We start from the raw sequence: 57671 nt of genomic DNA on the forward strand, positions 1-57671 counted from the left end.
GAATCCTTAGAGTGTCTGGATTTTATAAATGATCGGGAAAACCTCATATTTATGGGGGCTGTGGGGACTGGAAAATCCCATTTAGCATCAGCGCTGGCACTCAAGGCCTGTCAGAATGGCCATCAGGTCAGGTTCTATACCGCCGCACGCTTAGCAAATATTCTATATGAAAAGAACAAAAAAGGTCAGTTCGAATCATTCATTAAGTCACTGCAAAAGCTGGGACTTCTGGTCATTGACGAAATCGGTTTTGTGCCCCTGCATATGGAAGCAGCGGAATTATTATATCAGGTCATTGCCGATTGCTACGAGCGTCGAAGCGTCATTGTGACAACCAACCTGGAGTTTAGCCACTGGAATACCGTGTTTATTGGTAAGAAGGTCACCGCCGCAATTATTGACCGACTGGTCCATCATTCCCATATCCTGATTTTCAGCGGTGAAAGCTATCGTCTGGCACAATCCATGAAACGTGCCGGGAAAAAGGTGACCGAATGATCTTAACGAAGGCTTACCTGAAAGAACTGCAGCAACGTTATCAGTTTGAAATGGATGCGCTCCTGGCTAGGTATCTTTTGGCAGAATATGAGGTTGAGCCGTTTCCCCATGTATACTCAGAGCAGGACCTGTATGAGCAAATACGTAAGCTTGTCGATCAATACCAGCAAGGGTCACTGAATGTTCAACTAAAATCCCCCAAACAGCGACTCAAAGAAAGATACGAAACACTGCAAAAAATTCATCTGATTCTTTTGAGTGAAAATACCGCTCTTAATGAGGAAATAAGTCACCTCAAAAAAATATTATCGCAAAGCGGTTTGATGGAAGCGAACGAGCCCTTTTTATAGGTTTTATTCCCTTCGATTAAAAAAATAATGAAATGTTCCTGGCAAAAAGTATTCAAAAGTTGTGCAGGTGGTACTCTGATAAAAAAGAGATTGGACGACCATCTGCTAATGAATAAAATTGGGTTGACAAGTGCACAACTTTTCGAGACCAAACGCTAAACTTTTCAGTTGACAAACACACTAGTGTCAATCTGCAAAAAAATGCACCTACTTCTAGTCGATGTATTTGTAAAAATTTGCTTACATTAATATTGATTTATTCTTTAACTTAACAGGAAATTGCGAAAAAATAAAAAGTTCGCGATTTGCTCAATATGGGCCATTCTATCAACTGTGGTAAGCAAAACTTGACGATACTGTAGATCGTTTGAAAAAAATGACTTGGGAATCTAGTAGTGCGCAGAGCTATTACTATCGGAGATCAAATGAGTTGCCTAGATCCCGATAAAGGCCATATAATCAATCCAATCGGATATTTTTAATGGAAATAGAAAAGTAGGGTGATAATAACATTTGTATAAGTGATTACAAAATTTGATGTGGAGAGACGAATCACAACCCCGAAGATTTACCGAGGATGGTTATATTTTTATAACCATAGAATTATGGAAATGTGCACTGGTACTTCCTAATGTAAATCTTAAAAAGGGGACGCCGGAGTATGAATTGGTAAAAGGTGCATTGCTTTTGGTAGTTGCTTCAATTTTATTGGGAGTAATTGGATATAACTTTTGGTTTTGAGATTTATCAAATAAATTAACATTGATCAGCAGCAACTAAGTTGCTGCTGATCTTATTTTCATAAAGCGTTTTAATTTACAGAGTGATTCTGGTCAAATTATGGGTGGAGTATTATTAACAATTGCATCATATAAGGGGAACTGTACCGGAGCTGTTGAGAAGGCGAACGTTCGTGAGGGATGCAACCGACTTTTGCCCACATCAGAAATAAAATTTAGTTAATAAATGGTTGTCGAAATGGCTTAACAGTGAGATTGCAATGAGTAGAATTAAATAGAACACTGACAAGCATTTGAGAAAAGAGATGAAAAGTGTCTTAAAAATGTCGTATTCACCATAAAAATGGCTATAGTATGCCATTTACCTACTGTTTCGTAATCAGTAGGCCGGCGGTTCGATTCCGCCCGCTAGCTCCAGTAAAAAATAATATTTAGTTAAAAGAATGGCTTTAATTAGCGGTTCTTTTTTTTATTTTTTGATTTTAGTCTCCACCTAAAGTATGACCGACTGTGAAAAATCAAAAAACTCTGGCTATTTCTGGCTATTTTACCCCTATTTTCTGTCGTACTTGTATCCGACTTTTTGTCGTACTTTTTTTACGACAGTTAGGGTAACGAATAAATTTGCGAAGGACTGTCAGACAGTCGGCCATTCATCTTCGAAATAAAGAGCTACATAGCTTCACCAGAAGAAATGAAGCTCCACTCCAGATTGTAAATGATCAACAAACTCATCATCTAAAGGTAATTGTCGCATGGACGAAAATTTTTAGTCTTATCAATAATGTATTTTCCTTCACACTTAACCGCTGCATTCTTAACGGAAATGGTTTTCTTTTGAAAAGTCTAAAACAAAGCGATATTTTTCTTTAGTGTAGGTCCGCAATTCTTTTGGATTACTGACCTAGCCTTTCTTAATTTTTGGCATTGGGTTTTTATCGATCAGATCATTATCAAAAGCAGAGGAAAATATTGCATTGGCGATAAGATGGAGTTTATCCATTTTAGATTTACTAATTCCGGATTGGGAACTGAAAAAAATCTGGAGGGCTAACGGCGTGATCGATTCCAATATTTTTTTCCAAATGCTGCCTGTAAGACCTCTATGTTTGTTAAATAGGTTTGCTTACATGTATTGTCATTGATTTGTTCTTTTATTGTTTCCAGCCATATTTTTGAAAACACGGCGAATGTATAATGCAGAGTGTTCCTATTTTTTGACTCAGCATCTTTCATAAATTCAAGATATTTTTTTTCGGCCTCACGTTTGTTTTTGCCATAAAACGATTTTCTTATCGGCTTTCCTTCAATAAGTTTTGATGTCAAAATGCAAATTCCTTTCCCAAAAATAGCTTTATGCACTTAGTTTAGGATCATATTTTCTTTTGAATCAAGTTACCAGCAAGTTAGAAATAAACACTATGTAGTAGTCAAAATAAGAGAAGGGTGCTTATTTAGTGCTTCAAGATTTTTGCTTTTATAGATTTTATAGTAATGGTAAGTTACCAGCAAGTTAGATTACCCCTAAAGATGAATTTGGTAACCCCACGGAGTCGGTCATTTGAGCATATCAGCCAATTGGCTTCGCTTATTTTAGGAAAAACCTATTTTATCCGGCAGAAAACATCGGGCAAATACTTGGATGTTACCGGCGGGATTGATGCCAACGGCACCAATGTGTGTCAGTTTACATTTAATGGGTCAAATGGCCAAAAATGGAAAGTGCTTGATGGCAAGCAGGGTTATATTGTTTTACAGCCGGCATGCGCTCAAACCCGGGTGCTGGATATCTATGGCGGGGTTGACGCTGAAGGAGCCAATGCCGCCATTTATGAGAAAAACGGGTCCGAAGCACAGCGCTTCAAACTCAAAGTGCTCTCGGACGGAAGTTATCAAATCGCGGCCAAATGCGCCGGTGATAAAAAAGTCCTGACCAACTTTGGAAGTTATACCGCAGCGGGGACCAATATCGACATTCGCGGCATTGTCGGTGAGAACCTCAGTCAAAGCTGGTATTTTGAACCGGTTGAGACCGGCGTAGATGTGTCAGATCCGCCCACGAATGGGAACACCTATTTCATGCGTACCCGTCACAGCGGGCAGTACTGGGACGTATCCTATAAAGCGACCGCCAATGATTCACCGGTTGTACAGTATTATTTGAACCGGGGCGATAATCAGCGTTATCGGTTAGAATTACTGGAAGAATCGGAAGGAATAAAATATTTTTATATTCGTCCACTGCATGCCCTTAATAAAGTCTTAAAAATAAACAGCGCGAATCAACTCGTATTGTCCGATCCCGTGAACGATGATCGACAGAAGTTTGCATTTACACAAAATGCAACAAATAAAACTTACCGATTGACGATTAAAGCTCCGAACGGCGGATTCAACACCCTGGGTGTGGCCGCAGGATCCTACAGCGGTGGTGCCGCCCTGGATGTGTATACCGATCAGCAGGCCGAAACCCAGCAATTTATTCTGGAAGCAATTAGCGATACCATGGGCGCACAGCTGACCTATACCGATGACAAAAGCAGGGTCAAAACGCTGACCGATACCAATGGCAAGGTCAGCACCTTTAATTATGATGCCAATAACCAGCAGCTGTTGTCCATTGCCGAGCCCGGCAACCGGTTAACGCAGTATGCGTATGAGGCACAGACGCAGCATCTGTTAAGTGTTGGTACCAAAATGGAAGACAGCACCTTGGCGCAAGTCCAGTTTGGCTATGAGATGAATCGGATCGCTAAAATAACCCGCAATGGTTTTGACTATGATTTCGCGTATGACGCCTTTGGCAATGTCACCACCATTAAAGTGGGGGGGAGCACCTATTTAACCAATGACTATGAACCAAATAACGGCAATCTCAAAAAAACCACCTTTGCCAATGGCGCCGTGGTTGAAAACAGCCGGGATAAAATGGGGCGGCTGATCAGTCAGAATGCTACCCCGCCCGGCACCGGACGCTGCCAATTCCGAACCGTCTCTGATACCATGGGAAATGCCATCAGAGAAATCGATGCGACTACCGGGCGGCTCTTTGAGTACGAATACGATTTAATCGGCCGGCTCATCGGCATTGAACGCACCGGCAGTGAAGCTACGATCAAAAAACAGCAGCTGCGCCGGGCCTATGACACCAAAAACCGGGTGGACTACCTGACTGGCATCGTGGACGGGGTAGCGACTAAAACCCAATATGTCTATGGTGATGGCTTAAGCGCCGGATCCCTGTCGGAACTGATTTACCAGGTGATGGTCAATGACACCAAACGGGTAGAATGCAGCTATGACAATCTGGCAAGAGGCTATACCCGAAAGCTCAACACCGCGGTACCGTTTACGACCACCTACCAGATTAAAAAAGGAACCGCACCCGGAACCACAACCACTTTGGTTGAAAGCATCACCAACGGCGCCAGTACCCTGAGCTATACCTACGATGTTTTTGGCAATATTCTGACCGTAAAGGAGAATGGATCGTTAAAGATCACCTATGTCTATGACATGCGCAACCAGTTAGTTTCGGAAACAAATCAGTATTTGAGGAAAGAAATTTCATACACCTACGATACCGGCGGGAACTGCTTGACCAAAAAAGAAACCTTATTGGACAGTCCGTATACCGTAACGACCATCAGCTATGGTTATGACACGATCTGGAAAGACAAACTGACCAGCTATCTGGGACTACCTATCGTTAGTGATGCCAACGGCAATCCGACCAGCTATTATAACGGCCTGGCATTTAACTGGGAAAAAGCCCGGGAACTGGGATCCATCACAAAAGGCGGGGTGACAACAACGTATCAATACACTGCCAGCGGCATCCGTCTGGAAAAAGACACTGCCGGGGTCAAAACTCAGTTTTATTTGAACGGGTCACAGATTATGACCCAAATCTCCGGCATTGACCGTTTTGATTTTTATTATGACGAAGCCGGACTGCTATTTGGCTTTCGGTACAACGCAAATGATTATTACTACATCCGCAATATTCAAAATGACATCATCGGCATCGTTGACGCTGAAGGAAAAGTTGTGGTAAACTATTGCTATGATTCTTGGGGTAAACTCATCAGCATCACCGGGGACTACAAAGACACCGTTGGGTTAAAAAACTCATTCCGGTACCGAGGCTATTACTATGACAACGAATCCGGGTTCTACTACCTGAACAGCCGTTATTATGATCCGGAAACCGGACGCTTCATCAATCCGGATATCATTATGGGTGTGGGTGATAAGGATCCCATGGCTTATAACCTATTTGTCTACTGCAACAACAATCCGGTGAATCGCCAGGATCCCAGTGGGCGTTCATTGAGTGATCTTTGGAATTGGATTAAAAGTACGGTTAAAACAATTTTGAAGATGATTAATAATGTATTTGAACAACAACAAAAAAATGGTCAGGGACAAATACACAATCCATTTAACGGAGAAATTAGTGGAGGCGGTGGCGGCGGAAACTCCGGGAATGCCGCTGCTCGCTCAGCTGATATTGGACGAGATGTGTTTGAAGGAGGAACCTCAGAGAGTATAGATACTGCATTGGAGTTTGCCATAGCTCCGATTTCACCGCAAATTACAGTAAAAAGTTTTTCAAAGGGCTTAAAGGTTGGACCGATTGCAGCAATGTTTTATGCAAATGATATCCGATTAAACTATGAACAGTATGCGGGGAATAATGACAATATTGCAATAGCAAATTGGATTGATACTGCGGTTCTTGTTGCGGGAGTGGGCGTTGGTGCACTATTGGCGACATCGGCACTGCCTATCATCGCAGTTGTAACGAGTGCAGTTGTAATAGCGTTGTTATTGGATGGACTGCAGATCAGTTAGAAAACAGATTAATAGAATAAAAGGAGTAAAAATGGAAAGATCAGTGGTTATGGTTGGGGCATTAATGCTTGTTACGATATGGCTTGTTGTAGACTTGATAAAGAACAAGGGTAAGAGCATGACAAAAATTGTAACAAGAGCTACGATATTTTTTATAATAGGTGGCTGGTTGTTGTATTTAGTTTTGTATGGCAATTTACTAGCCAATGTCCCTAATAATGGAGTATATCAAATTTTTATCGCGGTAGCATTTCTTGTTATGGTAGGATTATTTGTAGCACCACATATAAATCTAAAAAAAGGGACACCGGAGTTTCAATTGATAATTGGATGTATCATTTTCTTATTAATTTCAGCTGTTGCTATTACCATATTAGCTTTAACGTAATCTTTAAAAAGATGAACACATATTTTCTGGCAAATTTGCTTTGAGGTTTACTAAATAAATGAATATTGATCTGCAGCAACCAAGTTGCTGCGGATCTTATTTTTATATAGACGTAAGCGAAATGAATCCCATGGCCCACAACTTATTTATCTACTGCAACAACAATCCGGTGAATAACCAGGATCCCAGCGGGCGTTCCTTTGAAGCTATCTTTAACCGGTTTAGAGAAAAATTAGTACGGTTGTAAATTGGGTTAAGAGTATTATCCAACCACAAAGCACTCCAAATGGTGCTGGTAGCGGTGGATGCGGAGGCGGAGGCTCCTGGGGAGACGACGATTATCCTAGCAGTGAAGGAATTAGCGGCGGCGGTGGCAGCGGCGGTGGCGGCGGTTCCTGGAATGGTCCTAGCAACTCGACTGATATTGGACAAGCTGTGTTTGAAGAAGGAACTTCATACTGCTTTGATGGAGCGTTGGATTTTGCGAAATCACCGATTACCATTCAAATTGCAGTAAAAAGTTTTTCAAAAGGTTTAAAGGTTGGACCGTTCGCAGCAATGTTTTATGCAAATGATATCCGATTGAACTATGAACAGTATGCGGGGAATAATGACAATATTGCAATTGCAAATGCAGTTGATACTTTTGTGCTTTTTGCAGGTGTAGCTGTAGGCGCAGTATTAGCAACATCGGCACTGCCTATTGTCGCAGTTGTAGCGAGTTCAATTGTAATAGGCGTTGCTATTGGATGGACTGCAGATCAAATAGAAAACCGATTAATAGAATAAAAGGAGTAAAAATGGAAAGATCAGTGGTTATGGTTGGGGCATTAATGCTTGTTACGATATGGCTTGTTGTAGACTTGATAAAGAACAAAGGTAAGAGCATGACTAAGATTGTAACAAGAGCTACGATATTTTTTATAATGGGTGGCTGGTTGTTGTATTTAGTTTTGTATGGCAATTTACTAGCCAATGTCCCTAATAATGGAGTATATCAAATTTTCATCGCGGTAGCATCTCTTGTTATGGTAGGATTATTTGTAGCACCACATGTAAAGGTTGAAAAAGGGACACCAACTTATGAATTGATAAAGGGAGCACTAATAATGGTTGTTATATGCATTATTGCGCTTATAATATTGGTAAGTTTGGGACCTGAATATATTAACTCGCTTTGAAATCTAATTATTCGTATTAATTAAAAAATAGTGAAAAGGACGCACCGAAAAACAATATTTTGATGGAAATCGATGCGTCTTTTAACGATATAACATTTTAGATAAAGGAGCATTGCTTTTGGTAGTTGCTACAATTTTAATAGGAGTAATTGGTTATAATTTTTGGTTTTGAGATTATCAAATAATGAATATTGATCAGCAGCAACCAAGTTGCTGCTGATCTTATTTTCATTAGGCGTTTTAATTTGCAGAGTGGTTCTGGTCGAATCGTAAGGAGTGGGTGTTAGTGCACTATTGGCAATGTCGGCACTGCCTATCGTTGCAGTTGGAGCGATGGCATTAGTTACAGGAGTAGCAATATCATTAGCTGCCGATGAAATAGAATGTACATTAATTGATTAAGGAGAGAACATGGAAAAATTAGTGTTTTTGGGCGGCTTATTAGCAATTTATGCTGTATGGCTTGTTATTGACTACATCAGAAACAAAGGAAAAAGCATGCCTAGGGTTATGCTACGGGCGATCATTCTTTTCTTCCTGATCGCAGGGTTTCTTATATTGGTAAAGGCTGACATTCCTATTTTGATCAATTTTGATAATAGTGCATTTATTATTATTACATGTGCAGTATTACTTGTTATGATAGGGTTGTTTGTTGCACCACATATAAATCTTAAAAAAGGGACGCCGGAGTTTCAATTGATAATAGGATGTATCATTTTCTTATTAATTTCAGCTGTAGCTATTACCATATTAGTTGTTACGAAACCTTGAAAAGATAGTCGTTGTATTTTCTCTCGAATTTGATATGATATTTATCAAATAAATGAATATTGATCTGCAGCAACCAAGTTGCTGCAGATCATATTTTTATAAGGCGTTTTAATTTACAGAGTGATTCAGGTCGAATTATTGGTGGAGTATTATCACCAAATGCATAATATAATCGGAACGACATCGGAGCTATTGATAAGACGAACGTTCGTGAAGGATGCAAGCGACTGTTGCACACACCAGAAATAAAATATAATTAATAAATGGTCGTCGAAATGGCTTAACTGTGGGATTACAATGAGTAGAATCAAATAGAATTTAGTAGAATACTGACAAACATTTGAGAAAAGAGATAAAATGTGTCTTAAAAATGTCGTAAACGGTCAAAAAATGGCTTTAATATGCCATTTACCTACTGTTTCGTAATCAGTAGGCCGGCGGTTCGATTCCGCCCGCTAGCTCCAGTAAGAATAGCATAAGAGAGCCGTTTGGTTCTCTTTTTTTATTGCATAGAATGTGAATAATTCTGAAAAACCCATGATCTGGGGATTATTTGGGGATTATTTACAAAGTAAAACAGCTCTATAACCGCAGTTGCAGAGCTTTATTAGTGTTCTTTATTAAAAAAAATTCCATGGCTGTGCTAGCGATTGCATCAGCAGAATTAATCGGACGGCTCATCGGAATTGAACGAACAGGCAGTGAAGCTACTATTAAAAAACAGCAGCTGCGCCTGACCTATGATGCCAAAAACCGGGTGGACTACCTGACCACTGACCAACATAGTGGTCAGGTAGCGACTAAAACCAGTATGTGTACGGCGATGGTTTAATCGCCGGATCCCTGTCGGAACTGATTTACCAGGTGAAGGTCAATGACACTAAACGGGTAGAATACACCTACGACAATCTGGCATGGGGCTATACCCGAAAGCTCAACACTGCGGTACCCTTTACGACCATCTACCAGATTAAAAAAAGGAATGGCATCAGGAACCACAACCGTACTGGTTGAAAGCATCACCAACGGAACTAGCACCCTGAGCTATACCTACGATATTTTTGGCAATATCCTGACAGTCAATGAACATTTATTAGAATAAATTGATATTTTGATGATATAACATTTTTAATAAATATCCAGTAAACTGATAAAAATTGGTATTCTGTCAAAAAATATCATGATGGCTTTATTGAAGAACATCATCCCGATATTCCGGCTACAACCTGATTAATGGCCTTCGAGGATGAGTATTTCGGGTGCGATTTACCAACCGAACCGGAATTTTGTGGTTCAAACGCAAATTTCCGTTTTTAGAACTTTTATTAAATTGAATCTCAGAAATAATGCGATCTTGCTGACATGGAGTTTGAAATAAACGTTAAAATGAGGAAAAACCTGAAATAGAGCCAGCTCATCCTTCTTAATGATAATATCCAGTTCGAAACATTAAAACTAAGGAAGAAATGATAAAAGAGATTCTTGAGTTAAATGTGGAAGGTAAAAATCTTACTGAAATTGCAGAAATCACAAAATTATCCAAGCAAAAGGTCAATTCGGTATTAAATGAATACGGCAAAAATGAGGAAAAGGGTGCTTAACAGTGAATAAATCAAATTTATTTTTTTCAATTACCGGTCAATACTCTGAAAATCCAGGATCATGCGCAATTGTAAATCACATTTGAGTGGGTGTGGGATGGTGGGCAAGATTCCCGAAAGTTTGCAAAGGCGCTTACGCGCATTTGTAAACTTTCAGATCTTGCTTTCCCTAGGCGGGAAAGTGAAGTATGGGGGACACCCCCAAACCCTCGTTGGTGACAAAAAACTTTTCCAGAAAACAGAGAAATTCTGTTCAATACATGTTGAAAAAATTTATATCTAAAAGATAATCCAAGTGATTGAAGAATAATGGAAAAATAACTTTTGTCTAGCAAGTCTGATTGATTCTAATTTTGATTAATGGTATTATGATATAGGAAAGGAGGATTCAAATGAATTATGACAATTATCCCATACTTTCTCGAGTCTTCACCAGATCAGTTCTGAAAAGTTTTACTACTGGTAGAGATTTTAATGATGTTTATAATCTTGCAGTGAAGTTGTTTATTTCTGAACCAAAAAAAAACACAAATAGAGATAATTTTGAATTATTGTATCGTATTCTAAAAAATGATTATCGTAATGAATATTATTATAAAAATACACTTCTAAATAAGTTGCTTCTTGGCGTCCATAGCATTAACACAACTACTGCATTAACAGAATTGCCAATTGCCGGATCAAAGGCGGACTTTATGTTGATCAATGGAAAAGCTGTTGTCTATGAAATAAAAACAGAGCTTGATAATCTCGCCAGACTTGATAGCCAAATCCAAAACTATTACAAAGCATTTAATCACGTTTGTGTTCTGACATTCGAAAGTAATGCAGATGCGCTATTTAAGAAATACAAAGATAATACTGTAGGCATTTATGTTATTACACCGAAAGAAACGATTCGTAGAATTAAAGAACCGCTTGAAAACAATGATGATCTATCCGTTGAATCAATGTTCTATATATTAAGAAAGTATGAATACGAGAATATTTTATTTAAGTATTTCGGTTATTTGCCAAAGACCTCTCAATTTAAATATTTTGAAGCATGCATGAATTTATTCCATGATATTGGTACGAAAAATCTGAATGAAATGATTCTTTGTGAGCTTAAGAATAGAAATCATGTCACAAGTGATAAGTTTAACAATATTCCAAAATCATTGAAAGCGCTAAGTTACTTTAGTGAATTGACCCCTGCTCAATATGATAGATTAGATTCAAATTTAAAACTATATTATTAGGAGGCCATCAAAATGTATTTTCCGTACTTACGTGGTAAACAAGAAGAATTGTTAGCATTACAGGGATTGCTTAAAAATAAACGTCTTTCAAAAAAAATTATACCAGTGATCGAACCTGTTAAATTGAGTTCGACTTTTATAAATACTCTACAGCTTTTTATTGAAAAAGAACAAAAAATATACATTGTTCAAAATTCTTCTGTTGGTAACTTTGATGATGATTTAAACACTAATATTATTGGCAATGAGGATGAAAAAGAGAAACGGAAAATTGAAATTCTCATCGAAAATAAAAATAAATATGGCCAGTATTTATCAAATAAAAATATAGGATTAGCCTATCTTTATTCAAATGATGATATTGATGTTATAAGGAAGACAAGCGAAAAAAACAAAATAGCGTTAATATTCATTGATGATGACCAAATTGAGGATTTTAAAAGTTTTGGTTTGAGTGACGTAAACATTGAAATGCTATTTGTACCGGAAGTTGGATACGAGGATGAATTGGACTCTTTATTAGTAATTTTCAGAGACAGATTTAAAAAGGCGCCCCGTAATTCAGACTATCAGGAAAACGATGATGAATTTTTTTCAAAGGATAATTTAATTTACTTAAGAAATGATTATTTGGGGTTTAGTGATTACAGCATCGTTGGAAAGGGGTATGATGAGTCAGGGTTTTCTCCATATGCGATTGCGATACATATTGTGTATTTGAATATCGATACATCTTCTTTTAGAATAAGACACTTTGTTTCGGATACTAATCATAATGTAAAAAACCCGGCATTGAAGTTTTCTGAAGCAATGGAAAAACTGTTGGATTGGTTAAAGGAACATTCGGACATTCAAACATTAGGATTAGATATGTTAATTTCGTACTTTGAGAACGAAAAATACCCCGGATTAGGTTCAGTTAAGCGGTATTCTATTATGCATCACTTGGAGATAGTGGGTAATCTACTGGATTCATAGTCAGTCAGTCAAAACTTAGGAGAATTTTTTTAAAGATAGTTCAGCGAGAGATTACTTGCTTGGAATATAGAAAATTAATTTCTCATACCTTAGTTCACGAAGTTGTAAGGAGATGTTTACGCGTCTCTTTTTTATTTTCAAAGAGGAATAAAAGAAATGAAAAAATCCTGTATTCCCGGATTTTGTAATAAGAACGCTTGCTATCCCCTTTAATATGAAATTCTTGTCACGTTGATACAATTTTAATATAATGTAGTGTAGTGTATCGATGCTAATTAGAACTATTATCATCTTATCATCGCTTGCGCACACTGATGATTTAGGCGTTCGCAGGTATAAGGATTAGGAATTATAAAAATTGTTTCGTTGCAACACCATATTTACAGAATAGATAGCTCAAAAAATTTGCTGCATGATCAAGACTGATTAACAATCTGTTGTTAATCAGTTGAATTACGTGATTAGGCGGAGACCGTTCTCACTGTGGGCACATCAGCAAAGCTTTCTTCTCTTCGTTTTTTTGTGGTATGTCATATTTGCTCAGAGTTATATTAGGGGAATATAGCAAACGAAACGTCCCCACGCCTTCTAAAGGGATGTGAAACGTTCCCTCGTCATAAAAATAGATATCAGAGGAAATTTGAATAATTTACAACTTCTTATACAAAATAGAATAGGAGGGAAATTACTATATGGAGTATGTCATTATAGGAATTCTTGTAGTTGTGTTATCTGTGGGCGCAGTTCTGTTCTGGAAAAGCAAAAATACTGAAGCAACATCAAATGATATTGTAATTATGAATTGGGACATCGGGTTAGATAATGTTGTTCCGACAGTAAGTGAAATGAATCAGCTTAAGATTCATTTGGAGCAATTACCTGCTGAAGCTATACCAGATGAAACAAAGCTAATGGAAATTACAGATAGCAAGGTTTTAGCACGTGTTAACAATCTGGTGCCAGAATTATTTAAGGCAGGTACGGCTGCTGGGAATGTAATTCAAGAAAGTGGACAGGTATTGTATCAGGCTATTATCCCGGTTGGCGCAAAACTTGCAAATTCAAAAGATATGGTTGGCGCTGCGCGTGGTATTTATCATGGCGCCGAGGGAGTCAAAGGCCATGCTAATCTTGTTGCAGTTAATAATAGTGTTAATGTTACAGCGAATGCGGCTGCATCTGCAATGGGTGTAGCCTCAATAGTAGTCGGACAGTATTACATGACACAAATCAACGCAGAGCTTGGTGAGATTAATGTCGGGATATCTCGGATTGTAGATTTTCAGGATAATGAATACAAAAGTAAAGTGTTTGCTTTGGTAGCGCAGATAAAGAAGGTAGCTATGTTCCAAGTTGATATTCTGGAAAACGATGAACTAAGACTGAGTGAAATATCTAATCTAAATAGTTGGGAACAAGAATGCATTCAGTTGCTAGGTCATGCCAATCTCACAATAGCAGGTTTCACAAAGAAGAATGAACTTAATTATGATGAGTATGAAAAAAAACTTGGTGAAGCTCAGAACTGGTATGTATATCAAAAAACATTAATGGAAATATTAGCTAAAATCGCAGAACTGAAACACACATTGCATCTTGGTGCAGTTTCAAGAGAACAGTGTAATGCATTACTTCCTACCTATTCAAAACAGGTGAAGGGTGCTTTGGCGCAGTTAAATGCATGGCATCAATCCCAGGTTGAGAAGTTGGGAATTAATGTTCATGCAAGCAACAGAAAACGAGGTGGCTTTGATGGATTTATACATATGATTCCGGGATGGATTGATGAAGAACATAACTTCCGTTCAATATCAGAAAAAACCGTGAATAAAATTATTACTCAAACCAAAGGATATGATATTCCTCGCAAAGCAGATAACGTAGATTTATTCCAAGAAGACGTTAGAATAATCGCTAAGGAAGGAAAGATATACTATTTACCACAAGAAAGTACAGAACGAGTAATAGCTCAATAAGAATTGATGTCAATGCTATTCTTTGTAATGGTATTATAAAGGGACGTTTCGACTATCATGTTATGAACAGCGAAAATCAGAATCGTGGGAACTGTTTGTTGAAAAAAACCATTTTAATTTGAGAATTTCACCATGAAAATGGTGGTAGTGTCCGTCAATTGAGCCGTGTGCTGAGTTTGGGCAAGATGATGGTGGAGTAGGCATTGAAGAGATAAGCATGACGCACGAAACATCCCCTCGTCATAATATTCAGTGATGGTGTTAGGCTGATCCTGCAGGAAAGAAATTTGGAGCAATTACTCAGTCACTCCTCATGGTGTGTATTGAATATCTCAATAATCAATGCTATGTAACCTTGTAGAATGGTTAAATTTGTAGGATAATGTGATTATAATCTTTTACGAGGGGGATAGACAATTGATAGAAAAGATAAAAATTGAGAATTTAAAATGTATACAGGGAAGTTTTGAGTTGGACTTGAAACAGGGAATAAATATTCTTGTTGGAAATAATGAAGCAGGAAAATCAACTATTTTAGAGGCCATTCATATGGCATTAAGTGGTATCTTTAGAGGAAGGACAGTAAAAGGAAATTTAACGCAATATCTATTTAATTATAACGTTGTTAATCAGTATTTAGACGACGTTAATAAAGGAAACGCACCAGAAGCACCTTATATTCTCATCGAACTATACATGAATGGCTCTTTTCCGATATTAGAGGGTGATAGATTCACTGATAAAAGCAGGTCGAGTAAAACAAGCGGTGTTGCTCTAAAAATCGCTTTAGACGAAAAATACAGTGAAGAATATGAGTCATTAATCAAGGCTGGTGAACTTGTAAGTTTACCGATAGAATACTATGATGTTGAATGGTATGCTTTTTCTCGGAAAGCTTTGACATCAAGAAGCATTCCGATCAAATCGTCATTTATTGATGTTGGCTTTAGTAAGTTTCAGAACGGTTCAGATATATACATCTCAAGAATCGTTCAAAACATACTAGAAACTGAAGAAAAAACGAAAGTTGCTCAAGCCTACCGAAAAGTAAAAGAAACTTTTTCTAAAGACCCTGCAATATCAAGTATTAACTCGAAAATAACTGGTATATCCAAGTTAAGTAGTAAGAAAATCGAATTAACGGTGGATTTAGGAGCACGTTCAACTTGGGATGGTAGTCTTATCACTCAACTTGACAATATCCCTTTTGATTTTATTGGAAAAGGCGAACAAGCCATAGTGAAAACCGATTTAGCTTTATCCAATAAAAAGGCTGAATCGTCTTCGGTTATCCTTATTGAAGAACCTGAATGCCATATAAGCCATGCTCGATTGAATCAGCTGTTAGAAAATATTAAGTCAAACTATGGTGGTAAACAGATAATAATATCTACACATAGTAGTTTTGTTTCTAATAAGTTGGGTCTGGACAACTTGATATTACTCAATCAACAAAAGACAGTTCGCTTCAATGACCTAGAATCAAAAGAGTTTTTTGAAAAAATAGCTGGATATGGCACCTTACGTCTGATACTCTGTGATAAAGCAATATTGGTTGAAGGAGACTCTGACGAACTGGTAATACAGAGAGCATATATGGATACACACGATGGAAAACTCCCTATCGAAGATAAGGTTGAGGTAATATCAGTAGGAACATCTTTCTTACGTTTCCTAGAAATTGCCAAGCATTTAAGTATCCCTGTGAAAGTTGTAACTGATAACGATGGTGATATTTCAGCGTTGGAAAAGAAATACGAGGATTATATCGGTACAAACAAAAAATCAAATATAGAAATTTGTTATGATAATGAAGAACATATAGGGACACTTATACTTGGAAAAGATAAAAAACCATTCAATTATAATACGTTAGAACCTCTATTACTAAATGAAAACAACTTAAAGATGTTTAACTCAATATTTAACACTAGCTATACTGTCGAAGATGACTTACATAAATATATGAAAAAACATAAAACAGAGTGCGCTTTGAAAATTTTCTCTGCGAAAAATAAAATTAAATACCCCGATTATATCAAGAGATCATTACTATGAAGAACGAATTATTAATTGCTTCTGCTGGTGCAGGAAAAACTACACTTTTTGTTAAAAAAGCTCTTGCCTGTTCGGATTCGGTTCTCATTACTACTTTTACAGAAGAGAATGAAAGAGAGATAAGAAAAAAATTTACGGAATTAAATAACGGTGTAATTCCACCGAATGTTACAATACAAACGTGGTTTTCCTTTTTGATTGAACATGGTGCTAAACCATATCAAGGAAAACTTACAAATAAGAGAATAAATGGTTTGTTTCTTGTGAATGAAAAATCGGGATTAAAATACAGGGGGAAATACCCAGTATATTTTTCAGAAGATGAAATCGATAACCATTATTTTACAAGTGATTACCAAATATACTCTGATAAACTCTCGAAATTTGCCGTTAAATGTAATGAGAAAAGTAATGGTTATGTAATTGTACGAATTTCAGCATTATTTCAAAATATTTTTATAGATGAAGTACAAGATATGGCTGGATATGATTTGGTATTTATAAAACTCCTATTAGAAACTGATTCTGTAATCAGAATGGCTGGTGACCCTAGACAAGTAACCTACCATACTCATTTCTCTAGTAAATACAAAAAATATTATGAGGGAAAAATACAAGAATTCGTATTAAATGAATGCAAACAATTAGAATGCCTTATTGATACAGATGCCCTTAAAGGTAGCTGGCGTAACAATCAAACTATTTGTGATTTTGCAAATAAATTATTTCCAGAACATCCACAATGTGAATCTCTACAAAAGAAAAAAACAGACCATGATGGAGTGTTTTTCGTAGCAGAAAAGGATACTGAAAAATACCTTGAAAAATATTTGCCAATGCAACTAAGATATGATAGGAGAACTAAAAAAATTAATCCTAAGTATGAGGTGAAAAATTTTGGTGAATCAAAAGGTGCAACATATGATAGGGTTTTAATCTACCCTACAAAAAAAATGTTGGACTGGGTACTAAAGAATGAAAAAATAGATAGTTTTGAAGTAAAATGTAAATTTTATGTGGCAGTTACAAGAGCGAAATTCAGTGTTGCTATAGTGTGTAAAAATAACGATAAATCAGATGTACTACCGATATATTAATGCTAAACCGATCGCCCAGGCTTAGGTGGGGGGGGGGCGGACGTTTTTTTGGACTTCAAACGGAATCCCGGGAATGTTTCAAGTTTTGTGTAAACTCTAAAAACTGATATAGCGGGAATTAATCTTAAGGGATAAATGGCGATAAACCGTCATCTGTCCCTTAATTGCATTATACATTGATTTTCCGGCAAGTCAATAAAAAGCACAAAATATAGGATTTTCTGCCTCAATTGGAAGCGGATAGAAACATCCTTCAGTCTAACCGGTCCGCAAAGTAAATCTCCAGCTGAGAGTGGATCTTTCCCCAGTCCCTACGGCTCTGGGTCCATTTTTTCGTCACTTCGATCATGGCCAGATACAGCATTTTCATCAGACTGTCATCGGTCGGGAAAACAACTTTGCTTTTGGTGACTTTTCGCATTTGACGGTTGAACCTTTCGATGAGATTGGTTGTGTAGATCAGCGTCCGAACCTCCTGTGGATATTTAAAATAGGTAGCCAAATGAGCCCAATTGTCTCGCCAGGATACGGCAATTTTGGGATATTTGGCATGCCATTTTTCTTCAAAGGCATCCAGTTCATACAGCGCTGTTTCCTCAGTGGAAGCGGTATAGACGCGTTTCAAATCGGCCATGAGAGGCCTAAGATCTTTGTACGAGACAAACCGGGTGGTATTTCTGATCTGATGAATGACACATTTCTGGAGCTCCGTTTTAGGATAAACAGCAGCGATGGCTTCCGGAAATCCGGTCAGCCCGTCAACGGATGCGATCAGAATATCCTCCACGCCCCGGTTTTTAATATCATTCATGACAGACAGCCAGAACTTGGCACTTTCGTTCTCGCCCACCCACATGCCGAGGACATCCCGGTAACCTTCCATGTTGATGCCGATGGCAATGTAAACCGCTTTTTTAATGATCCGTCCTTCGCTTCGCACGTGAAAATGGATCGCATCCAGAAAAACAACAGCATAGATCTCTTCCAGCGGGCGCGACTGCCATTCTTTGACCAGGGGCAGTACTTTGTCGGTAATCCGGCTGATCGTGGAGTCGGATATGTCCAGTCCATAAAGATCTTTGACATGGTCTTCAAAATCTCCGGTTGACATGCCTTTGGCATACATGGAGATGATTTTCGACTCAATATCCTGGGTTAATGTGTTCTGGTTCTTCTGGATCAACTGAGGCTCGAATTCGCCTTTTCGGTCTCTTGGCACGTCAATCGGCATATCACCAAAGCTCGAATGAACGGTTTTTTTGGAGTAGCCGTTGCGGCTGTTGTCGGTTTCCTTGTTTCGGTAATCATACTTCGTATAGCCCAGTTCATCATCCAATTCACCTTCCAGGCTGTTTTCAACAACCTGAGCAATCAATTCTTTGACGAGATCATTAATGTCACTGCCATCTTTGATCGGGTTTTCTTTTAAGAATTCTCCAATCAAAACCCTTCGTCGTTTTTTCTCAGGACTTTCATCTCTTCTTCCCATAAAAATACCTCCAAACTGATTTTATTCTACATCAGTTTGGAGGTTTACACAAATTTTGAAACGGTCTCCTGTGCTATTTCTTTCGGCGTTTTACAAAAAAAACAAGTGCATCTTGTAGGTTTTCGATTTCTTCTCTGGATTCCCGTAGTTCCTTTTCGAGCTGTTTTAATCGATTTATATCTATTATTGGAATATTCCCAGGCTCTTCACAAAATCCGGTTTTGCTTTTTTTGCTTTACAAATCCAGGTGTACAATGTATCGACTTTAATTTTCAGTCGATCGGCTGCAGCCTGGTATGCAGATTTCATTTGCTAGTTTAAACGCTTCAAAGCATTCCTTTGCGATATATACTTTTTTCATAATTGATCAGTCCTTTTTACTTTCTATTTTACCTCATTTTCTTGTGATTTGGGACTGCACTTTTATGATACCACTCCAGTTTTTCCTCTATTTTCTTGAGAAACGGTCAATATTTTAATAAGTTCCATCATGTGAGATAGTAAATGACAACTTTGTATCCAACATCTTTTATCCTTGCATCACTTTCATACAAATAATAATGGACTCACACCATTTAAAGCATCTCATCATTTTAAAAATATTTGGTCAAGGTGTTTCAAAATCAATTTTCTATTTCCTTTCCCCATACCGTAAGATTCCCAAGAATAGGAAGAAGATTATTTGTATTTTCAGTCAGTTTATATTCAACTCTTAAAGGCATTTCGTTGTATTGTGTGCGAAGTACGAGGCCGTCGGCTTCAAGTTCCTTCAAGGAGGTGACAAGCATGGTGTTGGTTACGCCTTTTATTTTTTTTCTTAGCGCATTATATCGTGTTGGTCCATCATAATTCAACGCACATAGTATGGGTATCTTCCATTTACCCCCAATAATCCCAAGTGCAGTTGAAAGGGGACATTTTTCTTGACACGGGCATATGTTCTCGGAACAAAAATGATTTAGATGATCAGATGCGCTCATTTTTTTCTTACCTACTTTCTATTTTAGTATTTAGTCTTATTTTTCTGAGTAATTTACAAGCTTTCAAATAAGTACTATAATTATATCAGGTAGTAATTGCAGAGTCAATTGCTACACTAAACTTAGGAGGAATTTACTATGGTTATCAATGAAGAAATGAAAAATGTTATCGACAATTCTGCGTTCCTTACAATTGTTACGATGTGCCCTGATGGTACACCACACCCAATTATTGTTGGCGGAGGTACCGTTGATGGTGACAATATTACTGTTGGAGTGTACGCCATGAAGGTCACTCAGGAAAACCTTAAGAACAATGACTGCACCATGATGTTAGCAGCACAAATGATCGAAGGTGCACCCAAAGGTTGTCGATTCACAGGCACGGCAAAAGTTGAAAACGGAAAATTTGTATTCACAGCAACAAAGGCAGAAGCCCTTATTTAATACTATCGTGACACAACATATTGCCAAATAAGAGCCGCTGATTATTAAAGACACAGAAAGTCTTTATAATCAGCGGTTTTTATTTAAACTTGTTTATTGGAATAATATTTGAGTCGAAAAAATCATCAATATAAATGTCAAGGTTATTAACAGCTTGCCTATTTAATTCATCTAATTTGGAGATGTATGCATATATTTGCCGTAAAACTCCTGACATTAACAATTATTTTAAAGTAAAGACAGTAAAGACCCCTTAAAACGTTGAGATGTTGGGATGCAATGGTTTGAAAGGTCTTAATATTTTTTTTGTTGTATATGACGACGCTTTAAATCAGCTGCTTTCCCATAAGAAGCTTTTCCCATTAAGTCTTTCGACGATTCCGGTTTCCTGTGCTTCAAGCTCATCTTCTCGGCAAAGTTCTTAAGGACCCTGCTTTTAGGTTTCTTTGAAATGGGATCTCGATAGGATTCGACAATCCGAACATAATGATGGCCACACCGGGCTTTTTAACCGGAATAAGTACTTTGTTGTTTAATAAGCCTGTGAGCGTTTGCGACGCCGGCGATTATGAAAAAACCTACAGAAAAAGAAGGTGGATTTTTTTATCTTGATCCCACTACATACGCCTCAGCAGGTCAGACCTATCCAGTATCGGTATCATTGATGATTCGGGAATGATGGCTAATGCAAAAAGGAACATCTGGATATATAAACGCGTGGTGGCTACCTATGTGGTCGGGTTTACCTTAACCGATGATTATCTGAAAGGGATGAGAATAAGACGACGAAGGTAACCGGGAAAGATGAAGAAAGTACTAGCTTCGCTTGTTTCACAATAAATGTACTGTAAATAAGGTAGGCGGCACCAGCACTTTAATTTATTGTGGAGAAAATCAATCCCTTTACCGGGGCCATCCACGCTAGAACTCTATGGTAAACTGACGATGTGACAATTATATACAGATCAACGAATACTTGACTGGTTTAAAGAATTTGAGTTTCAAAAGAACTTAATCCTTTTAAAATTATAATCTCAGTGAGCTTTGCAATCTGTTCAGGAGGTTCTTTCATCCCGGTTTTCAGCCACTGGATCATTAAACCCATACATCCAGAGAGAAGATAGGAATAGATATATTCAACTTCGATGGAAGATTCCGTGTGATTTTTTTCCATCCAGTGTTTTAAAAACTTTTCTTTAAAGGCGGTTTTTAAGCGAGTTAAAAAGGCGCGATCACCAGGTTCGCTTACAATGAAATGCATCATTTCTTCGTTTTTTGCAATAAAATGAAACATGTCAATAATAAATAGGCGTGTATTACATTCTATAACGTTGGATGCGTAACGATTAAGGATTGCACAAAAATCTTCAAAAATTTCATTCTCAATTTGGTCCAGCATATCAAAAGCATCTTTATAGTGCAGATAAAAGGTTCCCCGGTTAATATCCACCAAATCAGATAATTCACTTACCGTTATTTTATCAATGTTTTTTTGCAGCAACAATTGAGCTAGTCCTGTCTGTAGTTGCTGTTTGGTTTTTCGGACTCTACGATCAATGTTTTTTCTTATCAATTTACGAAAGTCCCTTCAAGAAAAGTTGTTCAACAGAACCTAAAGCAGTGATGCTTTAAATGAAGCATGTTCATTATACTTGGGAAAGCGTGACTAAGCAACTCTATTTAAACTACATTGTCAGATAGTGACTATTAATAAACACATCTGCAAATAATGACCATTAACAACCATTTTTTTCAGATAATGAACATTAGTGGACAATGTTGAAAATCATTGGCTGTTGAAAAGAATCAGTTCTAGTATATACTAAAAAATATACTGAAAAATAATTGATTAAGGACGAACTATTTGGGTAATGACAGTTGATTTCATGAAATCTGGTTTGAGCCGAACACGATTCTGCAGCGATGATGCTGTAAACTGTGATAATGCCAAATCTTTAATTTATAGAGTTGACCTACTATTGCTTTTATTGAAGGAAATTATATCAGAAAGTAGGAGGTCTTTTTATTTTGTCAGAAAACGTGGTAAGCTTCATTATAAAAAAGTTTAAGATAAAAAACGCAGTGTCAGCTTGGCACACGATTTTACTGGAGGGTGAATATGACTAAAGTATTAATTGTAGATGATTCTTTATTTGTCAGGATACAACTCAGAAAATTGCTGGAAAGCAACGGGTTTGATGTGATTGATGAAGCGGAAAATGGTAAGGTCGCACTAACAAAAATCCGGGAACTGAGGCCGGATCTCGTAACCCTCGATATTACCATGCCGGAAATGGATGGGCTTGAGTGCATGAAGCGGATTAAAAAAATGGATTATTTACCGACGGTAATCATGATTTCAGCAATGGGACAGGAAGTACATGTGCAGCAGTCTATTTTAAATGGTGCAAAAGGTTTTATTGTCAAGCCATTTAAAAATGAAGAATTAATAAAAAACTTGAATAAGTATAAAGTATAAATAATAAAGACTAAAAAAAGAATAAAGGAGGTGGTTTAATGTTCTGATTAGCGGGCAAAGAGATCTTGAGCTACATAAAAGCAGTGAGACGGAGTTCAATACTTTGGCGGAAATTCATAAGCCGCCTTTGGAAAAGGTATTGGATGCAGCATAGAAGAAATTTGCCAAAGGGTTATAATGTCACATTATGATCGTTATATGGAAAATGAGGGAAACAGACAATGGCGTAAATAGATACGGCATTATTTATTATCCGGACTATGAAAAAGAGTGCACCATAAATTAAGAATCAAAGACTTTAGGAGGTCAGAATTATTATGGAAAAAAGATTGGCAAAACCTTCAAGCGACAAATGGGAAAAGTTATCACATGAATCAGTGTCATCATCGGATGAAATGGAGAGAAAAAGAGAATTTGCCAGAAAGCAGGCAAAGGACAAGGTAAGAGCTAGAACTTTAGCGAAACAACAACAGCTGGCAGAGCGGATTGCGGTTGCAACAGAGCAAATGGCTTCGGGAATAGAAGAAGCGAGTAGTGCTGCCGAAGAATTGGCTGCAACCATGCAACAGATTTCCAGTGGAGCAAGTGAAGCTGCTTCTGCGGCTGAAGAGTCCAGAGCGGCAATTAATCAGGTTGACAAAGCATCCTTAATAGCGGATAAGAATGCCAAGGAATCGCTTGAAAGAGCGAAAGTAGCCAAAGAGCTCATTGAAAATACATCCAAAGATATTGAACTCATGATTAAAGGAATCAAGGAATCAGCGGAGACCAACAGTGAATCCGTAAAATTGATTGGTGAGCTTGAAAGACAGTCGAACGAAGTCGGTGAAATTGTTCAGGCTGTTGTTAGAATTGCCGACCAAACGAATCTCCTGGCACTCAATGCGGCGATCGAAGCGGCAAGAGCGGGAGAGCATGGGAAAGGCTTTGCAGTAGTAGCTGATGAAGTCAGGAATCTTGCGGAAACTTCTGAAAAGTCAGCAACAAATATTCGGGCACTGGTAAATGAGATTCAAAGTAATGTTAAAGTTGTGGTTGTTGATATAGAAAATGCCGGTAAAGTTGCAAATGATGAAGTTGAAAAAGCAGTAAGGACGACGGAAGACCTCATTAAAATTAATGAAGAGTTTGTGATTGTTATGAGTGGGATTGCAGAAATATCTCAGAACGCATCAGACGCCAACAAAGGAGCCCTGGAATTTTTAGCGATTGCAGAAACCATTGCAGCCGCCTCGGAAGAGCAAAGCAGTGCTTCTGAAGAAGTTGAGAAGGCCATACAAATGCAGAATAAAGCTTTTAATGAGTTAAACGCTGGAGCATCAGACTTGTCTCAAATGGCAGAAGACCTTAAGAGTTCAACCGAGGCGCAAAAGTCCTCCGAATCCCTTGCAGCTGCTTCAGAAGAACTTTCAGCCAATGTAGAGGAAGGGACTGCAACTGCAGGAGAGATATTAAATGCAATGCAGCAAATATCCGCGGGAGCTCTTTTACAAGCCGAGAGTGCGGAAAAGGGTTCATTATTTGCAGAGAAACTATCTGTGGCATCAACACAAATGAGTGAAAGAGCAGGGTTTTCGGCAGATATCGTTACAAAACTTCAAAAGCTTTTAGCAGACAATAAAATTTCAATTGACAGCATGATTTCAGGAATCGGAGATTCTGCTAAAATCTCAATGGGTGCAGCTAAAAATATTAAGAGTCTTGAAGAAACCACATTAAGGATTGATAAAATTGTGGATGCAATCGTCAATGTTACGATACAGACTAATATGCTGGCTATTAACGGTTCCATTGAAGCCGCAAGAGCAGGGGAGTTTGGAAGAGGTTTTTCGGTAGTCGCAGGTGATATAAGAGCTCTTGCCAATGAATCTGCAGAAAATGCAGACAAAATCAAAGATCTTGTAAGAGCAATACAGAATCAGATTCAGAGAGTATCGGCAGATACCGATGCATCAAGTAAATCTTCTTTTGCAGAGGTGGAGAAGTCTAAAAAGACTACCGAAAATCTTAATATTATTGAAGAAAATATGCTAAAAATACTGACTGGTGCCGATGAAATTCAAAAGGGCGCTGAAGAATCTCAAGTAGCACTTGTGCAGGCATCAAAGGGTGTAGATCAGATCGCAACTGCAGCCCAGGAAGCCAGTAGCGGAGCTGAACAAGCTGCAACTGCAGCAAGTCAGCAATCAAAAGGGATGCAGGAATTGGCAGAAGCTATTGAAGAGATATCAGGACTCGCAGATGAATTGCAGAATATGTAGAAATGGAGGCGGTTGCTATGTGTGCTAGTTTAAACAATACAGTCGCAACAGAACGTCAGTTAGTTACTTTCCGACTTGGAGAGGATGAATTTGGCACCGACATCATGGATGTCAAGGAAATCATAAGGGTACCTGTTATCACCAAAGTACCTAATGCACCTGACTATGTGGAAGGTGCTTGTAACCTGAGGGGAAATATTCTCCCAATAATAGATGGAAGAACAAAGTTTAATCTGGAAAGAAAAGAAAAAGATGAAAACAGTAGGGTTCTTGTCATTGATGTTGAAGGTGAGGCTACAGGAATCATTGTAGATAAGGTATCCGAGGTTATGAGAGTATCCACTTCGGACATAGAAGAAGCACCTCAGATTGTTAAAAATGTTGATTCTGACTTTTTAGATGGCGTGGTGAAGCTGGACAATGGACAAAGGCTTATTATCATTTTAGATGTCGTTAAAGCACTTATTGTAAATAATATTGGAAAAGAATTGAAAAACGGTGACGATGAAAACGTGAAAAACAATATCGAATCAGTTAGTGTAGGCGAGGACAAATCAATCGATGAGGAACAATTGGTTACATTCCAGCTTGATCAAGAGGAATATGCCATTGAAATTATGATGGTTAAAGAAATCATACGAGTACCACAAATTGTAAAAGTTCCAAATTGTGAAGCCTATATCGAGGGCATCCTTTCCTTGCGGGATGACTTGCTCCCAATTATTAATTTAAGAACATATTTTGGAATGGGGTATACTGAAATCAGTGATCGTAATCGGATACTGGTGGTGGATATGGGCAATTTCACTGCCGGAATTATGGTGGATAAAGTTTCAGAGGTTTTGAGAATACCTAAAAACAGTATTCAACCGCCTTTGAAATTCTCGGCACAGAGTGGAGAACAGCTAAAAGGCATTGCAAAACTGAGCAACGGTAAACGAATGATTTTCATACTTGAACCTTCAAAAATCATTTCTGCAGATATATTGGATGCGATCATCGCAAATGATGACACCCATGAGCAGAATGGTGATGGTCAAAATGTTGAAAGACAGATGCTTGATGAGGTGCAGTTCGTTACTTTCAAAATAGATGATGAAGAGTATGGCATTAAGATCGATAATGTTCAGGAAATCAATCGGATGACCGAAGTGACTAAAATTCCAAACGGTCCCTACTACATAGAGGGGATTGTCAATTTACGAGGCAATATTATTCCGGCATTGGATCTTAGACGGTTATTTAAGCTTTCCGAAAAACAGCTAACCGATGCTACAAGAATTATTATTGCTGATTTTAATGGTAAAAGAACGGGGATTATAGTCGATTCTGTTTCGGAAGTTCTCAGATTTGAAAAAAAATTGATAGAGGCACCAACTAAAATATTAAGCAGTGGGGTTGATAGCGATTATATAGAAGGCGTTGGTAAACTCGATGATGGCAAAAGAATGATTTTGATTCTGGATATTGGTAAAGTACTGAGCTTCAGTTAAGGGGATGTTGCTCTGAAGTCTTGAAACAATCGAGGCTTCAGAACGCATTTAAATTTATCGGTATTATAGGAGGTGGCGGTAGTGATTGGCAAGATAAAGATATTGATCGTTGATGACTCAGCCCTTATGAGACGAGCACTGAAAGAAATTATCATGACTGACCCAAGTCTTGATGTGGTTGGAACAGCAAGGGACGGAAGCGATGCAATTGAAAAGGTACGGGAGTTAAAGCCGGATGTTGTAACAATGGATATTAATATGCCGGTTATGGATGGTTTGACCTCCATGCAGTATATACTAAACGATTATCCCGAAATAGCAGTGCTGATGGTGAGTTCTCTGACAGCTGAAGGGGCATTGACTACTTTTGAAGCTTTGGAACTCGGCGCTTTTGATTACGTGGCTAAGCCATCAGGAACGGTATCAGCGGATATTCATCTGATAGGCAGGGAAATCATCCAAAAAGTAAAATTGGCTTACAAAAGTGTCAATGGAAAAAGCATAAGAGCTCGAATTGAAAGACGCAGCAGTGATATACATCAAAAAAAAGTGGAATCCATAAAGCAATCAGATGTGACAGAAATCAAAAAGTGCACAAAGGTAGTGGTTATTGGTATTTCCACCGGTGGTCCGGGAACCCTCATGGAGGTATTGCCGATGCTGCCGGAGAACCTTGGGGCTGCGGTTATTATCATCCAGCATATGCCAGCTGCTTTCACAACTTCATTTGCAAAAAGACTGGATGGTGCATGCCGTATTCCAATCAAGGAAGCTGATCCAGGTGATGTACTCCAAAATGGCAGAGGCTATCTTGGGCCGGGAGGATACCAATTGGTAGTCAGGGGAGAAGCCGGTGCGCTCAGACTTCCCAGTACTCCTAAAACTGTTTTTATGCCATGTGTCAATGTAACGATGGAGTCTGTCCTTGCAGCCTTTGGAGGCGAAAACGTCATCGGAGTATTAATGACCGGTATGGGAGATGATGGAGCAGATGCGATGGTGAAGATAAGAAAAGCTGGCGGCATTACTATTGCAGAAGACGAATCCACAGCGGTGGTTTTTGGTATGCCAAAGGAAGCGATTGAAAGAGGCGGTGCGGAAATTGTGGCACCTTCATACAAGATAGCTGAGGCAATCATAAAAGCAGTTAGAAGAATTAGTTAAATGAAAAATTTCATTGTAAAGAGTGATTTTGAATTAGTGGAGGTACTGATGAAATGCAGGTATAAGATTTTGATCGTAGACAATGAAGAAAATGAAGAAGCAGTGAGTCTGCTTAAAAAAAATCTTGAACAGGAAGGGTATGGCGTTGATACCAGTCTTTCTGCCACAGAAGCCTTAGAAAAGGTTAAAAATACCAAGTATCACATTGTGTTAACAGCTATTGTGATGCCACAGATGGATGGACTTGATCTTTTAAGAGAAATAAAGAAATATGATCCGTTGGCACAGGTAATCATGATGACAGAGTTCTCAACAATGGGCAGAATACTAAGCGCTTTGGAGTATGGCGCCAATGACTATATCCTTAAACCTTTTAAAAGCACCGAGTATGTATTGGATATCATTCAATACGCGGTAAAAAAGCTGGAAAGATGGCGAGACGCTTTTATCGAGATAGTTCAATAGCAAACCGGTAAAATTGGCAATATTAGATAAATCTAGGTGGTGATATTAAATGGATTCAATGATACAGTTGTATTTGGAAGAAACGGAAGATATGCTTCAAAAGGCAGAAGAATGCATGATCAGACTTGAAGTGGAATATTCTGGGGCAGACATCAATGAGCTGTTCAGAATTGCCCATACCATAAAGGGGTCTTCTCATATGGTCGGCTATGTGGATGTTGGAAACCTCATGCATAAAATTGAAGACATGCTTGATTGTGCAAGAAACGGTTCAATCCTATTTGAACAGAGTATCGTATCGCTTTGTTTCGAAGGCTTGGATATTACTAAGAAGATGCTGTTATGCAAAAAAAGACAAGGCTCTGATGAAATTATGGAGAGCATCACCAATGACGCACAACGAATTTCAGAAACGATTGAGATTTTTATTCGCGTTAATAAGCAGGAAGAGGTTGTGGCTGTTATTCGCCAACCTGAACCGGGGATTATTTCTTCCTACTTAGGTAAACCGTCTGATGGAAAGAATACCTATTTTATTACCTTCTTTTTTGAAGAAGAGGTTCCCATGATATCTCCTGTAGTAGTGATGATTTTAAATTCTGTTGAAGAGATGGGAACCCTGATATTTTCCAGTGTAGACGACAATTATTTTTCTGGGAACTCGAGTAAACAGGAGTTAAAGACTTACGAGATTATAATATCCACAGCTACTGATGAAGCTGAACTATATGCCTATTTTGCGTTGAACTATGTAGAAAAAATAAACATAGTGGATTTAAGCAGAAGTAAGCTGGCACAAAATGATCATAGCTTTTTGCATAGTAACGATACGTTGTATGTTGTCATTCTCAAGGCATTAATGGAGCTGCATAGAATAGATTTGAGTCAGGAAGTTATTACAAGCAGGGAAGAGCTTGACGCAATGAAATTTTTAAGCGAGGCAGTAAAGGCATTGAGTTCACAGAAAAAAAATCCAATGGTTGATAATTTTCTTGATGATTTCAAAAAAATTAATGACCAGATTATTAAGTTTTTTGAGGGACCGGCTGATATAGATAATAACATCAGCTCGAATTACCAAAAACAAGTGGTGAGACTTATTGAAAAATCTTTCCACTATACAAAAGGCAAACAAGTAGTCAGCTTTTTTAAAGCTGACAAGGACAGCTTTATCTCCAGACTTCGTAATTTTGTTGGAAAGATGAACAAGACTTCAACGTTTATACTTCTTATTGATGTGAGCCAACTCACCGTGTTACATGAAGATGAGGTTAGGGCTTTGATTGAGATCAGAAATCAGATAGAAGCTAAGGGCATTGTGATCGGGATCATCGCTGAAGGTTATCAGGTTAGAAGCATTATAAATATTTTTGATTCAATTAGAAATGTCGAAAATTTTCATGTGTCTAAATCAGGGCTTGAGGCAATCTTAAGGAGTTTTAATTCGGAGGATTCTTACCAAATAATCAGTAAAAAAATAAAGGATGTACAGTATGGATAGTGATAAGCATCTATTTGAAGAACAAGAAATGAAGTTGCTCATAAATGGCCTATTGACGGCAACCGAAAGATATCAGCAGGAAAAACTCGCGCAAAAAATCGGGGGTATTAAAGATGAACGAACGGCTGAGTCAGTGGCGATACTCTTTTATTCAGATGATGGATATATCCGTAATATTGCAATTGAAATACTGATTTTGCTTGATGAGAAGGCGTTGCCGATTTTGAAAGAAAAACTCTCGGACAAGGATAGAAATATTCGCAAATATGCTTTAGATGCCTTAAAACATATTAAAGGAACAGAAAGTTGTAAAATTGCTTTAGAAACACTCGATGATCTGGATGAGAATGTTGTCGAAGCAGCTTTGGAAGTAATCGCAGAACACAAATTTATAGAAGCAAAAGACAGACTTTGGGAAATGTTGAAAAAGACAAAGAGTGTCTGGATTATTAACGCACTATTAAACACATTTACAAGCCTTGATGTAAAAAACTGCCCAGGTGTTATAGAGGCAAAAATTATATCCTTGGATGCAACACCCATTGAAAAAAATATTTTGATGAATACCTATGTCAGAACCCTTGGGAGCATCGGTTCCCAGGGTGATATTGATGCGATTGTAAACTATTCAAAAGATTTTATAATCGATGATTCAAATCTTATTTTCGGACTAAGTAATCAAATTGTTAATAATGATATTGTCAAGCTCTCCGCGAAAACCAGAGATAAACTGGAGATGATTTTTAAAGAGCACTGGGATTACAAAGATTCAGGCCAAATACGCATTTCCCTGGCAGCGATGATTAAACTTAATCTGGATTTCTTTCTTGATGATATCGAAGCAATAGTTAAGTTTTACAAATGGGAGGAATTTTTCGTGACAAGCCTTTATGATCTCATGCAGAAACTCGATGACATCGCAACTGGCTATGCCAATAAAATGCTGAAATCCCAAGAGTCGGAACTGGTTGAAGTATGTCTAAAGTTAATATATACAAAACGAATCGAGGGCTGTAACTATATTGTCGAAGGATTGTGCGATTCGGACAATCCTGATATATCCGGGTTGGCAATTCGTGTTATTGCCGATATTGATTCTTATAAAAATACTGTCCTGCTTGAAAGATTTTCCAGCAACTATGATGAAGCAGGTATGGCACTGATTGAAAACACGGCTACAAACGAAAGCCAGCTCATTGAAGCATTGTCAGCCTTATTCAAAAAAAATCCGGTAGTTGGGTGGCATTACCTAAACTCAAAAATTGATTCCATGAGTGAAAGCGTCAGGGTAGGATTGATAGATATCATTCCCGGGGCTGGAGATGATGATTTTTACAGCTTTATGACCACAATGATTAACGACCCATCACAATTGGTTAGGAAAAAGACGATAAAAGCTTTAGGCAGTAAAATTAATGGCAGAAGTCTGATCATTCTGAAGAAACTGTATAAGGATGAAAGTGATCCCGTAAATAGAAGAGAAATCATTGCTAACTTATACAAATTTAATAATGATTATATCTTGGATACTATCAATGATGCAGCCTTTAGCAGTGATATCCTCACAAGATTAGCAGTCATTAAAGCATTAAGCAGTAATGACTGCAGCAAGTCTGTGGAGGTGCTGGACCACTTACTGAATGACTCGGTAGAAGAGGTGGCAGAAGCTGCTAAAATAGCTTTGGAAAAGAAGAGGTGTTTGAGTGATATTATCAGATGACCTATATGATAAGTATATTAAACTGATCTACAAACGAACAGGGCTTTACTATGAATATAATAAAAAGTACTATGTGGAAAAAAGGATTCAGCAGCACGCAGAATTGCTTCAAATGGATTCGTTAAACGAGTATTTTATGATGCTGAAATTCGAAAGTGACACGTCTGAATTTTATCAATTAATCAATGACCTTACTGTAAATGAAACTTACTTTTTTCGGGACTTCCCGCAATTACGTAACTTTGCAGAGGATGTATTGCCTATGGTTACAAAAAGTAAAGCTGGCAGAAAAAAGATAAAAATATGGTGTGCAGCATGCTCGACAGGAGAAGAACCCTATACATTATCAATTATTCTGCAAGAAATGCTTGAAGAACCTGAAAAATGGGATATTCAAATCGTTGCCTCTGATATTAATGCCGAAGTATTGCAAAGAGCTAAGGTAGGACTCTATGATAGCAGAGCCATAAAGGATGTACCGCTGGAATATCTGTCAAAATATTTTACAAAACGTCATGACAAATATCTCATTAATCTTAATATCAGAAAGTCTGTATCGTTTATGCGGATTAATCTGATGGATGAGAAAGAGCGGCACAGGATCAACGGATGCGACTTCGTATTCTGTCGAAATTGTTTGATTTATTTTGATGATGTGTCAAGAAAAAGTGTTGTCACAAGCTTTTATGAATCCTTAAATATAGAGGGGTTTCTTTTTCTGGGCCACTCCGAATCGGTAGGTAGAATTTCGTCTTCTTACAAGGTTAATAAAATAGGGGATACAATTGTGTATTCCAAGCCGAAAGGATGAGGGGAGAAGATATGAGCGTGCAGAATAAAACTAAAAAAATATTGGTGGTGGATGATTCTGAGATGGTGCGAAACTTCCACAGCTATATTATTAAAATGTTTGGTTATCAGGTAGAAACAGCTGAAAATGGTGCAGTAGCACTGGAAAAGCTGCTGGGAGAAGAGTACCAACTGATTGTAACAGATATCAATATGCCAATCATGGATGGATATGAAATGATAAAGAATATGCATGATCAGAGAATAGCGATTCCTATTATCATCATCTCCACTGAAGATGAGCACAAGCCAGGTGAGGACATCTATTTAGTAAAACCGACCAATCCTGAAAAATTAGTCAGTACTATAAAAATGCTGCTTTAGGGCGATGGAGTGAGTATTATGGATAAAAATAATTACAGACAAGATATGAGCATTGTGAAAATGTTCATCGATGAATGGATGACATGTTTTAATAGTCTCGAGAAAGAAATACTGAAACTCGAGCTTTACTCCAAGGATATGGAGCTATCCGATATTCTTTTAGATGACATCCACTGTATTAAGGGTGGATCGTCCTTTATTGGATTATCACCGATTACAAGATTATGTTTTGAGATAGAGACAATCTTAAAAGCATTAGAAAACGATGAGATCACTGTTAAAACAGAATTGATCGACAGTCTCCTTTTGTTTCTTGATTTTTTCAAAGCTTATCTTGTTAGACTGAATGAAATAATTAAGGAAAAATATTTTACAGATGAAGATGACGGACTGTATCTGGAGATTCAATATGAAGACCATGAAAAACAGGAAGATCAGGTGTGCCACAGCTTGAAACTGGCATTTGAAAAATGTCATGTGAATGCGCCAGAAGAAAATAAGATACCAGAACAAGGATCTGAAAACGCAAATCTGGATATTCTGCAATCCGAGGAGTTTAAGTGCGGACTTGCAGAGGGGATTCAGGAGCAGTTTCAACTTGAAAACTTAGAGCATATTGAAAAAATCGAGAATGATTTATTAATGCGCCTGGATAGCAATGGTGCTGACAGAGAAGCAATTAATGAAATATTCCGAGCTGTACATAGTGTTAAAGGCGGAACCGGAATATACCTTGCAGTACTAAATCCACAAAGCACCCTTTATACGGGATTAAAACAATTTTTAGAAATTGTACATTCCTATGAAAGTCTGTTAGCTTTAATAAGAGATAAGGAATGCAAGTTTGAAAATATACTCGTTGATTTAAGCTTTTTTGTGATGGATTATTTAAAATCTTTTATCAATGCCATTGACTCGGAAAAGTTTGAGAATCTAGGGGATCAGGATATTCTTGATAAGATTAAGCAACAGCTATTGGATCTTCAGTCCGTGAACAGTGCAGGAGAGAATAAGTGCGTTATAACACCATTGGAAGCCCCTAAAGCTGAGGCTGTTAAATCAAAAAATATCGTTACCCAGAGTATCAGAGTTAATCAGGATAAGCTTGATAAAATGATGAATATGATTTCAGAGCTTTTAATTGCGAAGAACTCATTTATGCACATATCGTCAAAGCTGAATATGGACTATGATTTGCCTGAAATATCAAAGGAAGTCAAGGAAGTCGGGGCATATGTCAATCGAATTTCCGATGAGCTTCAGAATACGATTATGTCCATTAGAATGGTAGAAGTGAAAACGGTCTTCCAAAAAATGCCAAGAGTGATCAGGGATATTGCTCAGAGTACCGGCAAAAAAATGGAACTCATCCTCCAGGGTGAGAACACTGAAATTGATAAAACTATTATTGAAAAGATCAGCGACCCTTTGGTACATTTGATCAGAAATTCTGCAGATCATGGCATTGAGTCTCTTGAGGATCGGTTGTTAAAGGGCAAGCCTGAGATAGGGAGGATCGTCCTTAGAGCTTATAATAAAAACAAACAGGTTTATATTGAAATAGAAGATGATGGAAAGGGAATTGATCCGGAGAGGGTGAAAATAAAAGCGATAGAAAAAGGTATTGTATCACAAAATGAAGCTGACAAAATGAACCAAAACCAATTGATAAACCTTATTTTTCTTCCGGGCTTTAGTATGGCAAAAAAGATTACAGAGGTATCAGGGCGAGGCGTTGGCATGGATATCGTCAAAAGCAATATATCCAAAATCAATGGTAAAGTTACCATCGAGAGCGAAGTGGATAAGGGTACAAAAATGATTGTTCAATTACCTCTTTCACTGGCAGTTTCTCGCGGTTTGATAGTGGAAGTAGATCACGAAACGTATATTTTTCCTCTGGACAATATCGTTGAAACAGTAAAAATAAATAGAAACACCATTCATGAATTCAATGGAAAATTCTTCACATATTTAAGAGGAGAAGCAATCGGAATTGAGTGGCTTTCTAAGATTTTTTCAACCGGGGAGCGAGATAATGAAAAAGAAGAACTGAATGCTGTGATTCTATCCGATGGCTTTGAAAATTATGCAATTGTAGTAGATAAACTTAGGAATGAACAGGAGTTTGTAGTAAAGACATTAGAAGGCCATCTGGCCTCTATTCCAGGAATAACCGGTTCTACGCTTCTCGGAAACGGACAAGTCGTGTTGATTGTTAATCCTATTGATTTGATGCAATTTATAGAAAAATAATGGATCGGAGGGACGGTTTTTTTGTACAGAGTTCATTCGCTTGAACACGAAAGAAATGGCATAATTGATTTTGTTCCAGCTCTTTTGAATGCCCTGAGCGAAGCCGGGCTGTCTGACCTGGAAACACGTTAACTCTTAATCAGGGTGTCGAGTGTTCGAATCCCTGAAGGGGCAGCAAATTTCAACTTACAAAACCGCTGTGCAGAGTCATCTGCTAAGCGGTTTTTTTCATACGCACTGATGATTGTTTTTATTAAAAATGCGATAATAAAAAAATCAACACATAGATGGACAGTTGTTTTATTTTCATGTAAAATGATTTTAAAAACGACAAAGAAGGTGGATGAAATGTTTTCTATCGCAATATGTGATGATCAGCGTGCAATCTGTTCGGAAATTGAAACGATTATTTTAGACTATCAAAAATCAACCCTGATGGAAATACAAATTGAGGTATTTTATTCGGCTAAAAAACTCAGTATTTATATGGAACATGAACATAATTTTGATTTGATCTTTCTGGACATTGAAATGAAGGGTTTTAATGGACTTGATCTGGGCCGGAAAATTCGTGAAGAAATGGATAACCAGATCACCCAGATTGTCTATGTTTCGGGAAAAGAAAGTTATTTTAAAGATTTGTTTGAGGTTCGACCGATGCATTTTCTGTCAAAACCGGTGGAGCCGGATAAGGTGATCAAAGACGTTGAACTGGCCATGAAATTAGCAAACCGTTTAGGCGGCGTTTTCAGCTACAAAAAAGGACCGGATACACACAAGCTTCCCATAAAAAACATCATCTATTTTCAGAGTGTGAACCGAGAAATTAAAATTGTGACCATAACCGGGGAAGAATTATTTTATGGCAAACTCCATGAGGTGTTTCGGCAAGTGACCAAATACCGGTTTATTAACATTCACAAATCGTACATCATCAATTATGAACAGGTTGCCAATTTTAAGTATGACGAGGTTGTGATGTCGAATTCGGACTGTCTGCCAATCAGTCAGTTAAAACGAAAAGAAGTCAGAGGATTGCAGATGAAATACGAAAGCGAGAGGTTTCTTTAATGGCACTAAGCACCTATGAAATGGTATATCTGATAACCAATATTTTTGGAACATATATTGTTTATAAATTTATGCATGTTTTCTTTGAGACCAAAGAAGCCAATCATAAGATAGAGTTCTTATCTTATGCGGGATATTACATATTTATTGCGCTGGTATATTTGACTATTAATATACCAGTTATTACGATGATCGGTAATATGCTTGCTTATTTGGGGTTGTCATTTAACTATAAAGCTAGGATTAAAAGGCGTCTTTTGTCGGTGTTGATGATTTATTTAATTTTAATATGTGTTGAGGTAATCGTTGCCTTGCTGACCGGTTATTTTAAGTATTCATTGATATCGACGAATACTTATTCGACAGAGTATGTGCTCGTTTTAGCTCAAACTATTTCATATTTAGTCGTTCGTATCCTAAACAATTATAAGAATATCAGGAAAGGAGAAACAATCCCGCTTGCCAATTGGATCGCGATTATTATAATCCCGATTTCATCCTTATATATCGTTCTGACCTTATTTCAAGCAACGGGTCTTCCCTGGGAGCAGATTCTAATTGGCGTGGTACTCATACTGCTTGTTAATTTCACAACCTTTTATTTATATGATGTCATTTCAGCTTCCATGGTCGATAAAATGGATAAAAGTTTGCTTGGTCAGCAAAATAAATACTATCACAAACAATTTGAACTAATGGAGTCATCCTTAAAAACAACGAAGGCAATGCGGCATGATCTGCGAAATCATTTATCGGCTATCTATGCATTGGTTGAAAAGGGGGAAAAAGACGCTGCTTTAAAACATCTAACAAAGATGACTGATGTTTATGACGATAAGAAACAATACGCGTGTACCGAAAATATCGATATTGACAGTATCTTGAATTTTAAAATTCAGGCAGCAGAGCAACAAAATATAAAAATCGCCCTTGATCTGAGTATTCCAGAAAAAATGCGTATTCATTCATTTGATTTGGCAATAATTTTGGGGAACTTACTAGATAACGCTATTGAGGCCGTTACTGAGTTAGAAAAAGAAAGACAGATAAAAACAAAAATAAACTATGACAAAGGGCGCTTAATTATTCTGGTGGAAAATCCGTACCAGGGTGAACGTTTAAAAGTTGGAAATCGATATCCTACAACAAATACGGAGCCGAGCCAACACGGCTTAGGCTTGGAAAATGTACAAAGTGTTTTACAAAAATACGATGGATCGATGGAAATTAACCAGCAGGAAAAGGTCTTCTCAGTTTCCCTGCTATTGTTTGTATAGAGGGGTGTTGCGAGCTGTTTTTAATAAGGGTGCTCGTTTTATATTTGAATAAAAATAAAAAATCTTAGTTCACTACAAAAAAATATATTAATTTCAACATAAACTCGCACAAATAATAATATATGGTAGATTTAGATCAATAAAAGATAAAAGGGGTGATATTCTTTGAAAAATTTATCATTAAAGTGTTATCGGATTATTGCAGTTATGGCATTGATGGTAACAACATTAAACATTAATACGGCCTGCGTGTTCTTCTTCTATCAACCTAAACTGCCGGAGGGTGCAGAAAAATTCAAAAAGTTCAAATGAGAAGCTCAATGGCGGAGAGAATTACAGATATCCTTGTAAACAATGAAATTATCATAGCTGAGAACAGAAATTTATATAGCTATGGTTTACAGCAAGGACTGTTGATATTCCTCAATATTGCTACGATTCTTGGAATCGGAATGGTGTTAAATATGGTCTGGGAAAGTATTATTTTCCTCTTAACATTTGTTCCACTTCGTTCCAACGCCGGTGGTTACCATGCAAAAACGCAGGTAAGATGCTATTTGTATTCAGTAGCAATGATTACAACCACTTTGGTTGGTATTAAGATTATCCCTTGGTCAGGTGTTGTTTGTTTGTCCATGACACTTGTTGCGGGAACGATCATCTTTTTCCTTGCGCCAGTAGAGGCTGTAAATAAATCGTTAGGTCAAGTCGAAAAAGCTGTGTATAAAAAAAGAACACGTTTCTCTTTAGTTTTGTTTGTGTTTTTGGTTTTGCTATTTTGTTATAGCGGTCAATTGGCGATTTCAGTTTGTATAATGATGGGAGTTGTAGTGGTTAGTATTGTGCTTGTGTTGGGAAGAGTATCGAAATGATAAAGAAGAACAAAATTATTTAGGTTTATTTTGTTGTTTCTACAGATAATTATCTGTGAAATAACCGATAGATTGGATTGCCGGAAACATATATAACGAAAGGTACGAAGTCTTCTGTGAATCTACCAAGTTCCAGATAAAAACTAGTAGCGAATTTTGAAGATGTAGCTATGTCATACACTATCATTGTTTTTACCCGATGTATCCTGCTAGAATGGTATTGCCATCTTTGATCGGTTTTTCTTTTAAGAATTCTTCAATCAAAGCCCTTTTTTGTTTCTTCTCAGGACTTTCATCTCTTCTTCCCATAAAAATACCTCCAAACTGATTTTATTCTACATCAGTTTGGAGGTTTACACAAATATTGAAGCGAGCTCCAATTAAGGGATAGATGACGTTTGGCGGTCTTGAAAGTTCATATCAATTGGAAATAGTGTTTTTTACGACATCTTTATGCTGTTCACGATAGAGCCCTTTAATTGTGGGAGATAAATATGTTACATTTACAATTTTTTGGTTATAACTAATGTTAGATAATAATCATTTTAAATAAAGCTGCGCAGGATCGGTTTTACAATCTATCTCATTGAGAAAAACTGATTCTCAAATCAATTAATTCTGCGCGCCTGAAAGAATAGCACCCATTGTATTTCATTTTAGAAAACCTTATATTATTTAATCCTAATCTTTTTAAGTTATGCTCTATTGAACCTGATTTTTTTTTACCAAAAATATGACAAAAAGGGGATAAAAATGGCTAGAATTAAATTGATTGTTTTGAAAAGACAGGCATATCTAAGTCACTCTGAACTTGACATTGTTATGTTATGGGCTCCGATTGAAATTACTCTTAAAAAGAGTGTCGATCTCGTGGACAAAAATCCACCAACAAGAAAATGAAATACGAACGAAAAATCAGTAAAGAAGATGCCCGCGAATTATTTGTGGAATATCAGAAAAATCGAGACCGGGATATCCGAGATCAATTAATTGAAAATTACCTTTACATTCCTCAGATTCTTTCCAGAAAATACGGACGTAAAAACGGCGATAACGAAGATATTTTCCAAGTGGCTTGTTTAGGTCTCATGTATGCGGTGAACCGCTTCGATCCTAACGGAGGTTTTGAGTTTGATACCTTTGCCACGCCGACCATAATCGGTGAAATTAAACGACACTATCGCGATCACGAGTGGTTGATTGGCATTCCAAGACGAATTCAGCAACTGAATCGGGAAATCAATCAAACCCGATCGATGCTCGAACAGGAACAGATGCGATCACCGACGATTAGCGAAATTGCGGATCATCTCAACATCTCTGAGGAATGCATTATTGAGTCTATGGAAAGCAACAATGCGTATTATCCCAAGTCTTTATCAGTGGAATATGCTAATGAAGATGGCAAATCAGTTGTTTTAATGGATTTATTAGGATCTTCTGATACAAATATTTAAAACATTGAGAATATCGATCTGATAAAGAAAAGTATCCTTGTATTTTTTCCATTGGACAAAGTGTCTGAATTTTCTTCTCTAATAGATCATTTGAAAATTTTTGCGAAGAAACAAAGGTGACCCAGCTCAGTGGGGACAATCCAGAGCACTGATGATTGCGGACACTGCATATATGAGTGATTCTCCCATTGTCCTGATTGATGAAATTGAAAATGCCGGAATCGACAGACGACAGGTGATTATTACGGGGTGGCAGCGCCACCCAATCTCCTGAAATACCCCTTATTCGAGAAGTAGGATAAGTCGCACTGCCGGCGTTATTATCTCGATAGCATCCCCCTGACCAGCAATGGAAAAGAAATCCCAGGCTCAAAGGGTGCCGAGGGCCGAGCGTGCATTGACCTTCTTTTTAAAGTTGAGAACGAAATAAAGGATCTTCCCTATGAGGAGATCCGAGAAAAGCGTCTGGATCGGTCACGCCCCATCCTTGATGCCTTTTGGTCGTGGATTGACGAAACTGCAGCCATCCCAACGACGAATGAAAAGTTGACCACAGCCCTGGACTATTCCAAAAATCAGAAGAAAAATCTGGAAACCTTCCTGGAAGACGGCCGTCTTCCCATCTCCAATAATCTCTGCGAGGCCAGCATCAAGCCTTTTGCAACCGGACGCCGCACCTGGCTTTTTAACTTGAAAAAATAAGTGGTAAGTTGTATAATAGAGTAAATATATCCGCTTGCAAATTTAAAAGAGGTGTTATTAACGATGGACTGTGAAAAATATAAAAAAGTATTTGATGAAAATAATGGTATTGTAAAACTATCCGATTTTACCGGTGCTGGATATCACAATACGGTCATTGATCGATTGATCAGAGAAGGAAAAGTAACCAAGCTACGGGCGGGATTTTATGAATGGCAATCTGAGGATGTCGTATCCGAGGCGGTCATCATCAATAAACTGTATCCCGATGCAATTGTCTGTATGGATTCGGCACTTTATCTTTACGATTCTACTGAGAGAACGCCCAGGGCCTGGCATTTGGCAGTGAATAAAAACAGTTCAAAATCGCGATTTAAAATTGATTATCCTAAACTCAAGATCTATTATGTTGTTGAAAAATATTTGAAAATCGGGATATCCGAAACTGAATTTGAAGGTCAGATAATTAGAATCTATAATCGGGAAAAAACAATCTGCGACATTATTCGATATGAGAAAAAAATGGATAAGGAAGTATTTAATAAAGCGATTCGAACCTATGCAACAGGCTCAAATAAGAATATGGCCAGGCTGATGGAATATGCCAAGCTTATGAATATTGAGAAAAAAACTAAAATGATCATGGGGATGTGGATGTGATGGTAAATGTTCAGGGACTGCTTCAGAAATTAAAAGACAAATCCAGAAAAGAGGGCGTCTCTTATCAGTTTATGCTGCAGTTGGTTTGTCAGGAGGAGTTCTTGAGGCGACTGGCAAATTCAAGGTAGTGAGTCTGATTCTTAAAGGCGGTTTATTTATTTTTGCATATACCGAGTTTAGCAGCAGGCCAACAATGGACATTGATTTTTTAATGAAAAATTTGTCCAACAATCAAACGGTAGCGTGGACAAAACACGGAATCGGAAACATCAAATAAACCATGAGGTGATGCAAATGAAAACAGGACGGTTCATTTATAATTTGAATTATCCTATTTATGAAAAAGAAAGCTGTGAAATTGAGGTGCGCTCTCTTTTTAAGTTCGATTTAAAAGAAAAAGTCTTTTTTGAAAGTAGAAAAGTTCATCCTTCCATAAGTCCATTTTTAAAAAGCAGGTTGGAAATTATACACAAGGCTTCCACGTTTTTAGAACTTACAGAGTTGACAACGAAAAATAAGATAGCAGCATCAGATTTCATGGTTAAATATATGGAATTGGGAATAGATGACCCGCACTTCAAGAAAAGACGAGCGTATTGCAAAGCAATAGGTCTTGTTATTGGGGGACTTGCTTGTTATACTTCACCTAAAATTATATTTGGAATTACTTTTTATAAGGGGAACTGGTACTTTGGAAAATTAACAGAGAGAAGTCTTTATTGGAAAAAGCACAATAAGAAACCGAATTCGTATTCTAGTTCTATCGGTCTAAGTACTGCAAAAGTTCTTATAAATATTGCGGGGAATGGAGATACATCCAAACGATTAATAGATCCATGTTGTGGTGTCGGGACTGTATTATTAGAAGGTGTTTGGGCAGGATATGATATTATCGGGTGTGAAATAAATAGTAAAACTGCTGAAAATGCACGAAAAAACTTGAGACATTTTAACTATGAAGCAAAGGTTATTACTGGAGATATTCAGGATATCGATGAAAGTTTTGATGCTGCCATTGTAGATCTTCCATATGGTAATTTCAGCCTTAAAAATGATGAAAATCAATTAAAAATCATTAGGAATGCGATAAGAATTTCAAAAAAAATCGTATTGGCTTCATCAGAAGATATAAGAGCTGAACTCGTACAGGAAAATCTCAAAATCATAGATCATTGTAAAATTGGGAAAAATAAAAATGGTGATTTTTTGCGTTATATCTGGGTATGCGAAGTAGGATAGATGAAATTGATTTCGAAAAAATAATAGGCAAGGTACTCTACGAAATATCAAATCGTATGGTACCTTGCCTTATTCTTTCAAGAGTAGGGATGAACGAAAATTAGCAATAATGAATGACTGTTATAAAAAGAAACAACGTATTTTTGTGCTGACATTCGACCTGTTACTATAATCTTGTGCAAATCTAAAAACATCTAAATTTTCACTTGCGAACAACTGACATCTAAACTGCACACTCGCGCTCGATACTATTCTTCATGTTGCTTTACCTGCTTTTTTCTGAGCGAGCAAAAAGAAAGGTACCGATAATCAAACAAATCACGGTCAACACGACAATGGCGGTAAAGTTCACCACGGGATTAAACAATACAACGCTTGCATATTCCGGAGTTCCGGCGTAGACCACCGCTCGAACTAAGTCCAGGCAGTACGTCATCGGCATGGCATGACTTAAGACATACAGAATGCCACTGGAGTTATTGATTGGAATGATCGCTCCGGAAAGAAACATCTGCGGCATGGTGATAAGCATCACAGCAGTATTGGCTGTCTTATTGCTTTTGATAACTCCGATGATGATCATCGCCAGAGCGCCCCCAGAAAGGCACATGAGCGGTGATAGGATGAGAATCATCAGCAGCTGTCCGGGATTCAGGGTAATTCCCATGATAATTCCGACAATTAATGTGCCTGCCATACTGATAATAGCGCTAAAGGATGAGCCGAAAATCTTACCGATTACGATCGAATAGCGTGAGATCGGAGAAACCAGCATTTCCTGGGTAAAATCCGTGGTATGGTCTTCGACCAATGATGTCATTCCCATGGTTGTGATCATAAAAAGCATATTAACCATCATGCCAACCATCATAAATTTACTGTAATCGAAACTGAGTCCTCCCGTCATATTCTCGGCGAGGCTGCCGCCCAGCATCCCCATCATGATCAACGGCATGGCAAGACTCGTGAAAATTGTACCGGGTGACCGGAGTGCGAGAGTTATGTCCCTTAGAGCGATCGTGATAACGGCGTTGATTTCACGTCCGACTCTTGATTTTCTTTTTCCATTTGTCAATGAAATTTCATTCATGCTGCACCTTCCGTTTTGTTAATGTAATCCACATATGCGTCTTCTAGAGATGGCTCTTTAATTTCCAATACAGTCAGTTTGGTTTTAAGTTTGGAGATAATTTCCTGCGGCGTTCTGTTCTGATAAGGAACGATGATATGCGTGTCTTTTTTATGTAACAATCCCAGCTCCGAAAGTTCACTCGTCAAGCTCATCCGGTCTTCGGCATCCAGAATAATTTCCTTGCGCAGCAGACTTTTTTTCATTTCTTCCGGCGAGCAGCAGCTGGCAATCTGTCCCTTATTGATAATGCATACCTTATCCACATGCTCAGCCTCGTCGATATAGTGTGTGGTCAAAAACACTGTTGTTCCGTATTCTTTGCGGACATTATTAATGTATTCCCACAGACTTCTACGGCTTACCGCGTCCAGTCCCTGCGTCGGTTCGTCAAGAAACAAAACGGCCGGTGTGTGCATGAGGCTGCGGATAATCTCCAGTTTGCGCTGCATGCCGCCTGACATCTTTTTGACGGGCTTAAATATGGCATCCCGAATTCCGACAATCTCGGCGAGTTCCATGACACGATTTTTATATTCTGCGGGCATCAGCCGAAAGGATGGACGGTAACTGTACATCCCATATAAACAAGCATGGAAACGAATATTTTCCTCCGCTGAGAGCTGTAGATCGAGGCTGGGTTTCTGGAAGATAATCCCTACCTTATCGCGCACCTGCTTTGCTTCCTTTTCAATGTCATAGCCGGCAATCGTTACGATGCCAGAAGTTTTGGATAGCGTAGTGGTCAGTATCGAAATAGTGGTGGTTTTTCCGGCTCCGTTGGGACCGAGGAAAGCAAAAAACTCGCCTTCATCCACTGCAAAACTCACGCCCTTGACGGCAGGTGTTTTTGCTTTGTCATATTGTTTTATCAGATCTTCTACTTGAATCATCGACATAAAAATAACCTCCTGTTTATTTACTTCGAAATTAGTTTAACAAAGCAATTTAAACACAATATAAATGGAGTTTAAACACAGCGTAAATGCGAAAAAAAAAGTTCGGAGCTACTTGACAGGATGGAACTTCGGCAAGGTAATCGTAAATGTTGTGCCTTGATTGATCTCGCTTTGCGGAGTAATCTGACCTTCATGCAATTCAACAATTTTTTTGGCAAGGGAGAGCCCGAGCCCGTTACCGCCGAGAGCTCTGTCGCGGGATTTATCCACTTTATAAAAGCGTTCAAATATATGTATTTGGTCTTCCGGCCTGATACCGATACCGGTATCGATAATCCGACAACGCACATTTGTTTGATCGGACGTTAAAATAACCCGGATCACTCCACCCTCTGGCGTGAATTTTATAGCATTATTGAGAAGATTCACCCAAACCTGGGACAGCAGTCCCTCGTCGCCCTGGATCGCCAATCTTTCCAGGTCCACTTCCATCGCAATATGCTTGGTGCTCCATTGCGGCTCCAGCATCAGGGCGATTTCCTCCAGCTGCTTGTCGAGCCTGAATTCGATGAAGGATAAAGGTTCTCCTCCAGTTTCCAGCGCTGATAGTTTCAGCAGATTATCACTTAAGGCCGACAATCGTTTGCTTTCGGCTTCAATGATGCCTAAATAGCGATTTTTCTGTGTAGCTGTAAGTGTGTCGTTTTTTAATAATGCAGCAAATCCGCTGATGGAAGTCAGCGGTGATTGTATCTCATGGGATACGTTGGATATGAAATCCTGCCGCAACTGTTCCATAGAGCCAAGTTCTTTTGCTATTTTATTGATTCCCGCCACCATATCGTTGTGGTGGTACTCATCCCAGGTCTCGATAAAGACGTCGAAATCCCCTTGGGCAATTCTTGTCATAGCATTCAGTAATTGACTCTGCATGACATGATGCTGCTGGATACCTTTTGAATACTTGCCAGCGATTAATCTGGACACGGATGCCACACCTATGAATAAAATCATGCCAATGAGGCCTGAAATAATATGAGTCCAAAATTCCGGAGGAGTGCCGGTCCAGTGATAAATCATAAACGTAATGCCATACCCTGCGCCAAAAAAACATCCAAAAGCAAAAAAAAGTAGAATCACTGAAATTGCAGAAGGAGGTCGGTTAGCCTGTTTCACGCGATCACCTCCAGCCTATAGCCAAGACCCCGGATGGTGGTAATTTTAAAACCGGTCTGTTCTTCCGGAAAACGATCGCGTAAGCGGTTTACATGGACGTCCAACGTCCGTTCGTTTCCCTCAAAATCAACGCCCCATATATCCTCAATCAACCGGTTGCGGGAAAATGTTTTGCCGGGAAAGCTTGCCAGCTTGAAGAGCAATTCAAATTCCTTCATCGGAATATCTTCAGGTAAGCCATTCATCGTGATGTTGTAGCTATTTCTATCGATCGTGACATTGCCGACCTGGATTACCTGGGAGGCTTCGATTTTATAACGCCGCAACAGTGCCTGAACGCGTACGACCAACTCATCGCCTTCAAAAGGCTTCGTCAGATAATCGTCGGCGCCAAGTCCGAAGCCTTTCACCTTGTTTGCGAGCTCACCTTTGGCGGTCAGCATTAAAACCGGCATGTTTTCGTAATAAGAACGCAAATGACGACAGAGCTCAAAGCCGTCCATGTTCGGCATCATGATGTCGATAATTGCCAGATCAGGGTTATCAACATTGATTTTTTGTAGCGCCTCATGTCCATCTGCCGCTTCGCATACTTCAAATCCATTGTTTCGAAGCAAGGCAAATACAAGCTCACGGATGTTCGAATCGTCGTCAACAATCATAATTTTACTCATCTTTGATCACCTCTTCTAAATTGTATCATATCAATGTAAACGGAGATTAAACGATATGAAAATTAATGCAGAAACACCGGAGGAATATATCAGCCAGCTGTCGGAAGACAAAGCGGAAGCTATTCAGCGCTTACGAAAAACGATTCAGGATAATCTGTCGCCGGGTTTTGAGGAAGTTATATCTTACTATAATACCGGTTCAACTTGAAATGGGCCCTGAAAATTAAACAATAAAAAACAGGGCATCTGAAATGGTTGTCCTGTTTTTTATTGCTCGGTATATTCTTTTATAAACTTTCTCTACTCAGTTATGTGTTGGACCGCTTTTCGTGCATTTTCCAAAAGGAAAAGTACTTAAGCTTTTTCTCCATACATTTCTTCTGAGTGGTGGAATCCACCGTTGACTTTCATAATTTCTCTTTCATCTTTAAAGCTTATCCATCCGCCAACTTCTGGGCGATCGTTGATTTCCCCCCATGCACTTTCCAATGTTTCACATTCGGTTTGGCAAATCTTAAATTTCTCACCGTAGGCTTTAGATTGCATCATTACAGTTTTCAATTTGTTCTCCTTAGAATATATTTCTTTAATATTAAGTATATTTTTATGTACCCTGAAGTGGTGACATTAAACAAAAATATTTACCAAAGACGCATGAGCAGGTCACAGTAGGCTTTTCGTTGCATTTTTCTAAAAACCTTGATATTGATACATTTGTTTGGTATAATTAAAAAAGAAGAGTTGAAAAACATCGAAAAAAATAATTCGCTAGAGTTTTAATTGAAATTTATCAAATAAAACTCTAGCGAATAATATTATGTGAGAGTTTATCAAGAGAGGCGAAAATAATATGAATGAAAAAGTAACAATTGCAATTGAAAAAAGAGAAATAGGGAAGAGCAGTTCAGGTAAAAAGCTAAGAGCAATAGGTTATATCCCTGGCGCTGTCAATAGAAAAGGTCTGGAATCAGTTTCAATAAAAATAAAAAAAGATGAATTGTTGAAAAACATACTTCAATATGGGAGGAACTATTTATTTACTCTCGATCTTGAGGGACAAGAATCATACCCTGCAATGATAAAAGAGATGCAGCATTCGGCAATAAAAAGAGAAGTTTTAAATGTTGTTTTTCAGCAGGTATCATTTACCGAACCAATTAAGTTCGATCTTAATATTAAGATCGTCGGCAAGGAAGCATTAGAATTAAGAGAACTTAATTTTGTGCAACAAATGGACAAAATACATGTGACAGGATTACCACAGGATATACCTGATTTTCTTGAAATTGATGTAACGGATCTTAATATGAATGACAAAATATGTATAAGTGATGTTAAATTTCCAAAAGGAATTGAAACAGAAATTGAAGCAGATACAATAGTATTAGTGATAAATGAATTAAGATTAGCTGAAGTTATCACAGAAGATGAGTTAGATGATACAATCACAGAAGCCGTACAGGAAGAAGAAAACCTGTAGAATTTATTGATTAGGTGTGTAGCCGTAATATCAAGGAGTGTGCTTTACCCCTGATGGCGAAAATATCCTTTGTAACATTTACAGATTTCTCAAAATGTGTGGTTAGCATAAAGATTGAGGAAAAATAGTTTGAAAATCTGCCTTCTATGGTAAAGTAAATACTCATAGGGGGCTATTTTTATGGAAAAAATAGAAGATCATACAAACAAACTAAAAAAATAAATTTAGTTGCTGACACCCTTAATATGGAAGAAAAAACCTAAAGAACTTTACTTTTTGAATTTAGTCATGTAGTATGATAGTATAGTAAAAGTGATCTCGTAGCTCAGCTGGGAGAGCATTACCTTCACACGGTAGGGGTCGCTGGTTCAAGTCCAGTCGGGATCACCACTTTTTACAAGAAATAGATCAGGCTTAATCGCCGTTCTTTTTTTATTTTTTGGAAAAGCACAGGATTAATTGAGACTTCAATGAAGATCGTTGAAACAGGAAGAAAAAGCGTTGAACTCACGCTTATCGAATTCAGTTTGAAGAGCATGAGAGAGCCGTTTATCGGTTCTCTTTTCTTATTTCCTGAAATTTAATTCTCTTGCGAAAATCTTTTGACGATATTTATTTGTACTCGGAATTTCATAGTATTTTTAAAGTAAAATAGACTTGAATTTAATCAAAAGCTCAATAAGGCTGCTGTTTTTAATTCAGTATCCGTAGCTGGCTTGACATTGAAGAATACTTTATTATATAATGTTAAACATTATAAAAAGTAACAAAACATAACAAAATGAAAGGAAAGAGGAAGAAGAGATGAAAGCGACAAAAAAATGGTTAGTGGTTTTATTGGTAATTGGGACAATAGTCTGTTTTATGTCAGCATGCAGCAGCAAGTCCGAAACAAAGGCAGAGGAAACAACAAATCAGGAGCAGAGTCTTAGTGGTCAAACCGTATTTGTTTATTGCGGAGCAGGTATGACAAAACCCTTTGGAGCAATTGCAGACGCATTCAAAGAAGAAACTGGCTGTGAAATGGAAGTTGTTTATGCCAATGCGGCGCAACTTCAGAATCAGATTCTAACAACCGGAGAAGGTGATTTATTTATTGCAGGTTCTGCAGATGAGCTGACACCGGTTAAAGATTCTGTGACAGAAAGCAAGGATCTTGTCAAACATGTACCCGTATTGGCTGTGAAAAGCGCGAATCCGCTGGGTATTTTAGGCTTGAATGATTTAACCAAAGAGGGTGTGGAAGTTGTTCTTGGCGATGCTGATGCGACACCGATTGGTAAAATTGCCAATAAAGCGTTAACCGATTTGGGAATACTAAATAATGTGAATGTAATTGCCCGGGCTGCCACTGCTCCAGAGATATTTAATGCTTTGTCAGTTGACGAATGCAGTGCGATTATTGTCTGGAAAGAAAATGTGACTGGTTCCAGTACTGAAATTGTGAAGACATCAGACTTAGATGCCTATGTAAAAACAGTTCCAGCAGCCAAATTAAGCAGCAGTAAAAATACGGAAGCACTTGAAGCATTTATGACCTTTTTAGATTCGGACGCGGCGAAAAACATTTGGAAAACTAATGGATATGAAGTGCTCAACTAAATTGTTGGTATGAGAAAACGATTTTCGGTATTTGATTTCTTTGAACTCTTTACGATTATCATTACCATAATCGTCATTATTTTCAGTTCAACATTGATATTGGCAATTGTATTAAAAGGTTTGCCTTATTTAGGCGAAGCATTTTATTCAGAAGAAGTGCGGTTTTCAATCAAGCTGAGCTTGTATACCGCAACCATCTCCACAGTAATCTGTATGGCTCTTGCCATACCAACGGCTTATGCATTAACAAGGACGTCGTTTCCATTTAAAAAATTATGTCAAATCATCATTGAACTGCCGCTGTCAATGCCTTATTTAGTTCTGGGACTGAGTCTGTTGATTATTTTTTCCTCGGATTTTGGGAAAGCATTGAAAAGCATGGGATTTAAGGTAGTATTTGATAAAAACGGTATTATCTTAGCCCAGACCGTTGTCAATTTACCCTATGTGATTCGTTTTATTCGTACCGCATTTGAAGAAGTTGATGAGCGGTTGGAGTTTATTTCCGGAAGTCTCGGTGCCACAAAATGGGAACGCTTTATAACGATTACCCTGCCCTTATCCAAGAATGCGATTATTACAACCATTATTCTGGCGTGGTCAAGAGGGCTGGGAGAATTTGGAGCGACACTGATGTTAGTGGGTGCCACGCGAATGAAAACAGAAACCTTGACCACATCGGTTTATTTAAATTTAGCAACTGGTGACACCGGCGCATCAATGGCATCAGCCACTGTTATTCTGATCATTTCGCTGATATCACTTTTTGTAACCAATTGGATCGGAAAGAAAAATACTCAGGAAAGTCGGATGAAGGATGTGAAGTCATGGTAAATTCAATGGTTGAAATCAAAAAATATTCAATTCAATTAGGAAAGTTTAAATTGAAAAACATCAATTTGAATATCTGTGAGAAAGAAATATTTGCGGTTTTAGGAAGAACAGGATCAGGAAAAACAGTTCTGCTGGAATCAGTGGCGGGATTTTACAGGAGCTTTTCCGGAGAAGTGACCATTCAGGGACAACAGGTTATTGATATTCCTTTGGAAAAGCGAGAAATCGGGTTTGTTTATCAGGATTTCGGTTTATTTCCCCATATGACGGTTTATGACAATATTACCTATGGTTTGAAAATACGAAGAAAAGACAAAGAATATAAGAAGAAAATGGCAGATCGAATGGCGGAAATTTTGTCCATCGGTCATATTTTGAATCAATATCCCGGCACATTAAGTGGGGGTGAGCGGCAGCGAACGGCTCTTGCCCGGGCACTTATTCTTGAACCAAAACTGTTGCTGATGGATGAACCGTTTTCGTCATTGGATCCGGCCACAAAGGAAACCATGTATCAGCAGATTAAGAAAATCCATGAGATTTTTGGGTGTACCATTTTATTTGTAACTCACGATTTCAATGAAGCCCAGATAATGGCAGATCGAATCGGAATTATGGTAAATGGCGAATTAAAAGGTATCCGTAAGAGTGCGGATTTATTTGAAAGTTACCAGGATGAAGAGATTACTGAGTTTCTCTCAGGTTTTCAAGAAAGGCGTATGTGCATATGAAAGATCTTATTTTACAAGTTAACGGTATTATGTGTGAGAAATGTGTCAAAAAAGTTAAAGATGCATTATTGAATAAAGATGGCATAAAAGAGGTTGGTGTCAGCGATGATTATAAAACAGTAACAGTTTTAGCTGATGAGAATAAAATAAATGCTTTGCAAATTGGCAGTATTATTGAGAAAATAGAAGGCAAGTCATTTAAACTAGCAAAATAAATACGGAGGTGGAGATATGTCGTTCATATCAATAAATGAAATAGATAGACTGATTAATGAGGATGTGCCTTATATCGATTTAACCAGCTGGTCTTTAGGAATTAAAGAACAACCGGGAGAGATTACTTATTTTACACGGGAAGATGCAACGGTGTGCGGAACCGAAGAAGTGAGAGCTATATTTGATCGTTTACGCATTGAAACGCGTTCGATTATTTCATCTGGACAGAAAGTAAGCGCCGGAGCGGAATTGATATCAGGGACAGGGCGAGCACAGGATTTGCATATAGCCTGGAAGGTTGGGCAGAATATTCTGGATAGCTGTTCGGGAATTGCAACAAAAACAAGAAGAATGGTGGATGTTGTGAAGTCATGTAATCCCAAAATGGCAGTATTAACAACCCGTAAGGGCTTTCCCGGAACAAAAGCACTGGCGACAAAAGCAATTATGGCAGGTGGCGCCATGCCCCATCGACTGGGTTTGTCCGAGACGATCCTCATCTTCAAGCAGCATATGAATTTTATTGGAGGATTTGAGGGTTTATTAAATAAATTGCCTGAAATGAAAACAGAATGCTGTGAAAAGAAAGTGATTGTGGAAGCGGCAACACTAGAGCAGGCAATCAGTCTCTGCCGTGCAGGTGCAGACGGAATACAGTTTGATAAAATGGGTGTTGAAGAACTGATTAAAGCAGTTGATGTCTTAAGAAATGAATTTCCAAGCAGTGTGCTTTTAGCGGCGGGAGGAATTAATGAAACAAATATTGCAGCCTATGCCAAAACCAATGTAAATGGGATTATAACAACCAGTTTATACAGCGCAAAACCCATCGATATTGGGGTTAAAATTGGATAAATATACATGATGTATTAGATACAGGGATGCTTTGGCACCACTTGTATCTTTTTTTATGGCTTTTTTTATATATTTTCTGAAGGAAGGTATGTCCAAATAATTAAATAAGTGTTAAAATGAAAAGGTTGACAAAAGGATTGATTAAAAATAATCTATACTATTTGGCATGAAAATTAGTATAATAGGAATAGAAAAACATTGAAAGAGCAGAAACGAGGAGAAAAATGTTAAAACTTGAAAATATCTCATTTGAAGTGGAAAATGAAAAAGAGATTTTAAAAGATGTTAATTTCACTATTGAAAAAGGTAAATTTATTGCAATAACCGGACCAAACGGCGGAGGAAAATCTACCCTTGCCCGAATTATTTCAGGCGTGGTGAAGCCGACCAGAGGAAAAATTATTTTTAACGGGGAAGATATCACTGACTTATCCATAACGGAACGGGCTCAAAAGGGAATCAGCTTTGGCTTCCAGCAACCGGTGCGGTTTAAAGGGATTACGGTAAATGATATTATTAATATTGCCGCAGGAGAAAATATAACTGCGCTTGAAGCCAGTCACTATTTATCAGAGGTTGGTCTATGTGCCAAGGACTATATCAATCGCGAGCTGAGCGACAAACTTTCAGGGGGCGAAATTAAACGAATTGAAATAGCAACCATTATTGCAAGAAATTCAAGCTTGTCAATTTTTGATGAGCCAGAGGCAGGAATCGATCTCTGGAGTTTTAACCATCTGATTGAAGTATTCCGAAAAATGCATAAAAATAAGGATGCATCCATTATTATTATTTCCCATCAGGAGCGAATTTTGGATGTTGCGGACGAAATCATAGCCATGGTGGATGGCACCATTATTATCCGAGGGGCAAAGGAAAGTGTATTGCCAGAATTGCTCCATTGTGAAAGCCCTGAAAACTGTATGAATTGTCACGATATATTGGAGGCTAAAATAATATGAATGAAATAGCAAAAGAGTTATTAAAAGAAGTATCCGGACTTGAAGAAATGCCAAAAGGGGCTTATAATATTCGGGAAAACAGCAAAAGCATTGCCCGACAATCCAGTGAAAATATTGAAATTGTGAGCAAAGAGGATAAATCAGGGATTGATATTATCGTAAAGCCGAACACAAAATCTGAGCATGTTTTTATACCCGCATTGGTATCCTGCGGCGGAGTTCATGATTTAGTATACAATGATTTCTTTATCGGGGAGAATGCAGATATTATTATCATTGCCGGCTGTGGTGTCAGTACTGGAGATAGCTGTGATGGATCTGAACACAATGGTATTCATCGTTTTTTTCTGGGGAAAAATTCCAGGGTCCGTTATGTAGAAAAACACATCGGTGTAGGAATCGGTACCGGAAAACGGGTAATTAATCCGGTGACAGAAGTGGAGCAGGAAGAAGGCAGCTTCATGGAGATGGAAACAACCCAGATTAAAGGAGTCGATTCCACCAGACGCTTCACGAAGGCGAAACTGAAAGACAATGCTAAACTGGTTATTAAAGAAAAGCTGATGACCCACGGCGATCAATTCGCGGAATCGAAATTCGAAGTGGATATGGACGGCGAAGATTCCAGCGTAAATCTTATTTCTCGATCGGTTGCCCGGGATTATTCCAGACAAACCTTTATTTCGAAAATAAACGGAAATACCCGATGTGTGGGTCACTCGGAATGCGATGCCATTATTATGGATCACGGTGTTGTCAGTGCCATTCCTGAAATTACCGCCAACAGCCTGGATGCGACCCTGATTCATGAAGCTGCAATCGGTAAAATCGCCGGAGACCAGATGATTAAACTGATGACCCTTGGTTTAACTGAAGGCGAAGCGGAAGCAAAAATCATTGATGGTTTCTTAAATTAATAGATCATATAATTTCTGGATTAGAATCGGGTTCACAGATATTAAAAAAAAACAGGCAGATTGAAGCAGGTTTCTCGAATATGAAAAATCAGATCTTTTCTTGAAAGAATCGGTAAATATTTTTGGGTAGAATTTGGTTTGCTGTAATAATTAGATGCTAATAAATAACATCAAAAAAATCGGAGGTATTATTATGAAAATTGCATTACCCACTCGTGAAAATTTAATTGATAGTCATTTTGGTCACTGTGAGTATTATACTGTGTTCACCGTTAATGATGACAGTAAAGAGATCGTAAATCAGGAAATTATCGCATCCCCCGCGGGATGCGGCTGCAAATCCAATATTGCGACAACGCTTTCAGAAATGGGCGTAAATCTTTTGCTCGCCGGCAATATGGGCGAAGGGGCCGTGAATGTACTGAATCGAGCAGGCATCGAAGTTGTGCGGGGATGTACCGGAGATGTTAAGGAAGTGGCTCTAAGCTGGCTGGCCGGATCGGTGTTGGACTCCGGAGAAATGTGCCACGCCCATGATGAAGGGCACGAATGTCAGCACTAAGTCCCAGAACAATCATTTTCAATAAGGAGCATTAGTATATGTCCAGACCTGTTAAATGGAAAAAAGTCTGCTGTCTGCCGGAAACGGATTTATTTGGACCCCTCAATGCAAAAAATCTGGAAGAGGGCATCATTACCATGTCGGTTGAGGAATACGAAACTATCCGTCTGATTGATCTGGAAGGCCTGCTTCAGGAAGAATGTGCAGAAAGCATGCATGTGGCACGAACGACGGTCCAGAAAATATATAATGACGCCCGAAAAAAACTAGCCGATGCATTGGTGAATGGAAACGTCCTGAAGATCGAAGGCGGAAATTATAAACTGTGCGAAGTTGGGGAAGAAAATTTCGGGTGCAGCCGATGCCGCAAACGTCGAGTTAACGAGCGTTGCGATAAATTGAAGATTTAAAAAATTTGGAATCAAGAAATCAACAGACAAGGAATACTCTATTTTAATGAGAGCGGCAATGGGGTGTAAATCCAAATGATTTGGATGGGTCTTCGGCATCAGCGGTTTTCATTTCAGACTGTAATAAACAAAGGGGTAAGAGCTCATTTACAAGCTCTTACCCCTTGAATTTTATTCATTAGGCAGATTTATTGAAAGTCTCCTGAAAATATTTCATAAAGTTGAATAAAATTTCTAAATCCAACTTTACAAAATGTAATTAGGCGGGTATAATGTCCGTGTATATACACGAAAAATATAGGTGATCACATGAAAACAGAAAACCAAAATAAAAAGTGGTCAGTTTGCAATTGTCTTAATATGCGGCGGGCCTCTCTGGCGATTACAGAAATTTACGACCATTACTTGAAATCCTGTCACCTCAGTGTCAGCCAGTTTTCGATTCTAAAACATGTCCATGCAATGGAGCCGGTGAGTGTCAGTGAGTTGGCCAGAGGAATTCGACTGGATCGCACCACTTTGGTCCGTAATTTAAAACCCCTTGAACAGCAGGGGCTGATTCATGATATGTCCCAATCGGGAACTCGGAACCGACAGCTTTGCTTAACGGTTGCGGGTAACGATAAATTGGAAAAGGCTCATGTTTATTGGAACCAGGCTCAGGACCAGATCGAAGCCCAGCTGGGACAGGAAGACACCCAAATCCTGCAAGCCCTATTATTAAAAATTGAGGTTTTAGCGCCTTGATTTTTTAATGTGTATCGTGTAGATACACTAAATAAACATAAAAAAGAAAGTGAGAAGGCGACCATGAAAATGCAAGCTGAAATCGAAAAAGATCTGGCCCAACTGCCCATCCTGGAATATGTTTTTTTAAAACCCAGTGAGATTATTTTTTCAAAGGAAGTTCGGGATCTTTGTGAGGGCAATAGTTGCGGCATGTATAATACATCATGGGCCTGTCCCCCGGCAGTGGGTAGCTTAGCGGTTTGCATGGAAAAATGTCACGCCTATGATAAGGCTATGCTCTTTACCACTGCCACCGAAGTAGCTAGCAGTTTTGATATGAAAGGATGGATGCGTGCCAGGATTGAACATGAGGCATTAACCGATCCATTCTGATCTCTTATGTTTTGTCTCAAGGCACTGGTAATCCGCTTTATTCGTTTAGACCCCTTTTTCGCATGACAACTTTTTTTTCAGGCGGCGACACCGGGAAAGCCAGCATGATGGACGCACCCTTGATTAAAGCGTTTGGAAATAACATCAATCAATTGGAAGAATGCATTATAAAATTGGGCGGAAAACCTGAGATTTCAAGTGAACCTCATAGCCGATGCTGGCTATTGGAAGTGTTGCCCAAAATACCGGTCATGATTATCTTTAGGGAAGCCGACGAGGATTTTCCGGTTGAGATTCAAACCCAATTCGATGAAAGTGCTCCGGAATTTTTGGAATTTGAATGTCTTGCTTTTTTATGCGGCTGCCTTGTCAGAGCATTGATTAAAACTGCTGAATATGGGACAGTAGATGGATGGGAGTAGCAGTCCGTCGAATAGGTAAGATAGTTAAACAGCGACGGCGGGTTCGAAACGGCAGCGACTATTTTAATTGCGGCAATGTTCGGTTTTGTTCTGAGAAGCGCCATGCATATAAAAACTAAAACAAGCAATTTACATTGATCAAGATGAAATAAAAATTAAATTTATAGCATACGCCCTATTGACTTGTGAGTCAATAGGGCGTATGCTATAAACAAAGGTTGACCAGGAAGTCAACGGGAGGTAAGTTATGGCTATTGATGCCTTTGAAAAGCTATCGGTCGAAAGAAAAGATGCGATTTTAAAAAGTGGTATCGTTGAGTTTTCCAAAAAATCCTATACGGATGCCAGTACCGAAGAGATAACAAAAAGCTGCGGCATATCCAAAGGAATACTTTTTCATTATTTCGGGAATAAAAAAGAGTTCTACCTTTATTGTCTTGAAGAGGGATTAAAACAGCTTGTCTCAGATATTCCAGAGCCTGCAACCTCAGACTTTTACGGGATGATTTTTTCTTATGCCGATGAGAAATATAATTTATGCCGGAAATTTCCACATGAGATGCGGTTTGCAAACATGGCTGCCCGGGAGATGAGCAGCAAGGTTTTTAATGAAAAAAACAAGGTGCTTGGGCGATATATGATCGAAATGAAAGAGAATTCGCAAAAGGTGATGGCAAGAGCCGTGAATACACTTAATTTGAAAGAAGCAAACACAGAAAAAGTGACAATGGCCATTTCAATGTACGTAGGAGCCCTCATTAATAAAAATATAGATACCTATAAGGAAACCCCAGACCTTTTTTTTGAAAAAACTGAAGAAATTAAAGCGGAAATGAAAGAATATATCGACTTGATGTTAATTGGTGTGGTGAAGGAGGTAAAATAAAATGAAAAAAATCGGTTTGCTAAAGGTGGTTAGGCTATGTTCTCAATACAAAAAAATGAGTGAAGGTGAAAAAGAAAAAATAAGAGCAGAGCGGCTTTCCAATATGGTTCGGTATGCAAAAATGAACAGCCCCTATTACCAAAAACTTTATGAGCATATGGGGCCGGATTTTAAGCTGGAGGACTTGCCTCCCACAAATAAGACTGACCTCATGGCGCATTTTGATGACTGGCTAACGGATGAGACCGTCAAGCTCGCCTTGGTGAATGAATTTATGATCGATCTGGATAATGTTGGTCGAAAATTCAAAGGGAAATATGTGATTTATACAACCAGTGGATCTACCGGA

General features: G+C 38.3%; 62 protein-coding genes, 1 tRNA gene and 2 pseudogenes (1 of these 65 running past the window's edge). 55 read left to right on the top strand and 10 right to left on the bottom strand.

Features of this window, described 5'->3' with window-relative positions; all coding sequences use genetic code 11:
• From istB to AKG39_RS19920, 3 genes are all read left to right on the top strand, one after another.
• Positions 1 to 498: IS21-like element helper ATPase IstB (gene istB / locus AKG39_RS00635; RefSeq protein WP_201780229.1), on the top strand; the 498-nt coding region annotated here is incomplete at its 5' end.
• Positions 495 to 848 (top strand): hypothetical protein, encoded by a 354-nt coding sequence (locus AKG39_RS00640; protein ID WP_050738428.1) that lies wholly within the window; start codon positions 495 to 497, stop codon positions 846 to 848. The genes istB and AKG39_RS00640, both read left to right, overlap by 4 nt.
• A 537-nt stretch (positions 849 to 1385) precedes the next feature.
• Positions 1386 to 1589 (top strand): hypothetical protein, encoded by a 204-nt coding sequence (locus AKG39_RS19920; protein ID WP_050738429.1) that lies wholly within the window; start codon positions 1386 to 1388, stop codon positions 1587 to 1589.
• A gap of 1049 nt (positions 1590 to 2638) precedes the next feature.
• Here AKG39_RS19920 and AKG39_RS00650 read toward each other — a convergent pair.
• Positions 2639 to 2950 (bottom strand): hypothetical protein, encoded by a 312-nt coding sequence (locus AKG39_RS00650; RefSeq protein WP_126981246.1) that lies wholly within the window; start codon positions 2948 to 2950, stop codon positions 2639 to 2641.
• A 168-nt stretch (positions 2951 to 3118) separates the two neighbouring features.
• Here AKG39_RS00650 and AKG39_RS00655 point away from each other — a divergent pair, with 168 nt between their 5' ends.
• From AKG39_RS00655 to AKG39_RS00715, 14 genes are all read left to right on the top strand, one after another.
• Positions 3119 to 6445, top strand: a complete 3327-nt coding sequence (locus AKG39_RS00655; RefSeq protein ID WP_160316123.1) for an RICIN domain-containing protein — start codon at positions 3119 to 3121, stop codon at positions 6443 to 6445.
• 31 nt (positions 6446 to 6476) lie between these two features.
• Positions 6477 to 6833: a hypothetical protein gene (locus AKG39_RS00660; RefSeq protein WP_050738432.1), complete on the top strand. Its 357-nt coding sequence runs from the start codon at positions 6477 to 6479 to the stop codon at positions 6831 to 6833.
• A 58-nt stretch (positions 6834 to 6891) separates the two neighbouring features.
• On the top strand, positions 6892 to 7080 hold the full coding sequence (locus AKG39_RS19630; RefSeq protein WP_126981245.1) for an RHS repeat-associated core domain-containing protein: 189 nt from the start codon (positions 6892 to 6894) through the stop codon (positions 7078 to 7080).
• A gap of 188 nt (positions 7081 to 7268) precedes the next feature.
• Positions 7269 to 7622, top strand: a complete 354-nt coding sequence (locus AKG39_RS00665; protein ID WP_050738433.1) for a hypothetical protein — start codon at positions 7269 to 7271, stop codon at positions 7620 to 7622.
• Positions 7623 to 7633: 11 nt separating this feature from the next.
• Complete coding sequence (locus AKG39_RS00670; RefSeq protein WP_050738434.1) at positions 7634 to 8014, top strand: hypothetical protein; 381 nt, start codon at positions 7634 to 7636, stop codon at positions 8012 to 8014.
• 411 nt (positions 8015 to 8425) lie between these two features.
• Complete coding sequence (locus AKG39_RS00675; RefSeq protein ID WP_050738435.1) at positions 8426 to 8788, top strand: hypothetical protein; 363 nt, start codon at positions 8426 to 8428, stop codon at positions 8786 to 8788.
• A 634-nt stretch (positions 8789 to 9422) separates the two neighbouring features.
• A complete protein-coding gene (locus tag AKG39_RS00680; protein ID WP_126981244.1) occupies positions 9423 to 9620 on the top strand; it encodes a hypothetical protein in 198 nt (65 codons plus the stop codon).
• Positions 9602 to 9802, top strand: a complete 201-nt coding sequence (locus tag AKG39_RS19635; RefSeq protein WP_126981243.1) for a hypothetical protein — start codon at positions 9602 to 9604, stop codon at positions 9800 to 9802. Before AKG39_RS00680 ends, AKG39_RS19635 begins: the two co-directional genes overlap by 19 nt.
• Positions 9803 to 10254: 452 nt before the next feature.
• Positions 10255 to 10389 (top strand): hypothetical protein, encoded by a 135-nt coding sequence (locus AKG39_RS20620; RefSeq protein ID WP_278277890.1) that lies wholly within the window; start codon positions 10255 to 10257, stop codon positions 10387 to 10389.
• Between the two features lie 392 nt (positions 10390 to 10781).
• Complete coding sequence (locus tag AKG39_RS00695) at positions 10782 to 11630, top strand: sce7726 family protein (RefSeq protein ID WP_050738439.1); 849 nt, start codon at positions 10782 to 10784, stop codon at positions 11628 to 11630.
• Positions 11631 to 11642: 12 nt separating this feature from the next.
• Positions 11643 to 12608 carry a sce7725 family protein gene (locus AKG39_RS00700; protein WP_050738440.1) on the top strand — a complete coding sequence of 322 codons (966 nt, stop codon included), beginning with the start codon at positions 11643 to 11645 and terminating at the stop codon, positions 12606 to 12608.
• A gap of 692 nt (positions 12609 to 13300) precedes the next feature.
• Positions 13301 to 14584, top strand: a complete 1284-nt coding sequence (locus AKG39_RS00705) for a hypothetical protein (protein ID WP_050738441.1) — start codon at positions 13301 to 13303, stop codon at positions 14582 to 14584.
• A 417-nt stretch (positions 14585 to 15001) separates the two neighbouring features.
• Positions 15002 to 16642, top strand: a complete 1641-nt coding sequence (locus AKG39_RS00710; RefSeq protein WP_050738442.1) for an ATP-dependent nuclease — start codon at positions 15002 to 15004, stop codon at positions 16640 to 16642.
• Positions 16639 to 17739 carry a DEAD/DEAH box-containing ATP-dependent helicase gene (locus tag AKG39_RS00715; protein WP_050738443.1) on the top strand — a complete coding sequence of 367 codons (1101 nt, stop codon included), beginning with the start codon at positions 16639 to 16641 and terminating at the stop codon, positions 17737 to 17739. The genes AKG39_RS00710 and AKG39_RS00715 overlap by 4 nt, the downstream gene beginning before the upstream one ends.
• A gap of 253 nt (positions 17740 to 17992) precedes the next feature.
• On the opposite strand, the gene AKG39_RS00720 is transcribed toward AKG39_RS00715, so the two are convergent.
• The 3 genes from AKG39_RS00720 to AKG39_RS00725 all read right to left on the bottom strand — a co-directional run bounded on the left by AKG39_RS00720 (position 17993) and on the right by AKG39_RS00725 (position 20208).
• On the bottom strand, positions 17993 to 19228 hold the full coding sequence (locus tag AKG39_RS00720) for an IS256 family transposase (protein WP_050738444.1): 1236 nt from the start codon (positions 19226 to 19228) through the stop codon (positions 17993 to 17995).
• 183 nt (positions 19229 to 19411) lie between these two features.
• The gene (locus AKG39_RS20625) at positions 19412 to 19537 is read right to left on the bottom strand and encodes a hypothetical protein (protein ID WP_278277891.1); all 126 of its coding nucleotides are present in this window, start codon (positions 19535 to 19537) and stop codon (positions 19412 to 19414) included.
• A gap of 314 nt (positions 19538 to 19851) precedes the next feature.
• Positions 19852 to 20208, bottom strand: a complete 357-nt coding sequence (locus AKG39_RS00725) for a winged helix-turn-helix transcriptional regulator (RefSeq protein ID WP_050738445.1) — start codon at positions 20206 to 20208, stop codon at positions 19852 to 19854.
• A gap of 138 nt (positions 20209 to 20346) precedes the next feature.
• Between AKG39_RS00725 and AKG39_RS00730 the strand changes: the two genes are divergently transcribed.
• The gene (locus AKG39_RS00730) at positions 20347 to 20655 is read left to right on the top strand and encodes a pyridoxamine 5'-phosphate oxidase family protein (RefSeq protein ID WP_050738446.1); all 309 of its coding nucleotides are present in this window, start codon (positions 20347 to 20349) and stop codon (positions 20653 to 20655) included.
• Positions 20656 to 21640: 985 nt separating this feature from the next.
• Here the strand turns inward: AKG39_RS00730 and AKG39_RS00735 are convergent.
• Positions 21641 to 22228 carry a TetR/AcrR family transcriptional regulator gene (locus tag AKG39_RS00735; protein ID WP_126981242.1) on the bottom strand — a complete coding sequence of 196 codons (588 nt, stop codon included), beginning with the start codon at positions 22226 to 22228 and terminating at the stop codon, positions 21641 to 21643.
• 546 nt (positions 22229 to 22774) lie between these two features.
• Between AKG39_RS00735 and AKG39_RS00740 the strand changes: the two genes are divergently transcribed.
• From AKG39_RS00740 to AKG39_RS00815, 20 genes and pseudogenes are all read left to right on the top strand, one after another.
• Positions 22775 to 23134, top strand: a complete 360-nt coding sequence (locus AKG39_RS00740; RefSeq protein WP_050738448.1) for a response regulator — start codon at positions 22775 to 22777, stop codon at positions 23132 to 23134.
• A 317-nt stretch (positions 23135 to 23451) separates the two neighbouring features.
• Complete coding sequence (locus AKG39_RS20975) at positions 23452 to 25395, top strand: methyl-accepting chemotaxis protein (RefSeq protein ID WP_050738449.1); 1944 nt, start codon at positions 23452 to 23454, stop codon at positions 25393 to 25395.
• A 17-nt stretch (positions 25396 to 25412) separates the two neighbouring features.
• Positions 25413 to 26888: a chemotaxis protein CheW gene (locus AKG39_RS00750; RefSeq protein WP_050738450.1), complete on the top strand. Its 1476-nt coding sequence runs from the start codon at positions 25413 to 25415 to the stop codon at positions 26886 to 26888.
• An 81-nt stretch (positions 26889 to 26969) separates the two neighbouring features.
• Positions 26970 to 28052 (top strand): protein-glutamate methylesterase/protein-glutamine glutaminase, encoded by a 1083-nt coding sequence (locus AKG39_RS00755; RefSeq protein ID WP_115028134.1) that lies wholly within the window; start codon positions 26970 to 26972, stop codon positions 28050 to 28052.
• A gap of 48 nt (positions 28053 to 28100) precedes the next feature.
• Complete coding sequence (locus AKG39_RS00760) at positions 28101 to 28517, top strand: response regulator (protein ID WP_160316124.1); 417 nt, start codon at positions 28101 to 28103, stop codon at positions 28515 to 28517.
• Between the two features lie 58 nt (positions 28518 to 28575).
• Positions 28576 to 30018, top strand: a complete 1443-nt coding sequence (locus AKG39_RS00765; RefSeq protein ID WP_278277893.1) for an Hpt domain-containing protein — start codon at positions 28576 to 28578, stop codon at positions 30016 to 30018.
• On the top strand, positions 30011 to 31738 hold the full coding sequence (locus tag AKG39_RS00770; RefSeq protein ID WP_050738453.1) for a HEAT repeat domain-containing protein: 1728 nt from the start codon (positions 30011 to 30013) through the stop codon (positions 31736 to 31738). The genes AKG39_RS00765 and AKG39_RS00770 overlap by 8 nt, the downstream gene beginning before the upstream one ends.
• Positions 31722 to 32549, top strand: coding sequence for a CheR family methyltransferase (locus AKG39_RS00775; RefSeq protein ID WP_050738454.1), 828 nt, complete (start codon positions 31722 to 31724; stop codon positions 32547 to 32549). Before AKG39_RS00770 ends, AKG39_RS00775 begins: the two co-directional genes overlap by 17 nt.
• A gap of 11 nt (positions 32550 to 32560) precedes the next feature.
• Entirely contained in the window at positions 32561 to 32911 is a 351-nt protein-coding gene (locus AKG39_RS00780) for a response regulator (protein WP_050738455.1), read from the top strand.
• 18 nt (positions 32912 to 32929) lie between these two features.
• Positions 32930 to 35167, top strand: coding sequence for a chemotaxis protein CheA (locus AKG39_RS00785; RefSeq protein ID WP_050738456.1), 2238 nt, complete (start codon positions 32930 to 32932; stop codon positions 35165 to 35167).
• A 348-nt stretch (positions 35168 to 35515) separates the two neighbouring features.
• Positions 35516 to 36238: a LytR/AlgR family response regulator transcription factor gene (locus tag AKG39_RS00790; RefSeq protein ID WP_050738457.1), complete on the top strand. Its 723-nt coding sequence runs from the start codon at positions 35516 to 35518 to the stop codon at positions 36236 to 36238.
• 20 nt (positions 36239 to 36258) lie between these two features.
• Positions 36259 to 37515 (top strand): sensor histidine kinase, encoded by a 1257-nt coding sequence (locus tag AKG39_RS00795; protein ID WP_160316126.1) that lies wholly within the window; start codon positions 36259 to 36261, stop codon positions 37513 to 37515.
• A gap of 165 nt (positions 37516 to 37680) precedes the next feature.
• Entirely contained in the window at positions 37681 to 37827 is a 147-nt protein-coding gene (locus tag AKG39_RS19240; RefSeq protein WP_083439344.1) for a cyclic lactone autoinducer peptide, read from the top strand.
• Between the two features lie 8 nt (positions 37828 to 37835).
• On the top strand, positions 37836 to 38387 hold the full coding sequence (locus AKG39_RS00800; protein WP_050738459.1) for an accessory gene regulator B family protein: 552 nt from the start codon (positions 37836 to 37838) through the stop codon (positions 38385 to 38387).
• Positions 38388 to 39140: 753 nt separating this feature from the next.
• Positions 39141 to 39287 carry a hypothetical protein gene (locus tag AKG39_RS19925; protein WP_160316127.1) on the top strand — a complete coding sequence of 49 codons (147 nt, stop codon included), beginning with the start codon at positions 39141 to 39143 and terminating at the stop codon, positions 39285 to 39287.
• The gene (locus tag AKG39_RS00805) at positions 39284 to 39844 is read left to right on the top strand and encodes a sigma-70 family RNA polymerase sigma factor (RefSeq protein ID WP_050738460.1); all 561 of its coding nucleotides are present in this window, start codon (positions 39284 to 39286) and stop codon (positions 39842 to 39844) included. The genes AKG39_RS19925 and AKG39_RS00805 overlap by 4 nt, the downstream gene beginning before the upstream one ends.
• Before the next feature lie 92 nt (positions 39845 to 39936).
• A pseudogene (locus AKG39_RS19245) lies at positions 39937 to 40085 on the top strand (ATP-binding cassette domain-containing protein); the annotation flags it as partial.
• Positions 40086 to 40159: 74 nt separating this feature from the next.
• A pseudogene (locus AKG39_RS19250) lies at positions 40160 to 40546 on the top strand (IS66 family transposase); the annotation flags it as partial.
• Between the two features lie 63 nt (positions 40547 to 40609).
• On the top strand, positions 40610 to 41206 hold the full coding sequence (locus AKG39_RS00810; protein WP_050738461.1) for a type IV toxin-antitoxin system AbiEi family antitoxin domain-containing protein: 597 nt from the start codon (positions 40610 to 40612) through the stop codon (positions 41204 to 41206).
• A 294-nt stretch (positions 41207 to 41500) separates the two neighbouring features.
• Positions 41501 to 42445, top strand: a complete 945-nt coding sequence (locus AKG39_RS00815) for a TRM11 family SAM-dependent methyltransferase (protein ID WP_050738462.1) — start codon at positions 41501 to 41503, stop codon at positions 42443 to 42445.
• A gap of 265 nt (positions 42446 to 42710) precedes the next feature.
• Here the strand turns inward: AKG39_RS00815 and AKG39_RS00820 are convergent, their stop codons facing one another.
• From AKG39_RS00820 to AKG39_RS00835, 4 genes are all read right to left on the bottom strand, one after another.
• Entirely contained in the window at positions 42711 to 43535 is an 825-nt protein-coding gene (locus tag AKG39_RS00820) for an ABC transporter permease (protein WP_050738463.1), read from the bottom strand.
• Complete coding sequence (locus tag AKG39_RS00825; RefSeq protein WP_050738464.1) at positions 43532 to 44473, bottom strand: ABC transporter ATP-binding protein; 942 nt, start codon at positions 44471 to 44473, stop codon at positions 43532 to 43534. Before AKG39_RS00825 ends, AKG39_RS00820 begins: the two co-directional genes overlap by 4 nt.
• A gap of 108 nt (positions 44474 to 44581) precedes the next feature.
• Complete coding sequence (locus tag AKG39_RS00830; RefSeq protein WP_050738465.1) at positions 44582 to 45649, bottom strand: sensor histidine kinase; 1068 nt, start codon at positions 45647 to 45649, stop codon at positions 44582 to 44584.
• On the bottom strand, positions 45646 to 46323 hold the full coding sequence (locus tag AKG39_RS00835) for a response regulator transcription factor (protein ID WP_050738466.1): 678 nt from the start codon (positions 46321 to 46323) through the stop codon (positions 45646 to 45648). The genes AKG39_RS00830 and AKG39_RS00835 overlap by 4 nt, the downstream gene beginning before the upstream one ends.
• Before the next feature lie 55 nt (positions 46324 to 46378).
• Here AKG39_RS00835 and AKG39_RS19930 point away from each other — a divergent pair, with 55 nt between their 5' ends.
• Positions 46379 to 46531 carry a hypothetical protein gene (locus AKG39_RS19930; RefSeq protein ID WP_160316128.1) on the top strand — a complete coding sequence of 51 codons (153 nt, stop codon included), beginning with the start codon at positions 46379 to 46381 and terminating at the stop codon, positions 46529 to 46531.
• 146 nt (positions 46532 to 46677) lie between these two features.
• Here AKG39_RS19930 and AKG39_RS00840 read toward each other — a convergent pair whose 3' ends face one another.
• The gene (locus tag AKG39_RS00840; protein ID WP_050738467.1) at positions 46678 to 46884 is read right to left on the bottom strand and encodes a hypothetical protein; all 207 of its coding nucleotides are present in this window, start codon (positions 46882 to 46884) and stop codon (positions 46678 to 46680) included.
• 289 nt (positions 46885 to 47173) lie between these two features.
• On the opposite strand from AKG39_RS00840, the gene AKG39_RS00845 reads away from it, so the two are divergent.
• The 16 genes from AKG39_RS00845 to AKG39_RS00920 form a co-directional block, all read left to right on the top strand.
• Positions 47174 to 47803 carry a 50S ribosomal protein L25 gene (locus AKG39_RS00845; RefSeq protein WP_050738468.1) on the top strand — a complete coding sequence of 210 codons (630 nt, stop codon included), beginning with the start codon at positions 47174 to 47176 and terminating at the stop codon, positions 47801 to 47803.
• 314 nt (positions 47804 to 48117) lie between these two features.
• Positions 48118 to 48193 (top strand) — tRNA-Val (locus tag AKG39_RS00850).
• Between the two features lie 414 nt (positions 48194 to 48607).
• Positions 48608 to 49405, top strand: coding sequence for a molybdate ABC transporter substrate-binding protein (gene modA / locus AKG39_RS00855; protein WP_050738469.1), 798 nt, complete (start codon positions 48608 to 48610; stop codon positions 49403 to 49405).
• 9 nt (positions 49406 to 49414) lie between these two features.
• Complete coding sequence (locus AKG39_RS00860) at positions 49415 to 50239, top strand: ABC transporter permease (RefSeq protein ID WP_050738470.1); 825 nt, start codon at positions 49415 to 49417, stop codon at positions 50237 to 50239.
• On the top strand, positions 50233 to 50970 hold the full coding sequence (locus AKG39_RS00865; protein WP_050738471.1) for an ATP-binding cassette domain-containing protein: 738 nt from the start codon (positions 50233 to 50235) through the stop codon (positions 50968 to 50970). The genes AKG39_RS00860 and AKG39_RS00865 overlap by 7 nt, the downstream gene beginning before the upstream one ends.
• On the top strand, positions 50967 to 51185 hold the full coding sequence (locus AKG39_RS00870; protein WP_050738472.1) for a heavy-metal-associated domain-containing protein: 219 nt from the start codon (positions 50967 to 50969) through the stop codon (positions 51183 to 51185). Before AKG39_RS00865 ends, AKG39_RS00870 begins: the two co-directional genes overlap by 4 nt.
• 16 nt (positions 51186 to 51201) lie before the next feature.
• Complete coding sequence (modD, locus tag AKG39_RS00875) at positions 51202 to 52041, top strand: ModD protein (RefSeq protein WP_050738473.1); 840 nt, start codon at positions 51202 to 51204, stop codon at positions 52039 to 52041.
• A gap of 224 nt (positions 52042 to 52265) precedes the next feature.
• Positions 52266 to 53003 (top strand): ABC transporter ATP-binding protein, encoded by a 738-nt coding sequence (locus tag AKG39_RS00880; RefSeq protein ID WP_050738474.1) that lies wholly within the window; start codon positions 52266 to 52268, stop codon positions 53001 to 53003.
• Positions 53000 to 53920: a SufB/SufD family protein gene (locus AKG39_RS00885; protein ID WP_050738475.1), complete on the top strand. Its 921-nt coding sequence runs from the start codon at positions 53000 to 53002 to the stop codon at positions 53918 to 53920. Before AKG39_RS00880 ends, AKG39_RS00885 begins: the two co-directional genes overlap by 4 nt.
• Before the next feature lie 193 nt (positions 53921 to 54113).
• Positions 54114 to 54482 carry a NifB/NifX family molybdenum-iron cluster-binding protein gene (locus tag AKG39_RS00890; RefSeq protein ID WP_050738476.1) on the top strand — a complete coding sequence of 123 codons (369 nt, stop codon included), beginning with the start codon at positions 54114 to 54116 and terminating at the stop codon, positions 54480 to 54482.
• A 38-nt stretch (positions 54483 to 54520) separates the two neighbouring features.
• A complete protein-coding gene (locus tag AKG39_RS00895) occupies positions 54521 to 54892 on the top strand; it encodes a DUF134 domain-containing protein (RefSeq protein WP_050738477.1) in 372 nt (123 codons plus the stop codon).
• Positions 54893 to 55201: 309 nt separating this feature from the next.
• Positions 55202 to 55639 (top strand): MarR family winged helix-turn-helix transcriptional regulator, encoded by a 438-nt coding sequence (locus AKG39_RS00900; protein ID WP_050738478.1) that lies wholly within the window; start codon positions 55202 to 55204, stop codon positions 55637 to 55639.
• Positions 55640 to 55702: 63 nt separating this feature from the next.
• Positions 55703 to 56014 (top strand): DUF2284 domain-containing protein, encoded by a 312-nt coding sequence (locus AKG39_RS00905; RefSeq protein WP_242852526.1) that lies wholly within the window; start codon positions 55703 to 55705, stop codon positions 56012 to 56014.
• A gap of 11 nt (positions 56015 to 56025) precedes the next feature.
• A complete protein-coding gene (locus AKG39_RS00910; RefSeq protein WP_050738479.1) occupies positions 56026 to 56436 on the top strand; it encodes a DUF3786 domain-containing protein in 411 nt (136 codons plus the stop codon).
• A 247-nt stretch (positions 56437 to 56683) separates the two neighbouring features.
• Positions 56684 to 57322: a TetR/AcrR family transcriptional regulator gene (locus tag AKG39_RS00915; RefSeq protein WP_050738480.1), complete on the top strand. Its 639-nt coding sequence runs from the start codon at positions 56684 to 56686 to the stop codon at positions 57320 to 57322.
• Between the two features lies 1 nt (position 57323).
• Positions 57324 to 57671 carry the start of a phenylacetate--CoA ligase family protein gene (locus AKG39_RS00920; protein WP_050738481.1) on the top strand. The gene runs 1017 nt beyond the window's last position, so the window shows 348 of its 1365 coding nt (coding positions 1–348); its start codon is at positions 57324 to 57326; the stop codon falls past the right edge of the window.

This window comes from Acetobacterium bakii (genome assembly GCF_001263355.1).
Classification (GTDB): domain Bacteria; phylum Bacillota; class Clostridia; order Eubacteriales; family Eubacteriaceae; genus Acetobacterium; species Acetobacterium bakii.

Coding starts and splice junctions, on each gene's coding strand:
- AKG39_RS00765 (WP_278277893.1), top strand. CDS start 28,576: ATGATACAGTTGTATTTGGAAGAAACGGAAGATATGCTTCAAAAGGCA.
- AKG39_RS00680 (WP_126981244.1), top strand. CDS start 9,423: ATGGCTGTGCTAGCGATTGCATCAGCAGAATTAATCGGACGGCTCATC.
- AKG39_RS00895 (WP_050738477.1), top strand. CDS start 54,521: ATGTCCAGACCTGTTAAATGGAAAAAAGTCTGCTGTCTGCCGGAAACG.
- AKG39_RS00865 (WP_050738471.1), top strand. CDS start 50,233: ATGGTAAATTCAATGGTTGAAATCAAAAAATATTCAATTCAATTAGGA.
- AKG39_RS00760 (WP_160316124.1), top strand. CDS start 28,101: ATGAAATGCAGGTATAAGATTTTGATCGTAGACAATGAAGAAAATGAA.
- AKG39_RS00705 (WP_050738441.1), top strand. CDS start 13,301: ATGGAGTATGTCATTATAGGAATTCTTGTAGTTGTGTTATCTGTGGGC.
- AKG39_RS00655 (WP_160316123.1), top strand. CDS start 3,119: ATGAATTTGGTAACCCCACGGAGTCGGTCATTTGAGCATATCAGCCAA.
- AKG39_RS00820 (WP_050738463.1), bottom strand. CDS start 43,535: ATGAATGAAATTTCATTGACAAATGGAAAAAGAAAATCAAGAGTCGGA.
- AKG39_RS00700 (WP_050738440.1), top strand. CDS start 11,643: ATGTATTTTCCGTACTTACGTGGTAAACAAGAAGAATTGTTAGCATTA.
- AKG39_RS00725 (WP_050738445.1), bottom strand. CDS start 20,208: ATGAGCGCATCTGATCATCTAAATCATTTTTGTTCCGAGAACATATGC.
- AKG39_RS00810 (WP_050738461.1), top strand. CDS start 40,610: ATGGACTGTGAAAAATATAAAAAAGTATTTGATGAAAATAATGGTATT.
- AKG39_RS00790 (WP_050738457.1), top strand. CDS start 35,516: ATGTTTTCTATCGCAATATGTGATGATCAGCGTGCAATCTGTTCGGAA.
- AKG39_RS00815 (WP_050738462.1), top strand. CDS start 41,501: ATGAAAACAGGACGGTTCATTTATAATTTGAATTATCCTATTTATGAA.
- AKG39_RS00660 (WP_050738432.1), top strand. CDS start 6,477: ATGGAAAGATCAGTGGTTATGGTTGGGGCATTAATGCTTGTTACGATA.
- AKG39_RS00740 (WP_050738448.1), top strand. CDS start 22,775: ATGACTAAAGTATTAATTGTAGATGATTCTTTATTTGTCAGGATACAA.
- AKG39_RS00915 (WP_050738480.1), top strand. CDS start 56,684: ATGGCTATTGATGCCTTTGAAAAGCTATCGGTCGAAAGAAAAGATGCG.
- AKG39_RS00845 (WP_050738468.1), top strand. CDS start 47,174: ATGAATGAAAAAGTAACAATTGCAATTGAAAAAAGAGAAATAGGGAAG.
- AKG39_RS00800 (WP_050738459.1), top strand. CDS start 37,836: ATGGCGGAGAGAATTACAGATATCCTTGTAAACAATGAAATTATCATA.
- AKG39_RS00770 (WP_050738453.1), top strand. CDS start 30,011: ATGGATAGTGATAAGCATCTATTTGAAGAACAAGAAATGAAGTTGCTC.
- AKG39_RS00695 (WP_050738439.1), top strand. CDS start 10,782: ATGAATTATGACAATTATCCCATACTTTCTCGAGTCTTCACCAGATCA.
- AKG39_RS00880 (WP_050738474.1), top strand. CDS start 52,266: ATGTTAAAACTTGAAAATATCTCATTTGAAGTGGAAAATGAAAAAGAG.
- AKG39_RS19930 (WP_160316128.1), top strand. CDS start 46,379: ATGAAAATTAATGCAGAAACACCGGAGGAATATATCAGCCAGCTGTCG.
- AKG39_RS00860 (WP_050738470.1), top strand. CDS start 49,415: ATGAGAAAACGATTTTCGGTATTTGATTTCTTTGAACTCTTTACGATT.
- AKG39_RS00805 (WP_050738460.1), top strand. CDS start 39,284: ATGAAATACGAACGAAAAATCAGTAAAGAAGATGCCCGCGAATTATTT.
- AKG39_RS00675 (WP_050738435.1), top strand. CDS start 8,426: ATGGAAAAATTAGTGTTTTTGGGCGGCTTATTAGCAATTTATGCTGTA.
- AKG39_RS00785 (WP_050738456.1), top strand. CDS start 32,930: ATGGATAAAAATAATTACAGACAAGATATGAGCATTGTGAAAATGTTC.
- AKG39_RS00780 (WP_050738455.1), top strand. CDS start 32,561: ATGAGCGTGCAGAATAAAACTAAAAAAATATTGGTGGTGGATGATTCT.
- AKG39_RS00890 (WP_050738476.1), top strand. CDS start 54,114: ATGAAAATTGCATTACCCACTCGTGAAAATTTAATTGATAGTCATTTT.
- AKG39_RS00885 (WP_050738475.1), top strand. CDS start 53,000: ATGAATGAAATAGCAAAAGAGTTATTAAAAGAAGTATCCGGACTTGAA.
- modD (WP_050738473.1), top strand. CDS start 51,202: ATGTCGTTCATATCAATAAATGAAATAGATAGACTGATTAATGAGGAT.
- AKG39_RS00720 (WP_050738444.1), bottom strand. CDS start 19,228: ATGGGAAGAAGAGATGAAAGTCCTGAGAAAAAACGACGAAGGGTTTTG.
- AKG39_RS20625 (WP_278277891.1), bottom strand. CDS start 19,537: ATGAAATCTGCATACCAGGCTGCAGCCGATCGACTGAAAATTAAAGTC.
- AKG39_RS00715 (WP_050738443.1), top strand. CDS start 16,639: ATGAAGAACGAATTATTAATTGCTTCTGCTGGTGCAGGAAAAACTACA.
- AKG39_RS00870 (WP_050738472.1), top strand. CDS start 50,967: ATGAAAGATCTTATTTTACAAGTTAACGGTATTATGTGTGAGAAATGT.
- AKG39_RS00670 (WP_050738434.1), top strand. CDS start 7,634: ATGGAAAGATCAGTGGTTATGGTTGGGGCATTAATGCTTGTTACGATA.
- AKG39_RS00730 (WP_050738446.1), top strand. CDS start 20,347: ATGGTTATCAATGAAGAAATGAAAAATGTTATCGACAATTCTGCGTTC.
- AKG39_RS19630 (WP_126981245.1), top strand. CDS start 6,892: ATGAATATTGATCTGCAGCAACCAAGTTGCTGCGGATCTTATTTTTAT.
- AKG39_RS00905 (WP_242852526.1), top strand. CDS start 55,703: ATGAAAATGCAAGCTGAAATCGAAAAAGATCTGGCCCAACTGCCCATC.
- AKG39_RS00900 (WP_050738478.1), top strand. CDS start 55,202: ATGAAAACAGAAAACCAAAATAAAAAGTGGTCAGTTTGCAATTGTCTT.
- AKG39_RS00640 (WP_050738428.1), top strand. CDS start 495: ATGATCTTAACGAAGGCTTACCTGAAAGAACTGCAGCAACGTTATCAG.
- AKG39_RS00750 (WP_050738450.1), top strand. CDS start 25,413: ATGTGTGCTAGTTTAAACAATACAGTCGCAACAGAACGTCAGTTAGTT.
- AKG39_RS19920 (WP_050738429.1), top strand. CDS start 1,386: ATGTGGAGAGACGAATCACAACCCCGAAGATTTACCGAGGATGGTTAT.
- modA (WP_050738469.1), top strand. CDS start 48,608: ATGAAAGCGACAAAAAAATGGTTAGTGGTTTTATTGGTAATTGGGACA.
- AKG39_RS19925 (WP_160316127.1), top strand. CDS start 39,141: ATGGCTAGAATTAAATTGATTGTTTTGAAAAGACAGGCATATCTAAGT.
- AKG39_RS00835 (WP_050738466.1), bottom strand. CDS start 46,323: ATGAGTAAAATTATGATTGTTGACGACGATTCGAACATCCGTGAGCTT.
- AKG39_RS20620 (WP_278277890.1), top strand. CDS start 10,255: ATGATAAAAGAGATTCTTGAGTTAAATGTGGAAGGTAAAAATCTTACT.
- AKG39_RS00825 (WP_050738464.1), bottom strand. CDS start 44,473: ATGTCGATGATTCAAGTAGAAGATCTGATAAAACAATATGACAAAGCA.
- AKG39_RS20975 (WP_050738449.1), top strand. CDS start 23,452: ATGGAAAAAAGATTGGCAAAACCTTCAAGCGACAAATGGGAAAAGTTA.
- AKG39_RS00795 (WP_160316126.1), top strand. CDS start 36,259: ATGGTATATCTGATAACCAATATTTTTGGAACATATATTGTTTATAAA.